This is a genomic window from Pseudomonas sp. HK3 (genome assembly GCF_052920985.1).
Map to the genome: position 1 here is coordinate 115,343 of NZ_JBREXD010000001.1, position 57,671 is coordinate 173,013.

Annotated in this window: 55 protein-coding genes, 4 pseudogenes and 1 riboswitch (2 of these 60 running past the window's edge); of the genes and pseudogenes, 24 read left to right on the forward strand and 35 right to left on the reverse strand. The window is 42.0% G+C overall.

Features of this window, described 5'->3' with window-relative positions; all coding sequences use genetic code 11:
* The 4 genes from ACU6U9_RS00430 to ACU6U9_RS00445 form a co-directional block, all read left to right on the forward strand.
* Positions 1–350: the final stretch of a ketopantoate reductase family protein gene (locus tag ACU6U9_RS00430; protein WP_446733122.1), read on the forward strand. It extends 517 nt beyond the left edge of the window; 350 of the gene's 867 nt are visible here — the last part of the coding sequence; the start codon falls outside the window, past its left edge; its stop codon occupies positions 348–350.
* A 71-nt stretch (positions 351–421) separates the two neighbouring features.
* Positions 422–2,404, forward strand: coding sequence for an ATP-binding protein (locus ACU6U9_RS00435; RefSeq protein WP_446733123.1), 1,983 nt, complete (start codon positions 422–424; stop codon positions 2,402–2,404).
* A 46-nt stretch (positions 2,405–2,450) separates the two neighbouring features.
* Positions 2,451–2,672: riboswitch (cobalamin riboswitch) on the forward strand.
* Positions 2,673–2,758: 86 nt separating this feature from the next.
* Positions 2,759–4,726, forward strand: a complete 1,968-nt coding sequence (locus ACU6U9_RS00440; RefSeq protein ID WP_446733124.1) for a TonB-dependent receptor plug domain-containing protein — start codon at positions 2,759–2,761, stop codon at positions 4,724–4,726.
* 15 nt (positions 4,727–4,741) lie between these two features.
* Positions 4,742–5,965, forward strand: a complete 1,224-nt coding sequence (locus ACU6U9_RS00445) for a hypothetical protein (protein WP_446733125.1) — start codon at positions 4,742–4,744, stop codon at positions 5,963–5,965.
* Between the two features lie 74 nt (positions 5,966–6,039).
* Here the strand turns inward: ACU6U9_RS00445 and ACU6U9_RS00450 are convergent, their stop codons facing one another.
* The 7 genes and pseudogenes from ACU6U9_RS00450 to cobU form a co-directional block, all read right to left on the reverse strand.
* A complete protein-coding gene (locus ACU6U9_RS00450; RefSeq protein ID WP_446735037.1) occupies positions 6,040–6,903 on the reverse strand; it encodes a methyl-accepting chemotaxis protein in 864 nt (287 codons plus the stop codon).
* Positions 6,895–8,031 (reverse strand): annotated as a pseudogene (locus ACU6U9_RS00455) (HAMP domain-containing protein); the annotation flags it as partial. The gene ACU6U9_RS00450 and the pseudogene ACU6U9_RS00455, both read right to left, overlap by 9 nt.
* A 143-nt stretch (positions 8,032–8,174) precedes the next feature.
* Entirely contained in the window at positions 8,175–9,821 is a 1,647-nt protein-coding gene (locus tag ACU6U9_RS00460) for a dihydrolipoyllysine-residue acetyltransferase (RefSeq protein WP_446733126.1), read from the reverse strand.
* A 10-nt stretch (positions 9,822–9,831) separates the two neighbouring features.
* Positions 9,832–12,507 (reverse strand): pyruvate dehydrogenase (acetyl-transferring), homodimeric type, encoded by a 2,676-nt coding sequence (aceE, locus tag ACU6U9_RS00465; protein WP_446733127.1) that lies wholly within the window; start codon positions 12,505–12,507, stop codon positions 9,832–9,834.
* A gap of 274 nt (positions 12,508–12,781) precedes the next feature.
* Positions 12,782–13,381 (reverse strand): histidine phosphatase family protein, encoded by a 600-nt coding sequence (locus ACU6U9_RS00470; RefSeq protein ID WP_446733128.1) that lies wholly within the window; start codon positions 13,379–13,381, stop codon positions 12,782–12,784.
* Complete coding sequence (gene cobT, locus ACU6U9_RS00475; RefSeq protein ID WP_446733129.1) at positions 13,374–14,417, reverse strand: nicotinate-nucleotide--dimethylbenzimidazole phosphoribosyltransferase; 1,044 nt, start codon at positions 14,415–14,417, stop codon at positions 13,374–13,376. Before cobT ends, ACU6U9_RS00470 begins: the two co-directional genes overlap by 8 nt.
* A 38-nt stretch (positions 14,418–14,455) precedes the next feature.
* A complete protein-coding gene (gene cobU, locus ACU6U9_RS00480; RefSeq protein ID WP_446733130.1) occupies positions 14,456–14,989 on the reverse strand; it encodes a bifunctional adenosylcobinamide kinase/adenosylcobinamide-phosphate guanylyltransferase in 534 nt (177 codons plus the stop codon).
* Positions 14,990–15,051: 62 nt separating this feature from the next.
* On the opposite strand from cobU, the gene ACU6U9_RS00485 reads away from it, so the two are divergent.
* The gene (locus ACU6U9_RS00485; RefSeq protein ID WP_446733131.1) at positions 15,052–15,387 is read left to right on the forward strand and encodes a PilZ domain-containing protein; all 336 of its coding nucleotides are present in this window, start codon (positions 15,052–15,054) and stop codon (positions 15,385–15,387) included.
* An 18-nt stretch (positions 15,388–15,405) separates the two neighbouring features.
* Entirely contained in the window at positions 15,406–16,332 is a 927-nt protein-coding gene (locus ACU6U9_RS00490; protein ID WP_446733132.1) for an ROK family protein, read from the forward strand.
* Here the strand turns inward: ACU6U9_RS00490 and ampE are convergent.
* Both ampE and ampD read right to left on the reverse strand, forming a co-directional pair.
* The gene (gene ampE / locus ACU6U9_RS00495) at positions 16,329–17,174 is read right to left on the reverse strand and encodes a regulatory signaling modulator protein AmpE (protein WP_446733133.1); all 846 of its coding nucleotides are present in this window, start codon (positions 17,172–17,174) and stop codon (positions 16,329–16,331) included. The genes ACU6U9_RS00490 and ampE overlap by 4 nt on opposite strands.
* Positions 17,171–17,722, reverse strand: a complete 552-nt coding sequence (ampD, locus tag ACU6U9_RS00500) for a 1,6-anhydro-N-acetylmuramyl-L-alanine amidase AmpD (RefSeq protein ID WP_446733134.1) — start codon at positions 17,720–17,722, stop codon at positions 17,171–17,173. The genes ampE and ampD overlap by 4 nt, the downstream gene beginning before the upstream one ends.
* 324 nt (positions 17,723–18,046) lie before the next feature.
* Between ampD and nadC the strand changes: the two are divergent.
* The 8 genes and pseudogenes from nadC to ACU6U9_RS00540 all read left to right on the forward strand — a co-directional run bounded on the left by nadC (position 18,047) and on the right by ACU6U9_RS00540 (position 25,567).
* Positions 18,047–18,891 (forward strand): annotated as a pseudogene (nadC, locus tag ACU6U9_RS00505) (carboxylating nicotinate-nucleotide diphosphorylase).
* 332 nt (positions 18,892–19,223) lie between these two features.
* Entirely contained in the window at positions 19,224–19,748 is a 525-nt protein-coding gene (locus tag ACU6U9_RS00510) for a pilin (RefSeq protein ID WP_446733135.1), read from the forward strand.
* 166 nt (positions 19,749–19,914) lie between these two features.
* Positions 19,915–21,594: a type IV-A pilus assembly ATPase PilB gene (gene pilB / locus ACU6U9_RS00515; RefSeq protein ID WP_446733136.1), complete on the forward strand. Its 1,680-nt coding sequence runs from the start codon at positions 19,915–19,917 to the stop codon at positions 21,592–21,594.
* Positions 21,595–21,606: 12 nt separating this feature from the next.
* On the forward strand, positions 21,607–22,839 hold the full coding sequence (locus tag ACU6U9_RS00520; RefSeq protein WP_446733137.1) for a type II secretion system F family protein: 1,233 nt from the start codon (positions 21,607–21,609) through the stop codon (positions 22,837–22,839).
* Between the two features lie 44 nt (positions 22,840–22,883).
* Positions 22,884–23,762 (forward strand): prepilin peptidase, encoded by an 879-nt coding sequence (locus tag ACU6U9_RS00525; RefSeq protein WP_446733138.1) that lies wholly within the window; start codon positions 22,884–22,886, stop codon positions 23,760–23,762.
* A pseudogene (gene coaE, locus ACU6U9_RS00530) lies at positions 23,763–24,372 on the forward strand (dephospho-CoA kinase). It begins immediately after the preceding gene.
* On the forward strand, positions 24,362–24,562 hold the full coding sequence (gene yacG, locus ACU6U9_RS00535) for a DNA gyrase inhibitor YacG (protein WP_446733139.1): 201 nt from the start codon (positions 24,362–24,364) through the stop codon (positions 24,560–24,562). The pseudogene coaE and the gene yacG overlap by 11 nt, the downstream one beginning before the upstream one ends.
* 222 nt (positions 24,563–24,784) lie before the next feature.
* The gene (locus ACU6U9_RS00540) at positions 24,785–25,567 is read left to right on the forward strand and encodes a substrate-binding periplasmic protein (protein WP_446733140.1); all 783 of its coding nucleotides are present in this window, start codon (positions 24,785–24,787) and stop codon (positions 25,565–25,567) included.
* A 114-nt stretch (positions 25,568–25,681) separates the two neighbouring features.
* Here the strand turns inward: ACU6U9_RS00540 and ACU6U9_RS00545 are convergent, their stop codons facing one another.
* From ACU6U9_RS00545 to ACU6U9_RS00590, 10 genes are all read right to left on the reverse strand, one after another.
* Positions 25,682–26,665 (reverse strand): tetratricopeptide repeat protein, encoded by a 984-nt coding sequence (locus ACU6U9_RS00545; protein WP_446733141.1) that lies wholly within the window; start codon positions 26,663–26,665, stop codon positions 25,682–25,684.
* Complete coding sequence (locus tag ACU6U9_RS00550; RefSeq protein ID WP_446733142.1) at positions 26,640–26,975, reverse strand: hypothetical protein; 336 nt, start codon at positions 26,973–26,975, stop codon at positions 26,640–26,642. The genes ACU6U9_RS00545 and ACU6U9_RS00550 overlap by 26 nt, the downstream gene beginning before the upstream one ends.
* A gap of 11 nt (positions 26,976–26,986) precedes the next feature.
* Positions 26,987–27,610: an energy transducer TonB gene (locus ACU6U9_RS00555; protein ID WP_446733143.1), complete on the reverse strand. Its 624-nt coding sequence runs from the start codon at positions 27,608–27,610 to the stop codon at positions 26,987–26,989.
* Position 27,611: 1 nt separating this feature from the next.
* Complete coding sequence (locus tag ACU6U9_RS00560; protein ID WP_446733144.1) at positions 27,612–28,022, reverse strand: ExbD/TolR family protein; 411 nt, start codon at positions 28,020–28,022, stop codon at positions 27,612–27,614.
* Between the two features lie 30 nt (positions 28,023–28,052).
* Positions 28,053–28,574, reverse strand: a complete 522-nt coding sequence (locus ACU6U9_RS00565) for a MotA/TolQ/ExbB proton channel family protein (RefSeq protein ID WP_446733145.1) — start codon at positions 28,572–28,574, stop codon at positions 28,053–28,055.
* A 3-nt stretch (positions 28,575–28,577) separates the two neighbouring features.
* On the reverse strand, positions 28,578–29,960 hold the full coding sequence (locus tag ACU6U9_RS00570; RefSeq protein ID WP_446733146.1) for a MotA/TolQ/ExbB proton channel family protein: 1,383 nt from the start codon (positions 29,958–29,960) through the stop codon (positions 28,578–28,580).
* On the reverse strand, positions 29,960–30,745 hold the full coding sequence (locus tag ACU6U9_RS00575) for a DUF3450 domain-containing protein (RefSeq protein WP_446733147.1): 786 nt from the start codon (positions 30,743–30,745) through the stop codon (positions 29,960–29,962). Before ACU6U9_RS00575 ends, ACU6U9_RS00570 begins: the two co-directional genes overlap by 1 nt.
* Before the next feature lie 243 nt (positions 30,746–30,988).
* Entirely contained in the window at positions 30,989–31,663 is a 675-nt protein-coding gene (locus ACU6U9_RS00580; RefSeq protein ID WP_446733148.1) for a hypothetical protein, read from the reverse strand.
* The gene (locus ACU6U9_RS00585; RefSeq protein ID WP_446733149.1) at positions 31,656–32,420 is read right to left on the reverse strand and encodes a hypothetical protein; all 765 of its coding nucleotides are present in this window, start codon (positions 32,418–32,420) and stop codon (positions 31,656–31,658) included. Before ACU6U9_RS00585 ends, ACU6U9_RS00580 begins: the two co-directional genes overlap by 8 nt.
* A gap of 162 nt (positions 32,421–32,582) precedes the next feature.
* Entirely contained in the window at positions 32,583–35,507 is a 2,925-nt protein-coding gene (locus tag ACU6U9_RS00590) for a TonB-dependent receptor domain-containing protein (protein ID WP_446733150.1), read from the reverse strand.
* A 341-nt stretch (positions 35,508–35,848) separates the two neighbouring features.
* Here ACU6U9_RS00590 and ACU6U9_RS00595 point away from each other — a divergent pair, with 341 nt between their 5' ends.
* The 7 genes from ACU6U9_RS00595 (at position 35,849) to ACU6U9_RS00625 (ending at position 40,855) form a co-directional block, all read left to right on the forward strand.
* Positions 35,849–36,313 carry a YkgJ family cysteine cluster protein gene (locus tag ACU6U9_RS00595; RefSeq protein ID WP_446733151.1) on the forward strand — a complete coding sequence of 155 codons (465 nt, stop codon included), beginning with the start codon at positions 35,849–35,851 and terminating at the stop codon, positions 36,311–36,313.
* Between the two features lie 272 nt (positions 36,314–36,585).
* On the forward strand, positions 36,586–37,245 hold the full coding sequence (locus ACU6U9_RS00600) for a methylamine utilization protein (RefSeq protein ID WP_446733152.1): 660 nt from the start codon (positions 36,586–36,588) through the stop codon (positions 37,243–37,245).
* Positions 37,242–37,715: a cache domain-containing protein gene (locus ACU6U9_RS00605; protein WP_446733153.1), complete on the forward strand. Its 474-nt coding sequence runs from the start codon at positions 37,242–37,244 to the stop codon at positions 37,713–37,715. The genes ACU6U9_RS00600 and ACU6U9_RS00605 overlap by 4 nt, the downstream gene beginning before the upstream one ends.
* Entirely contained in the window at positions 37,651–39,165 is a 1,515-nt protein-coding gene (locus tag ACU6U9_RS00610; protein WP_446733154.1) for a diguanylate cyclase domain-containing protein, read from the forward strand. The genes ACU6U9_RS00605 and ACU6U9_RS00610 overlap by 65 nt, the downstream gene beginning before the upstream one ends.
* A 19-nt stretch (positions 39,166–39,184) precedes the next feature.
* Positions 39,185–39,571 (forward strand): EAL domain-containing protein, encoded by a 387-nt coding sequence (locus tag ACU6U9_RS00615; RefSeq protein ID WP_446733155.1) that lies wholly within the window; start codon positions 39,185–39,187, stop codon positions 39,569–39,571.
* The gene (locus ACU6U9_RS00620; RefSeq protein WP_446733156.1) at positions 39,568–40,401 is read left to right on the forward strand and encodes a DUF3034 family protein; all 834 of its coding nucleotides are present in this window, start codon (positions 39,568–39,570) and stop codon (positions 40,399–40,401) included. The genes ACU6U9_RS00615 and ACU6U9_RS00620 overlap by 4 nt, the downstream gene beginning before the upstream one ends.
* Positions 40,402–40,411: 10 nt before the next feature.
* Positions 40,412–40,855, forward strand: coding sequence for a group I truncated hemoglobin (locus tag ACU6U9_RS00625; RefSeq protein WP_446733157.1), 444 nt, complete (start codon positions 40,412–40,414; stop codon positions 40,853–40,855).
* Between the two features lie 7 nt (positions 40,856–40,862).
* Here ACU6U9_RS00625 and ung read toward each other — a convergent pair whose 3' ends face one another.
* Complete coding sequence (ung, locus tag ACU6U9_RS00630) at positions 40,863–41,591, reverse strand: uracil-DNA glycosylase (RefSeq protein WP_446733158.1); 729 nt, start codon at positions 41,589–41,591, stop codon at positions 40,863–40,865.
* Between the two features lie 8 nt (positions 41,592–41,599).
* Positions 41,600–42,376, reverse strand: a complete 777-nt coding sequence (locus ACU6U9_RS00635; protein WP_446733159.1) for a hypothetical protein — start codon at positions 42,374–42,376, stop codon at positions 41,600–41,602.
* Between the two features lie 203 nt (positions 42,377–42,579).
* Here ACU6U9_RS00635 and ACU6U9_RS00640 point away from each other — a divergent pair, with 203 nt between their 5' ends.
* Positions 42,580–42,708, forward strand: coding sequence for a hypothetical protein (locus ACU6U9_RS00640; RefSeq protein WP_446733160.1), 129 nt, complete (start codon positions 42,580–42,582; stop codon positions 42,706–42,708).
* Between the two features lie 386 nt (positions 42,709–43,094).
* Here the strand turns inward: ACU6U9_RS00640 and lysS are convergent, their stop codons facing one another.
* The 4 genes from lysS to ACU6U9_RS00660 all read right to left on the reverse strand — a co-directional run bounded on the left by lysS (position 43,095) and on the right by ACU6U9_RS00660 (position 46,853).
* Complete coding sequence (gene lysS / locus ACU6U9_RS00645) at positions 43,095–44,633, reverse strand: lysine--tRNA ligase (protein ID WP_446733161.1); 1,539 nt, start codon at positions 44,631–44,633, stop codon at positions 43,095–43,097.
* 320 nt (positions 44,634–44,953) lie between these two features.
* A protein-coding gene (gene prfB, locus ACU6U9_RS00650; protein ID WP_446735038.1) for a peptide chain release factor 2 occupies positions 44,954–45,995 on the reverse strand; the annotation gives its coding sequence in 2 pieces (ribosomal slippage) (positions 44,954–45,976 and positions 45,978–45,995; 1,041 coding nt in all).
* Positions 45,996–46,177: 182 nt separating this feature from the next.
* On the reverse strand, positions 46,178–46,573 hold the full coding sequence (locus ACU6U9_RS00655) for a DUF6122 family protein (protein ID WP_446733162.1): 396 nt from the start codon (positions 46,571–46,573) through the stop codon (positions 46,178–46,180).
* Between the two features lies 1 nt (position 46,574).
* Complete coding sequence (locus ACU6U9_RS00660; RefSeq protein WP_446733163.1) at positions 46,575–46,853, reverse strand: peptidylprolyl isomerase; 279 nt, start codon at positions 46,851–46,853, stop codon at positions 46,575–46,577.
* A 100-nt stretch (positions 46,854–46,953) separates the two neighbouring features.
* Here ACU6U9_RS00660 and ACU6U9_RS00665 point away from each other — a divergent pair, with 100 nt between their 5' ends.
* A complete protein-coding gene (locus ACU6U9_RS00665; protein ID WP_446733164.1) occupies positions 46,954–47,496 on the forward strand; it encodes a YaeQ family protein in 543 nt (180 codons plus the stop codon).
* Positions 47,497–47,567: 71 nt separating this feature from the next.
* On the opposite strand, the gene ACU6U9_RS00670 is transcribed toward ACU6U9_RS00665, so the two are convergent.
* From ACU6U9_RS00670 to ACU6U9_RS00685, 4 genes are read right to left on the reverse strand one after another with little or no spacing between them, the layout of a single operon-like run.
* Entirely contained in the window at positions 47,568–47,789 is a 222-nt protein-coding gene (locus tag ACU6U9_RS00670; protein ID WP_446733165.1) for a 2-hydroxymuconate tautomerase family protein, read from the reverse strand.
* 58 nt (positions 47,790–47,847) lie between these two features.
* Positions 47,848–48,513, reverse strand: a complete 666-nt coding sequence (locus tag ACU6U9_RS00675; protein ID WP_446733166.1) for a DsbA family oxidoreductase — start codon at positions 48,511–48,513, stop codon at positions 47,848–47,850.
* On the reverse strand, positions 48,482–48,901 hold the full coding sequence (locus tag ACU6U9_RS00680; RefSeq protein WP_446733167.1) for a nuclear transport factor 2 family protein: 420 nt from the start codon (positions 48,899–48,901) through the stop codon (positions 48,482–48,484). Before ACU6U9_RS00680 ends, ACU6U9_RS00675 begins: the two co-directional genes overlap by 32 nt.
* Before the next feature lie 38 nt (positions 48,902–48,939).
* Positions 48,940–49,545 carry a glutathione S-transferase family protein gene (locus tag ACU6U9_RS00685; protein WP_446733168.1) on the reverse strand — a complete coding sequence of 202 codons (606 nt, stop codon included), beginning with the start codon at positions 49,543–49,545 and terminating at the stop codon, positions 48,940–48,942.
* A gap of 123 nt (positions 49,546–49,668) precedes the next feature.
* On the opposite strand from ACU6U9_RS00685, the gene ACU6U9_RS00690 reads away from it, so the two are divergent.
* Positions 49,669–50,553 carry a LysR family transcriptional regulator gene (locus ACU6U9_RS00690; protein WP_446733169.1) on the forward strand — a complete coding sequence of 295 codons (885 nt, stop codon included), beginning with the start codon at positions 49,669–49,671 and terminating at the stop codon, positions 50,551–50,553.
* A 59-nt stretch (positions 50,554–50,612) separates the two neighbouring features.
* On the opposite strand, the pseudogene ispH reads toward ACU6U9_RS00690, so the two are convergent.
* From ispH to murJ, 6 genes and pseudogenes are all read right to left on the reverse strand, one after another.
* Positions 50,613–51,558, reverse strand: a pseudogene (gene ispH / locus ACU6U9_RS00695) (4-hydroxy-3-methylbut-2-enyl diphosphate reductase).
* Between the two features lies 1 nt (position 51,559).
* On the reverse strand, positions 51,560–51,994 hold the full coding sequence (gene fkpB, locus ACU6U9_RS00700) for an FKBP-type peptidyl-prolyl cis-trans isomerase (RefSeq protein ID WP_446733170.1): 435 nt from the start codon (positions 51,992–51,994) through the stop codon (positions 51,560–51,562).
* A gap of 25 nt (positions 51,995–52,019) precedes the next feature.
* On the reverse strand, positions 52,020–52,541 hold the full coding sequence (gene lspA / locus ACU6U9_RS00705; protein WP_446733171.1) for a signal peptidase II: 522 nt from the start codon (positions 52,539–52,541) through the stop codon (positions 52,020–52,022).
* Positions 52,541–55,447 carry an isoleucine--tRNA ligase gene (gene ileS / locus ACU6U9_RS00710; RefSeq protein ID WP_446733172.1) on the reverse strand — a complete coding sequence of 969 codons (2,907 nt, stop codon included), beginning with the start codon at positions 55,445–55,447 and terminating at the stop codon, positions 52,541–52,543. Before ileS ends, lspA begins: the two co-directional genes overlap by 1 nt.
* Before the next feature lie 8 nt (positions 55,448–55,455).
* Positions 55,456–56,382, reverse strand: coding sequence for a bifunctional riboflavin kinase/FAD synthetase (ribF, locus tag ACU6U9_RS00715; RefSeq protein WP_446733173.1), 927 nt, complete (start codon positions 56,380–56,382; stop codon positions 55,456–55,458).
* Positions 56,383–56,513: 131 nt separating this feature from the next.
* Positions 56,514–57,671, reverse strand: partial view of a murein biosynthesis integral membrane protein MurJ gene (gene murJ / locus ACU6U9_RS00720; RefSeq protein WP_446733174.1) — the 3' portion only. It continues 417 nt past the right edge of the window; 1,158 of the gene's 1,575 nt are visible here — the last part of the coding sequence; its start codon lies off the right edge, out of view; the stop codon is at positions 56,514–56,516.

Here is a 57,671-nt window from a genome sequence, read left to right on the forward strand (position 1 = left end):
GGCGAAAATTCATGATAAATTGCGCAATCAACCCTTTAACGGCTGTGTACAATTGTCAAAATGGGCAGCTAATTAAACAGCCTGATTATCTTATTCACATGAAGCACATCTGTAACGAAATAGATAACGTGACACAAGCACTGCATTATTCATTTGACCCAGCATTTGAACTTGCAAAGCCAGTTTGTGAGTCAACCGCTGAAAACTTTAGCTCGATGCTACAAGATCAGCGCAAGGGCAACCCAACTGAGCTCAAGTACATGACGGGATACCTATTGCAAAAAGCATACGAGCTAAATATTGCTTGCCCCTACAATCAAGCTCTTTACGATCAACTCAATCAGCCCTAGTTCTTGGCTCACCTTAAAAACTAAGGTAGTCTGAGACCACTGATTTTCATACCGCTGATAACCATAACAATATGCGTGATTTCTTTCGCCAGCTTAAAGTTCGCCAAAAGGTCTTTGTTTTACTCGCCATCGCCATGGTGGGAATATCGCTTTTGAATGTGGCCAGTAATTTCTGGTTGGCCACACAGAACCCAATTCAGCAACATTTATCCGTACTGACGCCCCTACTGCATGGCCCGAATAAAAAAGTATTCAATAGTACACAGTGGCGCGATTTTTTGAATAAAGAACAAACCGCATTTACCATCACAGATGCGGCTATTTACAATGCAAATGGCAAGCGACTCAATAGTACCAGCGACGATTTCCCTCTGCATTTAAGTCAAATCCATCTAACACCACTAGACCATGACAGCGTGTTATTACCTGGACCAAAATTCACATTAATGGCAAAAGTAACGGCCCATGTTACTAAGATATTTTTATTAGAAGTTGTCATCATTAGCTTATTAATACTCGTTAGCGGTTTTGTATTAATTTATGTGATTTTATATTTTATTAATCGCCTAATTATTCGGCCGATATTTTCTTTAACCGATACCACGAATGAAATCGCCATGGAACAAAACTATGGCCTGCGTGCTCGTCGTTTTTACCCTGATGAAATTGGCACACTGGCAGAGAATTTCAACTATATGCTTAATCGCATTGAACAAGATGACATGATGCTACGCCAAGAAAAAGAAAAAGCGGAGCAAGCTAGACAGCGAGCATTAGAGCTTTCAAAAAAAATGCATGACACCAATGCTCGCTTAGGTTTTGAAGTAAAAGTAAGAGCGCGAGTTGAACATAAACTTACTGATTTCCAGCACTACCTCAATAATATTATTGACTCGATGCCCAGTGCCATTATTGCAATTGATCATGAACTAAAAGTCACACAATGGAATAAAGGTGCCACTCAAATTACACATATAAAACGGGATGATGCTATTTATCAGCCGTTGGAAGAGTCCTGTGGTTTTCTATTTACTTACCTTACCCTGATAACCAACTCACTTGAGAAAAAAGTCATCAATAAAGTTGAACGTATCTCGTTTGATTTTAAAGGACAAAAAAGCATTTTGGATTTAACCATTTATCCACTTGATGACACCACGCACTCAGGCGCAGTTATCCGCATTGATGACGTCACTCAGCGAACCCAAATGGAAGACATGATGGTGCAATCTGAGAAAATGATGTCACTTGGTGGGTTAGCGGCCGGCATGGCTCACGAAATTAATAACCCGCTGGGGGCGATTGTTCAAACCGTACAAAACATCAAACGTCGCTTAAACCCTGATATAAGAAAAAATATTGAAAGCGCTGAAGAAGTCGGCGATAGCATGGAAAATATTCGAGCGTATATCGAAAAGCGAGGCATATTCTCTTTCTTAAATAATATATCCCAAGCCGGTGAACGCGCCTCAACCATCGTTAACAACATGTTGCAATTTAGCCGCCAGAGCCCTAAAAAGTTACAACCCCAAAATTTGCATCACATTATTGATCGCTCTATTAGCATTGCTAAAAACGAATATAGTTTAAGTAAAGGTTATGATTTTAAAGCCATTGACCTGATAAAAGATTTTGATCTGACCTTAATGGATGTGCCTTGTATTCCATCAGAGATCGAGCAAGTCATACTGAACCTTTTAAAAAATGCCGCACAAGCATTACAAGACTACAAACAGACAAAAGAATTTGACTTAGACTGGTATAGTCAAATTCAAATCAGTACCCGCAAAAATAACCAAATGGCCGAATTAATCATTGAAGACAATGGCCCAGGTATGGATGAAGACACCACTCGTCATATATTTGAACCCTTCTTTACCACCAAGGAAGTCGGTATGGGTACAGGCCTTGGGCTATCCGTCTCATTTTTCATTATTACCAACCATCACCTTGGGCAAATGCGCGTTCAAAGCAGCATAGGCAACGGCACTCGCTTCACCATCATGCTGCCATTTGCGAGCCAAGAACAAACCACTAACAGCACCCCAGCCTAGCCCTAGGCAAGGTGAATCGCCTTGACCTTTAGCTCATGCTTTCGTAGTATGCGCGCTACTTTTAGGTGCTTTGACTGTTATCTTAGGTCAAAGTTAAACGGGAAACTGGTGCCCCTGTAGACCCTACAGCCACTCCAGTGCTGCCCCCGCAACGGTAAACAACTTAGATTTAACACACTGCCACTGAGCAAGCTTGGGAAGGCGTTAAATCATGAATCGTAAGGTTTGAGTTGTGAGCCCGGATACCGGCCTAATCATCTATAAACTGTAGTTGCGGTGGGCGACGAAGTGGCAGCACGTTCTATATTTTTCATTTGCTGGTTACTTACTGTTGTCTAACCTTGGTTGGTTAGTGTGAAACTTATTAGTCATTTACCTCTGTTATTCTGTTTGAGCTTAATGCTATTGCCATGTGTATCTGCCGCTAAAGATGCACAATTGGATAAAATTGAAATAACTGGGAATAACTCAACGACCAATAGTGCTCTTAATCAGCAATTTTATTCTAGGGACTATTTTATAGGGAAGTTCCAAAATTTATCTGACGTCTTACAGCTCACACCAGGTGTTCAAGTAAGACGATCCTCATATGGGAATCCTCCCAAAATATCCATTCGCGGCTCAACTCATAAACAAGTCACCTTTATTATTGATGGCCAAGTGATCAATACGGCACAATCAGGCTCTTTTAATGTTGACTTAATTCCACTACAACAAATTGAGTCTATTGAAGTATTGCAGTCTGGGAACTCTAGTGGGGTTCAGGCAATCGGTGGCATCATATCAATCACAACAATATCACCTAAAAATAAAAACAATGTATCTCTATCCACTGGTAGCTTTAGCCATAAAGAAATAGGCGTTTCATTATCAGGTAAAGTGCACGGCAACTTAATCATTAGCGCCAATCATGCGTCAAATTCTGGAGACTATGAATACCCTGTACCTTCACCAATTGATGATCCTAATGATAAAAATAGAATTGAAAAAATAAAGAACAATCAATACAAAAATAAATCGATCTTACTTAAATGGAACAACCACAAGTTAGAAAACTTAAATGTGGACCTTAAAACTCAGTATACTGACACTGAAAAAAACATTCCAAACTTCCAAATGAACGATAACGGAAACAATGCATTCCTAGAAGAAAAAAAGTGGTCTCATGATATCGGTTTAAAATGGGATATTAGTAAGCACCTTTCATCACAAACAAACGCTGGAATATCAAAATCAGATGAAAAGTATGAAGATATCAATGGTATTTTAAGTTATACACCAACATCTAATAAGTATGAAAATGAGAACTACTATATATTCGAAAACATATCGCTATTAAAAAACAACTCAATTTATGATATTTCTTTAAACTCCAACACAGAAAAATACAGTGAAGATAAAACACTCATTCTAGATAGTAAAAAATGTACCAGCTCTATATCTGTATGTGATGCTATTGCCAAACAAAATAAAACCTCAATCACATTAAGTTACAGCTATATTGCATCAGGATTTGATACATCCATAAACATCAATAATACGTGGCTAAATAGGGTACAAGATAATCGTACCGGCGTTTCATCAGAAAATGAAATCAATCAAGAATTCAATACTTGGGGGCTCTATTACCAGAGTCGTAATTGGCCCATAGGGAACTTACGATTAGATATCGGCAAGGGTATTCGACTCCCCTCATTATTTGAACTATTCGGAGATAGAGGTTTATTAAAAAGTAACCCTAGTATTCTTCCTGAGAGTTCAATTAATCGCAGCCTCGAATTTACATTTAATGAAGTAAAAATTGATAGCACTGATATTAATATTGCAACCAGTATTTATACAAAAGAAATTAGCGATGCAATCGTACCGATATATTCAGGGTTTGTTGGTAGCTATAGCAACACTTCATCGGCAGATATTATTGGTTATCAAGTAAATATAACTATCAATAAAGAAAATATAGGTTTTTCGCTTCAAAAAACGGTACAAGATAGTTCAACAGAGTCGTTAATAAAGTCATTTAACGATAAAAAGTTAGCAGGTATATTTCATGAAAAAACAATTTATAGCATGATTTGGAACATCAATAAATACTCTAATATTTCTTTAACACATCAAACTGAATCTGGGCTTTACATTGATATGGCCAACCTTAATCCTAGTATCAAGAATCAAACCACAGGATTCAAGTTCAGTTATGCTATCGAAAATAGTTCTTTTAATCTGTCAGTTAACAACTTATTTGACAATGAATATTATGACCAAAATAACCGCCCGGTTATTGATCGAAATATCTCATTGAATGTTCAACACCAATTTTAAATGGAGAATAACATCATGATAAATAAACTAAAAATATACACTATAATAATAGCTGTATTATTTGTATCAGCTTGCGGTAGCGATGATCGATCAAATGTAGAAACACCTAAACTTCCAGAAACACCTGAAACACCTGAAACACCTGAAACACCAGAAACACCTGCATGTGATGATGATTTTAATTTAGCAATACAAACAGTTGCACCAAATTATGGGGCAAGTAGTGCAGTCGCACTTGGGTGTTCTAGCACCGCAACCATCACTGATTCATTACTCATCAAAGGGGACAGTGATTATTCTATCTCTACAGGCCGTGATAGCTTTTATCATATCGGACGTAGTGGTATTGATACCATTGCAAAATATCAGTTTGAAACCAGTAACTTACAAGATTGGGAGTATTCAACAAACAACGCAGGCGAAGCAGGTTCATCGAACCCTTACAAATTCATTGAAGTAAGCAGCACAAAAGCTTATATCATTCGATATGGAAAATCCGATGCATGGATAGTAAACCCTTCAGCAAAGGATGCCGCTTCATTTAAAATTGGCACCCTTGATCTATCAAGTTATTTAGGCGATGGCGAAACTACTGTCAACATGTCTGACGCAACAATTGTTAACGGCAAGCTATTTATTGCAATGCAAAGAATTGGTGCAAGCTATAACTATACAAATGATTCGAAAATAGCTGTTTTTGATACCACCACAGATACAGAGATTGATACTACACCGTCTGACAGTTCAGATGAAAAAGCAATTACATTGCAAGGAAAGAATGTATTGAACATAGCCTCCATCAACAATACTTTACTCATTGCTAGTCGGGGCGATTATGCTAGTAATTATGGACTATTAGAAAGCTTAGATACTTCAAATTTTTCACTTAAGACTGTTATTTCAGGCTCCAATGCAATTGGTCACATAACACATGTTGCGCCTATTTCAGAGGAAAGGGCCTATGTGTTAAGTGATTTTTCAGGGCGTGTTAATGGCTCCTATACATACCAACAAAATATTTTAGATATTAATATCACAACCCAATCTACAACTACAGAGCTATCAAAATATAAAGGGACCCACCTTTCAGATATCAAAATTGGTCCAGAAGGTAATTTATGGGTTGCAAGCTCAGTAAGTAGTAACCCTGGTGTTTATAAAATCAATCCAGAAACGAATACTGAGTTATCTTTTATCGAGACTAACCTGAATCCAATTAAAATTGTCTTCAAAAAATAACTCTATTCATGAATTAATGTGACACAAAAAAGCCGAGCAATGCTCGGCTTTTTCTTAACACGCCTTATAACAAGCTACACCTGAAATCGCTCCAATTTCTCTTGCAATGAATGCGTCAACGCAACCACTTCCTTAATCGCCTTAACGGTATGTTCTGAGTCTGCAACCGTCGCCCTGCCTAGGTCATTAATTTTTATAACATTTTCATCAATGGTTTTAGCAACCTGAGTTTGTTCATCTGCTGACACTGATATTTGCCCATTAATACCTGAAATACTTTGTATCATGGTGACAATTTCATCTAACGCAGTCCTTACTTTTGAAGATGACTCCACTGTACTCTGTGCCATTTCATGACTTTTACCCATCACACCCACGGCATCGCTGATACCAGTGTGAATTGTGGTCATCACTTCATCTATTTCTTGTGCCGATTTTTGTGTTCGACTAGCAAGCGTACGCACCTCATCAGCCACTACAGCAAAGCCTCGACCTTGCTCACCAGCGCGTGCCGCTTCAATGGCGGCATTAAGTGCTAATAAATTTGTCTGCTCTGCAATACCTTTAATAACCGCCAGCATACTCGCTATGTTGCTAGAATTTTCTGATAGTTGATTGATAACATCCGTACTGTGGATGATCTCATCGGCAAGGGTGTTAATTTTCTCTAGGGTTTCCGCTACCACTTCATTGGCTGTACCAGCTTGGCTCGTAGCGTCATTTGCAAAATTTGCAGCATCTGCACTTTGACGATTGACCTCTTCTGCCGTGGCCGCCATTTGTGTAATCGCAGAGGCCACTTGTTCAGATTGCTGCAGTTGTTCGTTAGCCGCCTTGTTACTTTGATCAGCATTACCGCCAACTATTTTCATGCTCTCGCCAACATCGATTGCCGTTTTATGTACCGCCTGTAACAGCTCATGGATCTTATCGACCATGACATTAAATTCGCCTGTTAGCTCCCCCATTTCATCCTTGGATGCCACTTTTACTCGAATGCGCATATCACCCTGTGAAATTTTTCTAGCAGCGCTATGAAATTGCCCAACGGTACTGCGTACAGACCAAAAAAATGCAGCGTATAGATAAATAATTAATAACATTACCAGCGCAATGGCGACTGCAACAATAATCAGTTTGTTCATTAACACATTGACACGCTCATTCAAAATTTCGTGTATTTTTTGAAGTGCCAATTCTTGAACGCTATAAAAAGGAGGTAACTTACTAACAAAAAAATCATTAAAATCGAACCATGTAATAGCAACACTGCCAGCTGAAATAACCTCTTCGTCTAATTTAAACTTTACACTCTCTATATTTTTTTCAGTTTTCTCAAATATATCAGAAAACTCATTTGAGAATTCAGGGTAACTGCTGAGCAAATCTTTATGATTTTGATGTATTCGTTTTTGCTGTGCATCCAATAAGTCATAGGTTTCATTCAGTGTGTCATAGGTGCCCGTCATGATGTATTTTTCAACAATTGAATAAACACCCATGGTATTTGCAAATCCAAGTACTTCTAAGGATTTTGTGTAGTCCTGTAATACTAGCTTCAATAATAATTGAACTTTTTCATTGGTATCTTGCAGTACGCCAGAGTCTTGAGCGATTTTTGTAGCCAAATGAATAACATCAAGTTGCACTTGATTGTTATTTTTGAATTGATCATTGATAACGGGCTGTTTATTTTCGCCACTGCGCTTTAGCTTTGCTTGCCAAATGGGTTCTTTTATTTCAATTTCTTTGGCTACGGATGTGCCTTTATATTTATCTTTTAACTCACCAATAAACTTAAACAGTGCTGTTTCAAGTTCATTTACTTGGTCATTTAACCCAGGTCGTTGATAAAAGGTATCAACCGCCGATAAATCTCGATAACCTCCGACTTGGTGTGCAAGCTGAAGTATATCCGTCACAACGACTAGGGAGTCACTGGCTTGCTCTGCCTTCTTAATGTGTTCATAGGTTTGATTAACGATGACATAGCTAAGTAACAAAAGAGGTACAAAGAAAGTAATACTAATCACACCAAATTTCTTGGCATAGCTTAGTTTATTCATCAGCGCGATAGCGGGTGCTAACAATCCATTCACAGGCTTACCTCCTAACAACTACTCTTATAAAGTGTAGCTGTTATTTTTAACCTGTCTTGAGTTAGCAACCCTAATTCATCGCTATATTGGATTAACTGGATGCAAGCCCATCACAATAATAAATGACGAACATCGGTCAGTAATTCGCACAAATACCGCGCAAATCGGGCCGCTTGAGCGCCGTCTATTACTCTGTGATCATAAGATAAACTCAGCGGTAGCATGAGTCTTGGCTCAAATTCAGTGCCATTCCAAACAGGCTTATAATTAGCTTTAGAGACGCCTAATATGGCTACTTGAGGGGCATTTACAATCGGTGTGAAGCTCGTGCCACCAATACCGCCTAGGCTTGATATGGTAAAGCTCGCGCCACTCATGGCGTCCATTGGCAGTTTTTTCTCTCTCGCTTTCTTCGCCAAACTGGCACTGTCGGTAGCAAGCTCAATCACGCCTTTTTGGCCAGCCTCTTTAATCACAGGTACTAATAGTCCATCTGGTGTTTCGACGGCAATACCAATATTCAAATACTGTTTTAAAATAAGCGTATCGGCATTCGGGCCTAGGGATGAATTAAACTCAGGGAATTCTTTTAGCGCCTTCGCGCAGGCTTTCACGATAAACGCGAGCGGGGATACTTTCACACCGTCTGGTAATAACGGGCCCATGGATTGTTTGCGGTAAGCTTCAAGTTCAGTGATATCCGCTTCATCAAACTGAGTCACCTGTGGAATGGTCGTCCAACTGGCCACCATGTTACGGGCCGTGACTTGCTTAATTTTAGTTAATGGCTGCTCACTCACCACACCGTATTTAGAGAAATCTTCATCGCTGCCTTTCACGCTCATCGGTGATGATACTGGGTTATTCACCCTCTGCTTAACAAAGTCATGCAGGTCTTGTTTTTGAATGCGATTACGTGGCCCTGAGCCGCCTACTTGGGTTAAGTCGACACCCAGCTCACGTGCCAATTTACGCACAGCCGGTCCGGCATGAACATGCCCTGAGCCAGCTTGGCTTGATGAGGGTTCAGCTTGTTTGGTCGCTTTTTGCATCGACGGTTGCGATGCTTGTGAAGAAGATTGCGAAGGTTTGGCGTTATTCTCAGCCTGTGATCCAGAGTCAGCCTGAGCACTGGTTTGCTCTTTGGCTCCTGCCACGCGCATTTTGCCAACCACATCACCTTGGCTTACTTTATCCCCTACCTGCACGCTAAACGATAATAATTTACCGGCATGAGGTGCTGGTATCTCCATGGTGGCCTTGTCGCTTTCTAGCACCATTAAGCTTTCTTCAAACGCTAACTCATCACCGACACTGGCAGATAATTCAATAATTTCGACGGCATCAACGCCACCTAAATCCGGCACGATGACATCAACATCTTGAGGTTCTGCGACTGTATTGGATTTTTGTTCTGACGCTGTATCCGCTTCGGCTTCTGGCTTAGCATCTGATTTCGATTCAGTCTGAGCTTGAGCATCGGCAGCTTGCGGTTTTGCATCTTCGGCAGGGGCTTCACCTTGTGTTTCCATGTTCGCCACATGAGTGCCAGAGCCGACTTTATCCCCAACCGCGACTAAAATATCTTTAATCGTGCCGGAAAATGGCGCGGGTACTTCCATGGTCGCTTTGTCACTTTCTAAAACAATAAGAGCTTCTTCGTTTTCTAAGTTGTCGCCAACTTTCACGCAAATTTCAATGACCTCAACTTCATCAATTCCGCCAAGGTCGGGCACGTTTACCTGTGTGTGAGCCATGGTCTATTCCTTAATGATAAAGTGGATCAAGTTTATCGGGTGATATGCCAAATTTTTTCATGGCCGCTTTTAATTGCTTCGCTTCTACTTTTCCTTCTTGCATCAAGGCATACAAGCTAGCAATGACCACAAAGTAACGATTCACTTCAAAAAATTCACGTAATTTTTCGCGGCTATCACTGCGACCAAAACCGTCTGTGCCTAATGTCACATACGTTTTATCTTTGGGCATGTAAGCACGCAATTGTTCGCTGTATTGCTTCATGTAATCGGTGGCGCAAATAACAGGCCCTTGCGTATCTTGTAAGCATTGTGTGACGTAAGGTACTTTTTCTTTATCGCCTGGGTGTAATAAATTTTCACGCTCAACTTTACGCCCTTCACGTGTTAATTCATTAATACTGGTGGCGCTCCAAACATGAGCTTGAATGTTAAAATCTTTTTCAAGAATATCTTTAGCGGCCATCACTTCTCGTAAAATAGTCCCGCTGCCTAGAAGCTGAACGGTTAAATCGCCATCCGCGCCACTAAGCAATGGATACATGCCTTTTATAATGCCTTCTTCTGCACCTTTTGGTATCGCAGGGTGAGCATAGTTTTCATTCATAACGGTAATATAATAATAAATACGCTCATGCTCTTGATACATGCGACGTAGACCATCTTGAATAATAACCGCCAGCTCGAACGCAAACGTTGGGTCATAAGTAATACAGTTTGGAATGGTATTGGCTAAAATATGGCTGTGGCCATCTTGATGTTGTAACCCTTCGCCATTAAGCGTGGTACGCCCTGCGGTGGCGCCAATTAAAAAGCCTTGTGCTTGACAGTCCCCTGCCGCCCACGATAAATCGCCCACGCGCTGAAAACCAAACATGCTGTAGAAAATGTAAAACGGCACCATGGCTTTGTCATACGCACTGTAAGCGGTGGCCGCAGCTAACCACGCGCTAAACGCGCCTGCTTCGTTAATCCCTTCTTCCAGAATTCGGCCGCCTTTTTCTTCTTTGTAATACATCATTTGGCCAAAATCCACAGGCTCGTATTTTTGCCCTTCTGAACTGTAAATACCCACCTGTCGAAACAAACCTTCCATACCAAATGTACGCGCTTCATCAGGGACAATCGGAACAACTCGCTCGCCCATGGCTTTGTCTTTTACGAGGGCAGTCAGAATGCGCACAAACGCCATGGTCGATGAAATTTCACGATCCCCTGTGCCTTCTAGCTGCGCTTTAAATGAACTTAATGCTGGTACAGGTAACGGGCTGGTATTCTCCGTACGCACGGGTAAATAACCGCCTAATGTTTCGCGGCGTTTGCGCATGTACACCATTTCTGGGCTGTCTTCTGGTGGACGATAATACGGTACGTCTTTTAAGTCGGTATCGCTGATGGGAATATCGAAACGATCGCGGAAGGCTTTCAAACTTTCAATATCCAGTTTCTTCACACCGTGGGCATCATTTTTACCTTCTGCGGCGTCGCCCATACCATAACCTTTAATGGTATGCGCCAAAATAACCGTTGGTTGACCTTTATGGCCAGCCGCTTTTCGATAAGCAGCATAAACTTTATAAGGGTCGTGACCACCACGGTTGAGTTTATAAATCTCTTCGTCTTTCATGGACGCAACGCGCGCTTTTAACTCAGGGTATTTACCAAAAAAATGCTCTTTGGTGTAAGCGCCGCCTTTTGCTTTGTAGTTTTGGAATTCGCCATCGACAACTTCGTCCATGCGTTTTTGCAACAAGCCATCATCATCTTGCGCCAGTAGCGGATCCCAGTGTCGACCCCACACCACTTTCAGCACATTCCAACCGGCACCGCGGAAGGTTCTTTCAAGCTCTTGAATAATTTTGCCGTTGCCTCGCACTGGCCCATCTAAGCGCTGTAAATTACAGTTGATAACAAAAATTAAATTTTCTAATTTTTCACGGCCTGCTAAGTTAATCGCGCCCAGTGTTTCTGGCTCATCACACTCGCCATCGCCTAAAAACGCCCAAACCTTACGGTCCAATCGCGGCACTAAGTTACGGGCCGATATGTAACGCATAAAGTGTGCTTGATAAATCGCTTGCAGTGGGCCCAAGCCCATAGAGACCGTAGGGAATTGCCAGTAGTCAGGCATTAATCGTGGATGTGGGTAAGAGCTTAATCCTTCGCCGTCTACTTCACGGCGGAAGTTTTCCAATTGTTTTTTCTCTAAGCGGCCCTCTAAAAAACTGCGCGCATAAATACCTGGGGAAATATGACCTTGGTAATAAATTAAATCCCCCAGTGGGCATTTTTCGCTGGTTTTATTCGGTGCACGGAAAAAATAGTTAAAGCCCACATCATAAAGCGTGGCGCTGGAGGCAAAACTTGAGATGTGACCACCAAGGTCATCACCTGTTTGATTGGCTCGTACCACCATGGCAAGGGCATTCCAACGAATTAGCGATCGAATACGACGCTCTAGGAATAAATCCCCAGGCATTTTCGCTTCTTCATTAACCGGGATGGTGTTGCGATAAGGCGTAACAAATGAATACGGTAGCGGTAGGCCATTACGCGTGGCGCGTTCTGACAACCGTTCTAAAATATAACGGGCGCGTTCAATGCCAACTTCACGAATCACACTGTCGATTGAGTCTAGCCACTCTTTGGTTTCGACGGGGTCCTGATCTTGCTCAAAGGAATCCATTGTTCATCCTTGCCTGTAGTCAGTAAATAAAGAAGTATTAAAAGAGTATAGACAAGGATTCTATGTAGCTTGTCAAATCACAACAAGGCAAATTACGCCAAAATGTAGTTTTTTTACAAGAAAAGAGGAAAACGCTAAAACACAATTGCGGGCAGAGAATTTCACTTATAACAAGGAACAGGCACGATAAAACACCATCAATGAAATCACTAATGGTGGCCATAGATGACTCTTACAAGCCATTCTTGTAATTTTACTACAAGATCAAAACATATTAGCCATGCTTTAAAAGCTGATAATGGTACGGCTCACCGTAGTTCACACCAATTTGTGTCATCGACGCATAAGGCACATTCACCCGATTAATGTTTGGGTAAGGCAACCCTAAAACTTCTTTTAACAGCATACGGATGACACCGCCGTGGCAAATAATAAGCTGCCTTTCGTCTTTACGCGACAAACAACCAAACCAATCCTTAAGAACACGAGCCTCAAAATTCAGTACGCTTTCGCCTTCTGGCGAGGCAAAATGCATAGGGTCATCCCATAATCCTTTTATGCGCTCAAAATCGTGTTCGAAGACTTTATCCATGGGTTGATTTTCCCATACACCAAAATCAAATTCACGCAGGCCATCTGCCTGTAGCAGCTCAACATCCAACTCATTTGATAACCACTGCGCAAATGCCCAACACCGAGACAGTGGACTGGCAACAATCACATCCCACTGTTTACCCTGCACCGACGCTTTCATTTGCGACCAACCCAATTCAGTTAATGGGTGATCGGTGCGCCCGCGAAAAACATTTCCACCTTCTGGCTCGCCATGACGCAGTAAATCAATGGTTTTTCTAGGCTCTGTCATCTTATTCATCGGCCTCACTGACACCGGCTTGGCTGAACGTAGCCATTTCATTATGAAGAGCAACCGCGCTTTGCATCAGACTCACCACAACCGCGGCGCCACTGCCCTCGCCTAAACGCATACCAATATTCAATAACGGGCTCGCCCCTAAAGCCGCCAGCACTTTTTGATGCCCAGGCTCATGACTTTGGTGACTGTAAAATAGCCACAGCGCAATACTCGGGTTAATCGCTTGCGCCATAAGTGCAGCGACACTGCTAATAAACCCATCGACCAATACGGGCACACCCATTTGTGCGCAACCAATGTAAGCGCCTACTAGGCCTGCAATCTCAAACCCACCAAGACATTGGAGCTGCGCCAAAGGGCTTTGCGCATTATGCAAGGTAATTGCATCTTCGATAATCTGGGCTTTCATGGGCAGTTTATCTTCAGCTAACCCTGTGCCCGGACCAACCAGCTCTGCCGCAGGGCGATTTAAAAAAGCAGCGGCCAATGCACTGGCTGATGTGGTATTGGCAATGCCCATTTCACCACCAATAAATAAATCACAAGCCGTATCTTTTGCTCTATTGGCCGCGGCTAAGCCCTCAGCCAGCGCCTCTTCAAGTTGCTCTGAAGTCATAGCTGGCACTTGAGAAAAATCTTGAGTACCCGCAGCAATGCGCGCATCAATGATCTGGATATGAGGCGCCACTTCAAATACCGTACCTAAATTCACCACTTCGAACTGCGCGTTTAGCTGACGCGCCAATACCGAAATAGCCGCGCCCCCTTGGGCAAAATTTTTCACCATTTCAGTGGTGACCGCCTGTGGGAAAGCCGACACACCTTGATTGGCAACACCATGGTCACCCGCAAAAATACTGATAAAAATTTTATTTAACTCAGGGTGCACCTGCCCTTGGCAACCCGCCAAACGAGTCGCCACTTGTTCTAATTGCCCAAGTGCTCCGAGCGGTTTTGTGAGCGTTAGTTGATACTGTTGAGCTTGCTGCTCAACCTCACTATGAATAGTGGCGGCGTTATGTAAATACCAAGCCATGTTAGATCCTTAGAATACTAATGATAAAACCCATCTTTTTATGGGTTTGATTTAACAACCATCGGAATGCCAGCCACCATGAGCGTCACCTCATTGGCCTGTTTAGCGATTTGCTGATGCAAGCGACCCAAGTTATCCACATAACGTCGAGATAACTCCCCCATAGGCACAACGCCCATGGTAATTTCATTTGAAACTAAAATAACCAACCCTTGAGCTTGTTTAAGGGCGCTCAGTACGGCGTCCACTTCTGTGGATAAATCTAACTCATGATGCATGACATTCATTAACCATAATGTCAGGCAGTCTACTAAAACAACGTTATCAGGCTGGCTGTAAGTGGTAATAACATCGGCTAACGCTAAAGGTTCTTCAAGGGTATGCCAATGATCAGGCCGATCGCGTTGATGTTGAGCGATACGTTCATTCATCTCGCCATCAAGCGCTTGTGCTGTGGCCACATAAGTGACGCCTCTATTGGCCTGCTTAGCTAGAGATTCACCATAGCCGCTTTTACCTGAACGAGCGCCGCCTAAGATCAAATGCACAGAAGGTTGGGTGATTATCGCCATGTTTTTGTCATTATGAGTGAAAGGACTAATCTTATAAGGTATAGACAGCAGGGGCCAGTCAGATGAAAGATCAACGCCAATTTACCCGTAAATCATTGCAGTGCATGGTATCGGTTTTTAATGAACGAGGGTCCTCACTGGGCAATCTAGTGGATTATTCAGACGGTGGCGTCATGATCGCCAGCTACCAAGCCATCCACGTTGATCAAACCATTGAATGCACCATGGTCGATTTACCGAATAACATTGGTCGTAAACGCACAGGGAAAATCACGCTCTTATGCGTGTGGAGCAGCCAACTCACGAACACACTGTTTGGCAGTGGCTTTAAATTAACAAACGCAGATGAACAAGCCAAACTCATGTTTACAAGTTATGATGAGGACCAAGAGTCATAACGTGTAGCGCGATTTTTTATGAACACCTCCCCTGTTTTACTCGGCATTGACCTTGGCGGCACTAAAATTGAAATCATTGCGTTAGATAAAGCAGGTCAAAGTCTTTACTGCACTCGTACAAGCACGCCTCAACATGATGACCCCGCACAACAATACAATTTAATTATCCAACAAATTATACAACTGGTTTTTGATTGCGAATCCGCTATTGGCGCAAACACTTGCCCCGTTGGAATTGGCATTCCCGGTAGTGAGTCACTCATTAGCGGACTCATTAAAAACGCTAACACCACCTGCTTAATCGGCAAGCCATTTCGCCAAGACCTTTCGGATCATTTAAAACGTCCAGTAAAATTAGAAAATGATGCGAATTGTTTTGCTTTAAGTGAAGCCATTGATGGCGCAGGCAAAAGTGAGCCTAGCGTGTTCGCCGTTATCTTAGGCACTGGCGTGGGCGGCGGCTGGGTTATTAATAAGCAGCTCATCGTCGGCCCTAATCGTATTTGCGGTGAATGGGGCCATAACCCACTACCATGGGCCGATAACAACGATGAACCCAAACAAATATGTTACTGCAAAAAACAAGGCTGTATCGAAACCTACTTGTCTGGGCCGGGCATGAGCAAACAAACCGCCCTGCAATTTAATGTAAACATGAGCAGCCAAGACATAATGACTCAACGTAACAGTCACCCAGATGCACAAGAAAGTTACCAGCGGTACATACGCCGGCTCGCCAAAAGCTTAGCGAGCGTCATCAATATAATGGACCCAGAGATTATTGTATTAGGTGGCGGGCTATCAAACATTGCTAGCCTATATCAGGATGTGCCGAAAATTTGGGGCGAGTATGTATTTAGTGATGATGTAAAAACAAAGTTGGTTAAAAATCAGTATGGCGACTCCAGCGGTGTACGTGGAGCCGCTTGGCTTAATCGATATTAAAAACCAGCAAATACGGTTAAACAGGCCACCGCCAACAACCAAATAATGGCACAACGCTGCATGAGTTGATTACTTTCTTCTAACTCGGCCACCGCTTGAGTACAGTCAAAGTTAGTATCTGTGCGTTCATCATGCTTAAACATGGTTTCGTGCAGCACTGTTTGGCTAGGGCTTTCAAAATCTAGCATGAAGCGGCTTGCCGTGGTAAAGCTTTGTACAAAGTCCCCTGCTAACGCGATACTCACTGCGAGTAATCTCACGGGGCCCCAAGCCAATGCATGTAATAAACTTTTCGCCCATAATGCTTTCGACTGTGTATAAAACCAAAACGTTAATAAACACAGCAATGCACCACTGACACCTGCCACTAAAAACCAAAACGCAAAAATAAAAAAGCGTTTAAACCAAGCCATCACAATCGCTTCTTGCACATTTTGATGCAATTGCAGTGGCGTTTGGCTCTGTGCTTGCTCCTCTACATTTAAAAACTGCTGCGCACAATGATAAGCCGCTTGATAATCCTGACGTCCCCAGCAACCTTTGTAATCTTTAAAGCGCGAACTAAAGTCATCGCGGCCTAAAATGTATAAAAACAACAAAACCTGTAACACAATGGAGATTACACTGCCAACCACACCATACAAATAAGACAGGCCAAAACCAATCGCAATACAAGGCAGCCCGACAAGTAACGCATATGATAATACTTGGCCTTTGACGCTCATTTCCTCCAACTTAAAGGGTTTGAGCAAACGAAGATACCACGCATTATTGCGTTGATAGCCCTGATGTTTTGTTTGACGCTGTAACAGAACCGTAAACAGCAACACAATAAACTTCATGAATTATCTTCTTTAATAAGTTGTTTAAAATAGGCCCAGTCAAAGCTTGGCCCTGGATCCGTTTTGCGCCCAGGGGCAATATGGTTGTGACCCACGATTCGGTTTGCCGTGATCTCAGGATAATACTGGCACAAGCAATCCGTTACGTCAGCCAACCTTTGATACTGCTCTTGAGTATAGGGCACGTCATCCGCCCCCTCTAACTCGACTCCAATGGAAAAATCATTGCAGTTTGTCTCTCCCTCATATTCACTGACACCGGCATGCCAAGCGCGCTCGTTAAATGGCACAAACTGAACCATCTCTCCATCACGCTTAATGAGCAAGTGAGCACTTACTTTTAAATCTTTAATCTCATCAAAATATGGGTGCACAGAGCAATCTAACTGATTACAAAAAAAATCTTGAATGTAAGCACCACCAAACTGCTTTGGCGGCAAACTGATGTTGTGCACCACTAACATAGAGACAGCACCAGATGGCCTTCGATTATAATTCGGTGAAGGCTGCCAATACGCGCCTATTAACCTGTGATTGTGTATTTCCACTGTCCAATATTACCACCCCAAATAAACGCCAAGCATTGATGAATTTAAATGATTTAGCAAGACACCCTGCATAACACGCTTTAGTAAGCTCCCACAACCAACCCAGTCTTCTGTTTTACGCCCAGACAAGTGCACTCAAGGACCTTTCAGTATAAAATCCTGCTTTTTAAGGTGTATGGCGTTGGCTAACTCAGTAAATAAGGCCTTGCAACGTAACACAGCACCCTTAAGGTGCTACATCTGTTAAGCCACATTTATTTAGGCAGCGGCCATACAGACCATAAATCAGCGCTCACAACCCAATTACTAAAAAGCAGTATGACCATGAACCTAACCCACACACAGATTCAAGCCGACATTAAACAAGGCGTACAACTCGCATTGGCTGAAGACATTGGTTCTGGCGACATTACGGCACAGCTTATACCAGCAGACACAAACATAGCCACGCCCGCATCATCAGCCGTGATGACGCAACCATTGCTGGTTGTGCATGGGTAGATGAAGTATTCAAGCAACTTGATTCAACGGTCGAGGTCATTTGGCATGCCCAAGATGGACAGCACGTACAGGCAAACGACACCTTATTTGAATTAAAAGGCCCATCCCGCAGCTTGTTAACAGGCGAGCGCACCGCACTGAACTTCCTGCAAACGCTATCAGCCGTCGCAACCAAGTGCACTCATTACAGCCAGCAAGTAAAACACACCCAAGTAAAACTGCTCGATACACGCAAAACCATACCAGGTATGCGTAACGCACTTAAATACGCAGTGACACAAGGCGGCTGCTTTAATCACCGTATTGGCCTATATGATGCGTTTTTAATCAAAGAAAATCACATCAATGCCTGCGGCTCGATTAAACAGGCCATTGAACAAGCAAAAATAATTGCACCAGGCAAGCCAGTAGAAGTTGAAGTTGAAGGCTTTGAGGAGCTAAACCAAGCACTAGACGCGGGCGCTGACATCATCATGCTGGATAACTTTTCAATCGAAGAGACCAAACAAGCCGTTGAGCACGCCAATGGCAAAGCAAAACTAGAAGCCAGCGGTAACATCACCGATAAAACCTTAGTGAAGATTGCTGAAACCGGTGTGGATTATATTTCTATTGGTACATTAACCAAAGATATCAAAGCGGTGGATTTGTCCATGCGCATGGTTTGATGCCCCATTTTCAAGATTAAACTGAAAAACGGCTCTACAGCATTATTTGCTCAACAAACTGGCCAAACAGACGCTACTCGTCGCTAGGTGACATTTTTTGTCACCCTGCAAGTTGACACCTTTGCTCACTTTACAAACGAATGTGATGGAGTGCTCACTTTATGAGCATTTCTTTACTGGTTTTGCGACTGTTGCGTCTTTATTTTGACATGAAAATCATGAATACTATGCGCCATCAGTTGGCACAAGACCTGCTGTAGTAAAATTAATAATAAGGCTGTTCTAACAGCTAGATTATAAACAAACTAATAAATTATGTGGAGCGGTCTACTATGAAAGGTCAAAAAGGTTTTACCCTTATTGAATTAATGATTGTTGTAGCAATCATCGGTATTTTGGCATCTGTTGCGGTACCACAATATCAAGCATACATTGTACGTACTGATGCAATGACATCAACATCTGCTGCAGTTCGCCCATTGCAGTTCGCACTATCTGAATATGCTCAAATAGAACAAACACTACCTACAGCTGCGGCTATTGCTATCTCTCCATTTAATCAATGGGTAGCAGGCGAAGGCGAAAACTGTGTAGGTCCAGTTAAAGATGTTGCGCTAGTTGTTGCAGATGCTAACAATGCAGTGATCACAGCAACTTATTACGGCATTGCAGAAGCAGTAACTGCAAACTGTGCAGTTAACCCTGGCGTACTAACAGGTGCTGGTAATGGTGTAACAGCTGACCTAGATGGTAAAACTGTTACTCTTTCTGCAACTATGAACGGTAACGGTGCTGTATTCTACCGCACTACTGGCGGTACCTTAGACGCTAAGTACCTACCTAAAATTGGCGGCTAATTTAGCGCTAGTTTAAAAAAAACCCGCTTCGGCGGGTTTTTTTATACCTATAAGAAAGCCAGCTTCACTTTAGCTAGACACAAAGCAAAAATACCAATTAGAGCACTGTTTAAATTTACTAAAAACGGTATGATAAACAGCAAATTACAACAAGAATACTAGCAATATGTCCAATATTAGTGGCATCGCCCGTCAATTCGTTGAGCGTAAATTAATCAATGAACAGCAAGCTTTAACCCTATTCAACGAAGCCAATAAAGAGCATCGCTCATTTATTATGCACAGCTTACTCTCAGGCACCTGTAAACCTAAAGATGTTGCACTACTGGTTTCTGACGAATTTGGCCTCCCCTATTTAGACCTTGCGGCCATGGACCCTGAACACTTTGCTATAGACTTAATTAGCAATGATTTATTAGACAAACATAAAGTCCTACCTATTTTTAAACGCGGAAACCGCTTGCATATAGCGCAAGCAGACCCGTCTGACATGTCGGCACTGGATGATGTGAAGTTTGCCACGGGTATGACCGTTGATGCCACCATCGTTGAGTTTGACAAACTCAATATTATTTTAGAAAAGCTACAGGCTGGCAGCACGGCCTTTGATGATCTAGGTGAGGACCTTGACTTAGAAGATGATGAGCCTCAAAAGAAAGTAGCGGAAGACGATGGTACAGGAGATGAAGCGCCGATCGTCCGTTTTATCAACAAAATGCTACTGGATGCCATTAAAATGGGGTCATCCGATTTACATTTTGAACCCTATGAGAAACGTTACCGCGTACGTTACCGCACAGACGGCGTATTGCACGAAGTGGCATCACCTCCGATCAATCTTTCACACAAAATTGCGGCAAGATTAAAAGTTATGTCGCAAATGGATATTTCTGAGCGACGTGTGCCACAGGATGGCCGAATTAAGATGAAGATTTCCAAAAATAAGTCCATCGATTTTCGTGTTAATACATTACCCACATTGTGGGGAGAAAAGATTGTTCTACGTATCTTGGACCCTTCAAGTGCACAATTGGGCATCGACGCACTCGGATATGAACCCGCTCAGAAAAAGTTATACATGGACGCACTGTCTCAACCTCAAGGTATGATATTGGTAACGGGCCCTACTGGGTCCGGTAAAACCGTTTCACTTTATACTGGGTTGAACATATTGAATGTTGAAGGTACGAATATCTCAACCGCTGAAGACCCGGTTGAAATCAACCTTGAGGGCATTAACCAGGTGAATGTAAATGCCAAGGTCGGTCTAGACTTTGCTGAGGCGCTGCGTTCATTTTTACGCCAAGATCCCGATATTGTCATGGTTGGTGAAATTCGAGACCTTGATACGGCTGGCATTGCGATTAAAGCGGCCCAAACGGGTCATTTAGTATTATCGACACTTCATACCAATAGCGCCCCAGAAACACTCACACGATTAGCTAATATGGGCGTACCTGCTTTTAATATTGCCACATCAGTCAGCTTAATTATTGCTCAACGGCTTGGTCGTCGTCTATGTAGTATTTGCAAAACCAAAGCCGATATACCTAAAGAGGCGTTAAAAGAAGCGGGCTTCACCGATTCTATGCTTACCGATGCGACACTCTTTAAACCCGTTGGCTGTGATGCTTGTAGTAGTGGCTACAAGGGTCGTGTTGGCATATATGAGGTGGTTCGCATCACTGATGCTATCTCTCGTATTATTATGGAGGGAGGAAATGCGATCCAAATTGCTGACACAGCCCGTAAAGAAGGCTTTAATAATTTAAGAACATCTGCTCTTATGAAAGTTGCTCAGGGTGTTACTAGCCTTGAAGAAGCTAACCGAGTCACATCAGGGTAGTAGGAATTTAACATGGCCAAAACCAAAACTATGACTTTCCAGTGGGAAGGCATAAATAAGCGTGGACAAAAAATTGAAGGTGAGATGCTAGGAGAGAACTCCGCGCTCGTAAAAGCCCAATTACGCAAGCAAGGCATATTACCCAAGAAAATTCGCCGAAAATCTGAAGGCTTATTTGGAATAGGCGGTAGTGGCGGCGGTGGTTCAAAGAAAATTAAAAATATGGATATAACCATATTTTTACGTCAATTGGCTACCATGGCAAAAGCTGGGGTACCATTAATGCAAGGATTAGAAATTGTAGCTGATGGATTAGAAAACCCATCGATGCAAAAGATTGTTCTTGGGGTGAAAGATGATGTTGCCGCAGGTAATGATTTTGCTTCATGTTTAAAAAAATACCCTGATCAATTTGACCAACTAACTTGTGCATTAATCGAATCTGGTGAGCAATCGGGTGCATTAGAACAAATGCTTGACCGAGTGGCCCTATATAAAGAAAAGTCAGAGGCTTTAAAACAAAAAGTTTCTAAAGCACTCAAATACCCAATAGTAACCTTGATCATCGCGGCCATTGTGACTGTTATCTTGTTAGTTAAAGTAGTTCCAACCTTCCAAGGCATGTTTAAAAACTTTGGTAGTGAATTGCCAGCTGCAACTCAATTTGTAGTTAATATTTCGGAATGGCTACAAGCTAATTATCTTATTTTATTTGGTTCTATTATTGGTATCATTTTCGGCCTTAAAGAAGCGGTTAAACGCAGTCCAAAAGTTGCTGAAGAAAAAGACAAGTTAATGTTAAAACTGCCTATTGTTGGTGAGATAATGAAAAAGAGTGCGGTTGCTCGTTTTGGTCGAGTCTTATCAACCACATTTGCAGCGGGTGTTCCTCTAGTAGATGCACTTGAGAGTGTTGCAGAGGCGTCTGGGAATGTAGTTTATCGTGATGCCATCCTCAAGATTCAAGATGAAGTATCTTCTGGTACACAAATGAATGCTGCCATTCGTGCAACGGGCGTATTCCCTAACATGGTTGTTCAAATGGTAGCCATTGGCGAAGAGTCAGGTGCACTTGATGCTATGTTAGAAAAAGTGGCTACATATTATGAAGATGAAGTGGACAATCTAGTTGATGGGTTAACCTCAATGATCGAGCCGCTTGTTATGGCTTTCTTAGGTGTCGTGGTTGGTGGCTTACTTATCGCTATGTACCTACCAATATTCTCTATGGGCGACGCGATATAATCGTCGCCTCATTCTTATTTGACAGACAAAGCTAAGAAGTAATTATGCTAGATGTTTTTATTCACAACCCAGCTCTATTTTACAGCTGCGTCTTTGTATTCAGCTTATGTATTGGCAGTTTCTTAAATGTAGTTGCGTATCGTTTGCCTATTATGATGCGCAAACAGTTAACCGCTGATTACTTCGAAACCACCGAACAAGAAGCGGAGTTTGAAAAACTACAAGAACAGCCAGCATTTAATTTAATGGTGCCTCACTCTGCCTGTCCGAAGTGTCAATCTAGTATTAAACCTTGGCAGAATATCCCGGTCATCAGCTATCTATGGTTAAAAGGTAAATGTGCTAACTGTCAAACACACATTAGCGCTCGCTACCCTATTGTTGAAGCGGCTACAGGTTTACTCGGTTTATTTATCGCTCTACAATTTGGTGCCACGCTGCAAACCGCTGCACTGCTTTTATTTACCTATTTTTTGGTGGCTCTAACTCTTATCGATTTAGATGAGTATTTGCTACCTGACAGCTTAACCTTACCGCTTATTTGGATTGGTTTATTTGCCAATAGCTTCCATATTTTCACATCGCTCGAAAGTGCCGTTTATGGTGCAATCGCTGGCTATCTTTCTTTGTGGTCAATATTTTGGTTATTCAAAATTGTGACCGGTAAAGAAGGCATGGGCTACGGTGACTTCAAATTACTCGCAGCCATCGGGGCTTTGTTAGGCTGGCAAGCATTGCCTATGGTTATTTTGTTATCCAGTGCAGTCGGTGCAGTTGTGGGGATTGCTATGATCATTATTCTAGGGCGCGACAAAAACATCCCAATTCCATTCGGGCCGTACTTAGCAGCTGCAGGCTTTATTGCCGCATTATGGGGAGATGAACTCACCCAGCTCTATTTTACCTTTATAGGCATTGGCTAAATGTTTGTATTGGGTATTACTGGAGGCATCGGTAGCGGCAAAACGGCGGTCACCAACGAGTTTACCAAGTTAGGTATCAATATAGTCGATGCTGATATCGCGGCTCGCGCTGTTGTCGAAAAAGGTTCAATTGGCTTAAAAGAGATTCAACGTCATTTCGGTGATGACATATTATTAGAAGATGGCTCACTTAATCGCGCAAAATTACGTGAAATTATTTTCAAAGATAGCGACGCAAAAGTCTGGTTAGAAAAGCTAACACACCCACTAATACGGGCAGAAATTATCAAAGATTTGGAGTCCAGCAAAAGCCCTTATACCGTATTAGTTTCACCTTTATTGATTGAGTCGGGACAACACCAGTTAGTTAATCATATCCTTGTGGTGGATGTTCCCTGCCGAGTTACAACTAGAGCGAACCTGTAGGCGGGATAACAATTCGCAATCTCAAGTAAAAGCCATTATGGCGAGCCAGCTAGATCGAGAGAAACGATTAAGCTACGCGAATGATGTAATTGTGAATGACCAAACCTTAGAACACTTGCAGCAACAAGTGGCTCAGCTGAATCAGCAGTATTTAAGATTAAGTGAGATCGATAATGAACGTTAATTGCCCAACATGCTCAAAATCAGTGGAATGGAATGAAAGCTCAAAATATCGTCCATTTTGCTCTGACCGCTGCCGCCTTATTGATCTAGGCCAGTGGGCGAACGAAGAGCACGCTATTCCAGGAAAAAACGCTGAAGAAGAGCTTATGAGCGAGCAGCTCAAGCAATTAAATGAAGATTCATTCCACTAAATATAAAACAATTGTTCTACAATATAAAAATAGAAGCTCTGCTTCTATTTTTTTTTGCAATTGGTAATGCAAATCATTTCAAAATACCTACAATTAGGTAGAGAAAATTCTTTTCGCCTGTGCATAAAATAGTTTTCTCACTCGCAGATGATGCATCCATTGTTTATTGCATCGTACATACAAAAATAAATATAACTTCTCAAATTACTAGTAGGAAATACTATGCGTTCATTAGCGCTTCTATCTTTACTCTGCTTTAGCTTATTTAGCTATGCCGAGCACCCAGACAGCACATCAACTATAAAACGAGAGCACATCAAAAGTATCAGTGTTGTCGCCCCTCAGTGGAAAGACTATACGAATACAGACGGCACCGGCGTCTATTGGGATGTCATACGAGCTATATATGAGCCTCTGGGCATTGCCGTTAAAACCAATAACATTGCATGGAATCGAGCCATGAAAATGGTCAGTAAATATCATACTTACAATGCTATTATCGGCGAATATATCAATACAACCGAAACACTCATCTTCCCCCTCTACCCTATCGATGTTGAATACATGTCTTTACTAAGTAAAAACACGCAAGAGACGACATTCGTTAATATGGCCAGTTTATCCGGTAAAAAAGTCGGCTGGATCAAAGATTATGATGTTATTGCTAAAGAAAAGCGTGATTTCGAATTGGTTGAATTTCGCGGTATTGATCAGGGCATTGATTTTTTAAATTCGGGCCGTATTGACTTTCTTATAGATGATTGGGATGAGATTGCAGCCGCTATGAAGTCTAACAATATGAACACTCAAAATTATTCAGTTGACCCAATGCCAGAGGGTAAACACATTTATACCGCATTTGCTGACGATCAAATATCAAGAGAGCTCATAAAAATCTATAATGAACGTATTCCTGTATTATCGAAATCCGGTGCACTGGCAAAGATATATGAAAAATGGGATAACGCAGAGCTACCAGAAATAATTATAAATCTATCGAATTAGTACATTGAAATGCAAAAAACCGGCCTTGTGAGCCGGTTTTTTTATGCATGCTAATGGATAATTAGCATGCTATTTATATTTAAAGCTTTTCGCTTCAACTATTTATTATTATGTTTATGAACCGTTTGCCATATATAGGCGACGCTTTTTTTCACCATCAATATAAGCTAACCACTGTGATGCCGATTTCTCAACCGCTTCAAATGCTTTTGCTTGTAAAAATGTTTGTTTAGCGTTTTCTAAATCATTTAGATTGAATTGAATTAAGCCTTTTAAGATGAATGCATCATCCTGCTTTTTAAATGTTTCATCTGTTAGCGCTTGCTTCACATTTTTTAATGCTTTTTTCCACTCTTGACGTTCGGTATGAATCTGAGCCAGCTTATAAAAATCCTTTCCTGCTTGGGTTTCGCCTGCGGCTTGTGTCATAACTTGAATAGCTTCGTCATATTCTTTCGCAATCATTAAGGCATCACCTAATAACGAAAGATTTTTACCACTTTCTTCAACCACGTTTGCTTTCATACCTTTAATTAAAACCTGTGCGGCTTTGTAAGGTACTTCTTGCGATAACATGGCCTGGGCAAAGCTGACGACATGAGATTCTTTTTCTAATAAGCCTTGGTCGTAGGCCGTTTCAATAACAGACAATTCTTTTTCAGGCTTACCAAGCTCATTGTAAACCGCGCCTAACTGTACCCAATACTGTGGCTTTGGATACAATGTAATCAAATCCTTTAAGGTGCGCTCCATGGCTTTAAAGTCTTTATTTTGATAGTACACTGCACGCTCAACCAATAGCCAGCTCTCACGAGGTTGCTTGCCCTGCTGCTGAACGATTAAAATCGCTTTTTTAACATCAGGCAGAGCTTGATTATAATGTTCTAACTGGTAATTCATTTGTGCCCGTAATATATACGCTTCAGGCCCTGGCTTTTCAACAACCGCAAACCAGTCATTTAATGCAGCGATGGACTTTTTATAATCCTCCTGAATTAAGTATAGTTTTGCCACACTATATAAGGTGGTTTGCTCTAAACTTTCAGGTAAATTTTTAGTCGATAATACGTTTTTATAGGCTTTTATCGCTTTCTGCATAATTTTCACGATTAAATTCAACATAGGCAACCATATTCCACGTCATGGCTTTCTCGTATGAATTGCGTGGAATTTTTTCAATCGTTTTTGCATACTCAAGCGCTTCATCGTATTTTTTATCGTCTGATAGCTGACGAATATTATCTAATTTTTTGTATATCGCAGGACGCATGGTTTGAGCGCGCTTTACTCGACGAGGCTTTTTTTCTTTTTCAGCCGCAACGCTTTCTGAGACCGTTAGGGGCGTAAGCGATGTTACGCCAAATGCCAGTGATCCAAGCAACAGTACTGAAATAATTGAGTGTTTCATAATCGCTACCTTCACTTACTGCTTTTATCTAATTCAAAACGAATGATGTTACGAATACCTGTAACTTCAACCGCTTCGCCATTTTCGATCTTTGGCTTATATTTGAATTTTTTAGCCGCACTTATTGCTGCACGATTAAAAATATTTGGCGGATCAGCTTCTATTACTTTAGGGTCAACCACTGTGCCTAATTTACTAACTGTAAACTCCAACACCACATACCCTTCTATGCCTTTTTGCGCAGCACGGCGTGGATACTGTGGCGCAACTTTAACAATCGGCAAGTACTCGCCATCCCCTGTACTGCCACCAAGACCTGCATCCACACTTAAATCTGCACCTAAATCTAACCCCCCTATCTCCATGTCACTTGAACTGCGATCAAAGTCTGGTTTCGACATTTCAGGCTTGGGTGGCTCTTGTGGTGGCACAGGTGGTTTTTTAGGTTGACGATCTTTGGTGCGCACTTCGTCATCTTGTTGAACATGAACAAACTCAACGAGTTTGCCCAAGTCATTATCTTGAAGAACAGATCCACCTGACGAAATCAAACCCTGCATCATCAGTGCTACACAAAATGTAACACCGGCTGCAACTGCCATGGCGAATCCAAATCTAGGTGCTGCATTCAACATGTTAAGGTGACTCCGTTGCCAGTGATACATCGTAAATACCTGCAGCTCTTGCTGCATCCATCACGGCGACAAGGGTCTTAGTTCGTGCTTCTTCGTCCGCCTGCACGACAACGGTTCCCTGAGGGTTCTCAGCGTGTAAACGCTCGATGTTTGCACGTACTTGGCTTTCTTGTACTTGACGTTTGTTAATCCAAATCTCGCCGCCTTCATTAATAGCAATTAAAATATTGGCACGTGGTTTCGCCGTTGATGTACTTGCATCGGGGCGGTTTACTTCGATGCCCGACTCTTTAACAAACGATGCCGTTACGATAAAGAAGATCAGCATGATAAATACAACGTCCAACATCGGCGTAATATCAATCTCACCTTCTTCTGCTTCTGGCGTCAGATTTTGAAATCCGCGTCTCATAATGTCTTCCTCAAAATCATCACTAATTAACTAGTGATCAAATGTTAATTTATCTTCAATGTGCGATTTTTGGCGCTTGGTGTAGCGTTGAATCAATGACTGAGCAAATAAACCCGTCAATGCACCAACCATGCCCGCCATTGTTGGAATCGTTGCTTTTGAAATACCGGAGGCCATGGCTCTAGGGCTGCCGTTGCCAATAAATGCCATTACATCGAATACTTCAATCATGCCTGTCACCGTACCTAACAAACCAAACAACGGACAAAGACCCACTAGCATCTTGATTGTTCGTGTATTGGTTTCTAATCCCATTTCGACATTGGCGACCAAATCCAAACGGATTTGGTGAGCATGCCAGCTGGTTCTTTCTTTGCGTGATTCCCATTCAGCAATCACGTTAGATACCAGCTCTTTATGGCTTATAGAAAAGTAGGCAACGCGTTCTAAAATAAATAACCAAAGTAAAAATATTAAACCTAATATGGCTAAGACTACGTCTCCACCACGTTCTGTAAATAAATATACCTGCTCATACGCGTCATAAAACATAATTTAAGCCGCCTTTGCTTGATATTCTTCTTCTGCTTTACGGGCTAAAATACCAGTTGCACGCTCTTGCAGGATTTGAATCAATTCACGGCTTTTGTTATTTGTCATGGTATGTAAGAACACACATGGAATCGCCGCAACAAGACCTAATACAGTGGTCACCAATGCCTGTGAGATACCACCAGCCATTAACTTAGGATCACCAGTACCAAACAAAGACATGGTCTCAAATACATCAATCATGCCTGTGACCGTACCCAGCAAGCCTAATAATGGCGCAACTACCGAGATTATCTTGATCCAGTTAATGCCTTTGCTTAAACGAGGAATTTCATTTGAAATGGCTTCACCTAAGTGCAGCTCTAGGGTTTCAGTGTCAGCGCGGCTATTAGCATGGTATGCCGCCATAACGCGACCTAGTGCATTGTCATCCGACGGCGCTTCATTTTCCATTTGACGCTTAATGCGTTTTGATTCAGAGGTCAGCCATGTCATGCGAATAAGTGACAATAGAACACCAATAATAGCTAACGTTAAGATAATGTAACCCACCACACCACCTTGCTGAATGCGCTCAGTTAAGCCTGCCGTTTGTCCCATAATTTTAAGCAGTTGGCCACGGCTTGGGTCAATCCAAAAGCCTGTTAGTTCCGAGTTAGCATTTTCTAAATCAGCCGCAGGGCCGTTGTAACGAGAGCCTGGTTGAACTTCTAGTTCGACTAATTTTTTAGCTTCAAGGTCCCATACAAGGTAATTACCTTCAGCGACTACGTTAAAGCCACCAACACGTGTAACGGTTTTAGTCACCGTTTCACCGCTCGGTAAAACAACAGAGGCATCATATTTTGCTATGTCTCCGGTGAGTGTCATTTCACGTTGCATCTCGAACCAAAGCTGCTCCAAGTGATTAATGCTCGGTAGTTCAGAAGACGAACCTGCTAGCTTAATAAGATCAGTCAAAAATACTTCACGACCTGAAACTTGAGAACTGATAACAGAGCCTTCAAATACACCTTGTGTATCACCTGCTACCTGTTGCAAGACACCAAACATTTCTTTTAGTGAACCCAAGCGATTATTCAATCGCTCTTGTGCAACATTGATTTTTTCTTCGTTATTGGCAAAGCGCTGTTCTTTTTCGGCGCTTTCTTTTTCTAGGCGAGTACGCTCTTGTTTTTCATTTTTTAATAGTTTTTCTTGATCATATTTCGCGATATTAAAACGCTTCATACGCTTATTAAATTCAGTGTTATCACGTGCTTGACCTTCTTTAACAAGGGTCAGCAATGCATCCATATCCAAGCCCGATTTTGCTTCGCTTGCTTGAACCGGCATGATTAACGAAACAGCCACCGCACTGATTGCAACGATATTACGTAATTTCATTATTTCGCCTCCGCGGTTACAACAACAGGGGCAGCCACCGGTACTTTAATTAATTGAGGCGCTGCTTGCTCACGAGCAATACGAATACCCATCATGACTTTACTTTTATAAGATGAATCTAGTTCTTCGAACTGATTGGTTTGTGTATTCCAGACACCTAAAGTTTGACCATCAAGTGTTTGGTAAACAAGAGAAATACGGCCTGTACGTAAAAAATCCACTTCACGCTCAGAGCCATTAATCACAACATCACCACGATACGATTCGATCGTGCGGCCATAATCAATTTCTGTTTGATACGCTTCCATCACCTTGCGATATTTCTCTGCAACGGTGACATCTGAACGACCCATCATGTCTTTAATTTTAGCGACACGCTTAGCACGCTGCTCTATTAAGAAAGGAATATCGGCTTTTACAAATTGATCAACCGCATCAATCATGCGAAGCATCAAAGGCGTGATTTGACGTTCAATAAGGGTAACTTGACGAATACTTTCATCAATTTTAAGCAGTTCGCTTTCTTGGTTTAAAAGCTGTTTATTGAGTTGCTCAATATACACATTAAGGCCTTCAACTTCTTTAACAACACTGCGATATTCACGCTCAGCCGTACGGGTTTTACCATCGACATTATCTATTTTTACTTGGGCTTGTTGCGCCTTACCAACACGATCAACGCCTTTATTTATTGCTTGATCCATATCGGCGGCTTGTGCATGCATTACGCTGACCGAAAGGAAAGCGCTTGCTAATAAGCAGCTGGCTTTATTGTGAAACGGCATACAATATTTCCTGTTATTTATTAACGCTCTTTAATGAGAGCTAGAGTAATGATTGACAGGAAGGACGATACGCCGATTTTATGACAGCGATATTACATGACAGTCTGGTTTCAAAGAATTTTCAGTTTTATGTATGGGATATTACAAAGTGTCACAGAAGTGAAACATTTAAATTTTTATATAGTAAATCACAAGCAAAAAAAAAACGGCACCTATAGGTGCCGTTTTAACAGTTTTTAGATATTAACGATCTAATGAACCATCAATGATCCAACCTGCATACCAAGCTGTAGCAGCTGCTTGACCTGGTGCAACCGCACCTACATAAGTAGTTGTATCGAACACGAAGTTTGATCCGTTATCCGTTGCAACAGGTGTTGTAGAAGCAACTGTTCCATTGCTAGTTAATGCAAAAGCAGTATCAAAAGCGATATCAGCTTCAACTAGGTTAACATTAGTATCAGGGTCTTCTTTCTTGAAAGTAGAGCCACAATCTGATGCCACAATGTTTGTTAGGTTAACTACTGATGCAATTTTATCTGTAGCATCTGGGTTAGATGTCTCACCATCAGCCAACTTAGAATCACCATCATGATCAGAATAGTCGATACGAACACATTGATCACTAAAACCAGCTACAACAGTGTTGTAAATGTTTGCAGTGACAGAACCGCGTAGACGCATGCCAGGCTCTTCTTTATCAGCAACATTATTAATTTTGCTACCTAAAATAGTAACGTTAGCAATAGTCGCTGCAGTTTGAGGAACATAATCAGTATCAGATGAGTTTGCTTCGATTGCGCGGGGATCGTTAGAACCGTAAGGGCCAGTACGTGCTGCATCTTGGTCTTTCATAATAATAACGTGTTGAATATTACCCATATAACCTTCATCGAAATCGATATCGTCATCATTCATTATTGGTTAGCACTGCATGTTTTACGTTTACTGTACCACCAAACCATTCGATACCATCATCTAGGTTACCGTGTACTTGAACATAATCAACGATAGTTCCGTGACCAACACCTTGAAGGGTTAGACCATTAAGCTCATTATTAGGGCCTGCAACTTTACCGGCTTCGGCGATACGTACGTATTTGATAATACCGCTGTTATCAGCCTTATCAGCACCACCATAATTACCAACAAAATCACCACCTTCACCAGCAACGTTACATACTACTGTACCGCATACGCCAGTATTACCTGCACCGTACTGTGGAGCAAAACCTTGAATTACAACACCACCCCATTCGCCAGTACCATCATATCCAGCATCTGAAGAAGCAAACGTAATTGGGTTTGCTGCAGTACCTTCTGCATTTAATTTAGAGCCACGAGTTACAAGTAACACACCGTCATTATTTGCTTTAACTTCCACACCAGGCTCAATCGTAAGAGTTACGCCAGCTGCTTTAACCGCTGAAATTCCTGCTGCATCCGCAATCGTTCCGTTACCTTCGCCAATCTGAAACACATCATCTAGTGTATATTCAACACCTGATTTTAAAGTCAAGTTTTCTTTAAGTATGCCCTTAAGCACACATTCTGTCGCTGAATCAGCACAAGGTGTGAATGCTTTCTCAACCACATCATTTGAGTCGCTATCGCTGCCACAACCTACTAAAGTTGCACTTAGAATCGCTGTTGCCAATAGAGTTTGTTTTTTCATTATCAGTCCTCTGACTTTTATTTTACGTTTTAATTTATTATGTTTTGGTGATAACTAACTTAGCTTTTTTTTATGACAGTTTTGTTAATGAAATATGTATTTTTTATTTTCTTCACCCATAAAAAAACCAGCTGATTAGCTGGTTTTTTTAATAAAATATAATTAAAAAATATAGTCAATTCCAACTGATGCATCAATTCCTGTTTTATAGCTTTCAATGACCTGATCATTTTGAGTATATTCAACCGGTTCGTCAGTCAAGTTACTAGCCTTACCCTTTATAGTTAAATTTTCTGTAAGATCCAATTTGTATACTAAATCCAATGTAGTGCGGCCCTTTTCATATTCATTAGCAAGTGAACCACGTACAACTTTTTCAATCCGATCTCCAAAATGATTGATTAAAACTGTAACAGTTTGACCAGTAGCTAAGTGATCGACACCAAACTGAACATTAGCAAGAACCTCCGATTGCCCCTGTAATTCACGTGTTTTATCACCTTCTAAACGTGCAGATTCAAAATCTAAAGTCACTTCGGAATCAATCCAAGCAAAGTTACCCGATAAAAATCCACTAAAATTATCGGTATCCAATATATCTACTTTAAAATCTAGCTCTACGCCTAATAAATCTGCTGAGTCAGAGTTTTCATAAGTATCACCTTGGCCTGCGCTACCAGATGCATCAGGTACTGTTTTTTCAATAGGTTTATCTATTGCTTTATTAAACAATGCTAATGAAATGCTTTCAGAGTCAGATAAATAATACTCAGCACGGAAATCCAAGTTTGTAATTTTTGATAACTCTAAATCTGGATTACCAATAATGGCGTCATCTGTTTCTGGGTCATAAAATTTAGATTTAGCTAATTCAGTTAAACCCGGGCGTGATACAGTATTCGATGCTCCAAAACGAAATTGCCATTCCTCCACTGGCTTCCAAATAGCTGACATCATCGGTAATATTTCACTGGTATCGAGTGATGAATTCGCGCTTGGTTTTTTCGAATATGTAATTTCTTGTGAGGCATCCTCTAAGCGTGCACCAGCTAAAAACACCCATGATTCATTTGGCTCATATTGATAGGATTGGTAAATAGCAAGCATAGATTCAGCGGCATCATAGTTATCTGTTTCGGTAGTATTTGCTTTTAGTCTTAAATTATAGCTGTCATTAGCGAAGATTGTTTCTATATCTTGGCCAGGAGTGAAGTTTTCAGCACCGTCTACAGAGTATCGAGCTAGCTCAACTTCACGATCTTTTTGACTCAATAGCATACCCGTTTTAATTTTCATTAAACTACCATTATCAAATGCACGTTCAAAAGTGTGATCAACACCTGTATCCAAACTTATTTCAGATAGTTCAGAAAAACGTCTTTCTATCATACTTAATATAAGTAGATTGTTTTCATATCCATATGTACGACGATCTGGCTCATAACGACTGGTATGTGAAATACCTGCACGCCAATCCAGTGTATGCTCTGCCCCCAAGAAGACTAAACCACTAAACTGTTGGGAAAAGAACTGACGTTCAACCCACTGTAATGTGGTTTGATTTATATCTTTACCTTCTTTATTTATACCTACTTGCTTTCGAGTCGTGTCATCCGTTTTACGTAACAAGATAGTTTTACTTAAATATTCATTACCTGCATTTGTTTCAATACCCGTTACAAAATAACCGGTTAAATCCACTTTGTATTGACTACGCTCATAATCAAAATTACCAGAGGTATCACGAATATAAGCATCCTCACGATTTGACCATTCACTTTTATATTCAAGCGCGCCGTAATAGGCAAGTTCGCCATAACCTTTCTCTAAACGATCACCAAAAGAATACGCAATTGAAACATCCGGTATAGCCGTTGTTTGCTTTGTATTGTATTGCGAGTGATCAAATTCATTTAATAGAGCTTTGTTGCCGCCATTACTGCCACCATCCGTTTCGCTATCAACACGACTTGGTACTTCACGGGTTCCGTCATCAATACCAATAAAGTCAGTATCACCGCCTTCATATGAGATAACATCTTGGCCGGTCACTTGTGAGTTAAAACCAATCGAAGCCGATAATTTACTGGTGTTATCGTCCGGTAAGTCTTTAGTGCGCATACGAATGGCACCACCCGTTGTATCCCCTGGTAAATCTGGCGTGTAGCTTTTTTGAATTTCAATTCCACCTAAAACACTAGCCGGAAATAAATCTAACGGAACATCACGACGCATTGGGTCAGTACTTGGCATCCCCAAGCCATTTAGGGTTGAAGATATATAACGACCTTGTAAGCCACGTACAACTGCATACTGACCACCAATCAGTGAAACCCCAGCCACACGTTTAAGCGCAGACGCTGCATTTGAATCACCAAAACGAGACATTTGTTCTGCACCAATCGCACTTAGCACCGCACTTGAGTCACGCTGTTGAGACGTTGCCGTAGAGGGAATGTAAGAACCCACTGCCACCACTTCTTCGATAGCGCTATTGCCGCTTAGGCTCATATTAATGTTTAAAGCCGTTGCGCGATTACCAAATACGCGCATGGCTTTTACATCACGATTACCATACGAAGAATGGGCAATGCGTAAGTCATATTCGCCACGTGGTAACTCTAATTCAAAATAGCCTTCACCATTGGTTTTAGCCGATACGTCTGAACCGTCAACGGATACACGTGCACCTTCAACGCCACCACCGGTTTCGTCAGATTCGATATAACCCGATATTTGTCCCAATACAGCCGCGTCTTCAGCGCCTGGTGTGTACACGCTAATATCCGGTATCGCTTCACCGCCGATCATATCGACTTTAATTTCAGCATTTTGTTCGCTGCTTGCGTTGAATTCAAATTCGCCAGCCCATTCGCCGAATTCGCTTAATTCAACTTGATGCTTACCGCCTTTAAGGTCAAAGCTAACCACACCATTTTTTCCAACCAGCTTACGGTTTCCATCCACCGTCACTGACAAGGTATCCACAGGCTTACCTTGTTCGGTTATATAAAAAACAGTCTCGCCTGCAAAGGCACCCGAGGCACTAATCGCGGCAATCAGACCTGCCAGCAAATTACGTTTCATATTCACTCCAACTCTCTTGAATTTAGTTTTTAAGATGGCGCTGACGATAGTTCTGCTATGTGACAGCTGTGTTACATGACATTTGAGTTGCAGTTAGGCTGCATTTTTATGGCGAAAATATGACAAGTTGATTGGCTAGACCCCAGCATTCACAGGGGGTATACAGTTAAGTTCATGAGGGGGGCTTATATATGAAATTTTTATGACAATTTGACTAGCTAGGTCTAATACTAATAAGCCGTGCGGTTTTTCACGATTTTGTCTGTTCAGCGGATATGCCGCTCGCCTTTAACCGTTAAGGCCTTTAAAATGCTCTCTCATTCTTTGCACATTTAGTTACCGTGTCCGATACCGTCAACATCATCGAAACCCAAGACATTACGCCTGCAACAATCACAGCTGATAACAAGTGTGATTTTTGCTCAGCCCTATGCTGCTCCTATATCACCCAAGAGATTGATACGCCACGTACCATGCATGCGTTTGATGTACTACTGTGGCAAGTGGCCCACAAAGGCATTCATGTCTTTAAGGATGGCAACGGTTGGTATTTGCTCAGTATGAACAAGTGTGAGTTTGTGATGCCAGATAACCGCTGTGGGATTTACGAAACCCGCCCGATGATCTGCAGAGACCATAGCAATAATGCCTGTGAGTTTGATGTTCCGATTGATGAAGGTTGTGACCTGTATTTCCAAGCATTTGAAGAGCTAGACAGTTACTGCCGAAAACGCTTTAAGACCTGGGATAAGCGCCTGCAAAAGTTCGAAGACGAACAAGCCAAGGCTCGCGCAAAGGCCAAGTAACATCATACCTTCCCAGCCCCGTCGTACTAAAGACGGGACTTAAGGTATAGCGCATCTTCACATATACCCATTACTTGAGCGTCTTAATCGATAACGGCCTTAGCTGCTTTTACTAAACGCTCATTTTCTGTCTAACAACCGCTTTTGGTATATTTGCACATATAAAATAGGCTAGATGGCGCTTTTTATATTCCAACGGCTGTTCAAACACCTGTCTAATGCCTCTTTATCATCTATGCTCAATTCATGATAGATAACGAAAAGAGCACTCCATGTATTGGCGAATTGTGCCAGCCCTGCTTTACCTATTACCGACCCTTGCGTATAGCCAAACGGGCTTAGCAAAAGCGTATCAGGTGCATTTTGTTGATGATGATAACCAGCCAATACAATATGTGGTCATTGCACACCCCACCACTGCGGTTAATAAAAGCGCCTCTTCTCAAAAAAATGCGGTTATCGATCAAATTAACATGCAGTTTTCCCCAATGGTCATTGCGGTCGAGCAAGGCCAGTCTGTCAACTTTCCTAATAGCGATAACATTCGCCACCATGTTTATTCGTTTTCAAAAGCAAAACGATTTGAAACAAAGTTATACGCCAATAAGCCAGAAGCACCGGTTGTTTTCAATCAACCTGGGCTTGTGGTTCTAGGTTGTAACATTCATGACAGCATGGTTGGCTATATATTTGTATCTCCTTGGCAAGATTTTGGAGTCAGCAACATTCATGGCGTCGCGAACATAAATGCACCAGAGCCACCCAAAAAACTAGAGTATTGGCACCCTTGGAGCCTCACACCCAACCAAGTTAATACTTATCAGATAAAAGAATGGCCGCAAACGGGCCCTCTGCTTATTCAGCTTATGCTCAATAAACCGGCATCAACGCCAGTATTTAAAACCTTTAAACGTGGGTTTGGCAGCCCATGAAAATACGCCTAGGCAATCGTATTGCCATATTGTTCCTAAGTATATTAATTATCAGCGCAATCGCGACGATTGGCTCTGTACTCTTGGCGACCAATAGTAGCGTTAAGACACAAGCGCAAGCGAAACTCAAAGTCGGTAAAAATGTATTTGAACAACTGCTATACGAACGTGGTAATCAGCTTTTAAATGCAGCAACGGTATTGGTTGCAGACTTCGGCTTTAAAGATGCAATCTCGTCAAACGATCAAGCCACAATAGAATCAGCTCTTATTAACAATCGTGCACGCATTAACGCAGACCTAATGTTTCTTATTACATTAGACGGCAGCATAATTAGCAGCGATAGCGAGCATCAAACGAATAAATACTTATTTAAAGAACTTTTATTATCGGCTCAGATATCAAATGGTACTTGCAGGCATACTATTTATCAACGATGGGATTTTTCAATTTGCCATGCTACCGGTTAAAGCACCGGTAATACTTGGTTGGGCTGTTATTGCAACAAAAATTGACCAAGATTTTGCATTACAATTAAAAGAAATTACGACCCTAGATGTGATATTTAAAGCGGAGAACGAGAAAAATCAATCATCTATTATTTCAACCATAAAAAACGACTCAGAAGATAGCAATACATCAAAAAATAACATTATCGCTATAAATGAAATATTAGAAAATAGAAACGAACAATATTTAACACTCCCTGTCACACTGTCTGAATCAAAATTTTACAACATAAATGCCTACTTAAACACGTCTCTTAACGAGTCTTATTTACTTTTCTATCAGTTAAAAATACAAGTCATAGTAATCGCTTGTATAACATTAATACTATCAATTATTAGCGCTTTTATTATCGCCAGAAAAATAACAAAACCGATTACAAATTTTGTTAAAATAACAAAAGAGATAAGTTCAGGCAATTACAGAGAGGAAATCACACAGGAATACAAAAGCTATGAAATAGAAAACCTGAGAAAACATTTCAATAAAATGCAAAAAGAGATTTCACTCAGAGAAGAGGAACTTACATTCCTTGCTTACAACGACAGTTTAACGGGCGTTGCAAACAGAAGCTACATAATAAAACAACTGTCCGATTCAATACTCAACAACCCAAAAAAAGAGCTCGCTATCGTAAGAGTTTGCATCGATAAATTTAAAGAAACAAATGATACATTTGGCTATGATATTGGCGACGAGGTTTTAATTTGCTTTGCTCAAGTATTAATCTCTTACACTTACAGAACACATTACGTAGCAAGAATAAGCGCGGCAGAGTTTATTATTATATTTAACGACATCAATGAAAACACAATATTAAACAAGCTAATTAATTTACAAACAATACTGCAACACCCGTTAACCGTTAATGATATACGTTTAATAAATCATATTATCATGGGTATTTCATTCTACCCAAAACAAGGTATTGGTGCAGAACAGCTATTACGACGAAGCGAAATCGCCCTAAACTATGCGAAAAGCTTGAACCAGGATTACGCTATCTACCAAGACGGCCAGGATGAGCGGCATTTACGACAAATTGATTTAATCAACGACCTTAAAATCGCATTAGAGAACAACGCACTCAATATTTTTTATCAAGCCAAAATTGATAACAAAATAAATAAAGTCACGCAAGCTGAAGCGCTTTTACGCTGGACTCACCAAGAATATGGATTTATCTCACCAGAAGAATTCATAAAACTAGCCGAGCAAACGGGTTTAATGCCAACACTGACACAATGGGTATTAACCAATGTTTTTATGCAAGTTAAGCAGTGGCATAAAAAAGGGCTGAACATCAATATTGCGATCAACTTATCGGCCTTTGACCTTGTTAATGATTTCCCGGATAAAATATCATCACTTTTAATTAAACATGATTTATCACCTAGCTGCATTTTACTTTGAAATAACAGAAAGTGCATTCATGAATAACCCTGACGTTGCAATTGACGTATTGCATAAGCTTAAAAACATAGGTTTTTTATTATCAATTGATGATTATGGAACTGGGTATTCCTCTCTATCGCAACTCAAAAAAATGCCTGTGGATGAGTTAAAAATAGATAAGTCATTTGTGCTTAACTTAGAGCATGATAAAAATGATCAAGCCATCGTAAAATCAACCATTGAACTTGCCCATGATATTGGCTTAAGCGTGGTGGCTGAAGGTGTTGAAACATTAGAATCCTTTACCATGCTAAAAAAATGGGGCTGCAATAAAATGCAAGGTTATTATATTAGTCGCCCTATTAATGCAGACGACTTTGAGACATGGATAAAAACATACAAAGTGCCCGAGGTACCGCGATGAGATTTGTCATTTTAAGTGCACTAATTTTACTGTTTATCAATAATACCTCGGCAGAGAATGGGAAACTGTTAGCAACATCAGGTGTTAGCCCAGTCGAGGGTGGCGGCGGTGGTGGCTTAGTACCTTGGGCATTGTTAAGTGGATATACCACTCAAGAAGAAATTGGCCTTAGTGCCACCATGAGTGAGGCTGATGTTACCGATTACACGCTGTCATCTCATGGTTTTTCCGCCAGTTTTTATGATCGTTTCGAGGTATCGTTTTCTCAATTACGCTTTGAAAATAAAGTGGGCGGCGTGGATATAAAAGAAAATATCATGGGTATCAAAGCACGAGTATATGGTGACGCTGTATATGGCCAATGGCCACAAGTTAGTGTCGGTTTTCAGCATAAAAGACTGTTAGATGAAGACGTTGCCAACTCACTGAGTGCAAGCGACACCAAAGGCAATGATATTTATATCAGCGCGGCGAAAGTATGGCTTAACGGGCCATTAAACCGAACCGTTCTGCTTAATTCCAATATCCGTTATTCAAAGGCCAATCAACTGGGCCTACTGGGTTTTGGCACACCGGATAATAATGAGGCTGAATTCTTACTCGAGATCGCAACCGCTTTTTTTATTAATAGGCGCATCGCAATAGGAATGGAATATAGGCAAAAACCAGACAATATCAAAGGTGTTAAAGAAGACGATTGGCAGGATGTTTTTATTGCTTACTTTCCGAGCAAGTCTCTTTCTTTAACATTCGCGTATTTGCAGCTAGGCGAGATTGCCACTAAAAAAGATCAAACAGGTATGTATTTTTCGTTACAAGGGTCTTTTTAAGGAGGGGCTCATGCAAGCATCATTCAAACTTAATTTAAATATTGTAATCACGATTATACTTGCGCTGTGTATTTATGGCTGCAGTACGGTACAGAAAAATAATCGCTTATTTGAGCAGTTAGGCGGCCATGATGGCATCGCCTTGTTAACCGACGCCTTCATTGAACAAATACAATATGACAAAGATGTGATGCCCTATTTTTTAAAAACCGATGTCGCACGCTTTAGAGAAAAGTTCATTGAACAAATTTGTATGATCAGTGAGGGCCCATGCCAATACACGGGTGACACAATGAAAAATGTACATACTGGCATGGATATTAACGAGCATCATTTTAATGCAATTGTGGATGATTTAATCATGGCAATGGATAGTATTGACTTACCCACAGCCACACAAAATCAATTATTATGTTTGCTCGCCCCCATGCGTAAAGACATTATTTATCGCTAACTGAGCGCTAAAAATCAAGCGATAGATTATGCGTTTGATGCTCAGCTAAATTCCAATCAATGGGCTTTTTATGGTGTTTGTCTAAATAAGCATTCGCTTTAGAAAAACAACTAGAGCCTAAAAACGCATCAAAGTGTTTACCCTGCTTTGTCGCCCCTAGCGGGCTTGGGTGAGATGTTTTAATCACATAATGCTTTTGCGTATCAATTTTGGCGCACACATCATGAGCAAAGCGACCCCAAGCCAAAAATACAACCTGCTCTTTGTGTTGGTTAATATAATCAATACAACCTTGAGTGAAGACCTCCCAACCCTGTTTACTGTGACTGGCAGGCTCACTTTCACGTACCGTTAAACACGAATTTAATAACAGCACGCCTTGTTCCGCCCAAGCTTGTAAATTACCTGAGTCAGACACCGTTAAGCCTAAGTCACGGTTTAATTCTTTAAATATATTTTTAAGTGACGGGGGGATTTTAATATTGTCTTGAACACTAAAAGACAAGCCATGAGCCTGACCCGCACCGTGATAAGGGTCTTGCCCCATAATCACGACGCGTACATTTGATAGCGCGGTTAACTTGAATGCATCCCATACATTGCCTTTAGGTGGGTAAACCGTTTCATCAACATATTCTTCCTCGACATATTCAAGCAAGGTTTGCATGTAAGGCTGGCTTAACTGGCTAGAAAAATATGCCTGCCATGATGCATCCAATGATTGCAATGGGTTCATTAACACGCCTAATCATCCGCATCTAAGTCAGAGTTTGAATCGGGTTTACCATCACCCTTTTCAAATTGTTCTTTTGATACAACAAATAAGCGATAAATAAAAATAGTAAAGTAAGGCAATACAATGACATTGACGGCAAATTCAAGAATGGCTTGAGCCATTGGCCCGACGGCCACCATTAAGCCAATAAGAACAACCGCTGCAACATAAAAAAGCATCACGAAGCTTAGAGTCATGAAGCTTCTAAAAATAAAGGTATTATTTTTAATCAGTTGATTGCTGGCCTTTAACGCATCAAACGGGGTTGTACCGTCGACTAAGGTAAAATAAACCGCAAAAAAACAGCGATACAAGTAAAAACACATAGGCACGGCAACAATCAGCGCAACAAGCGTGACCTGTAGCTGTTCATCCGCAATACCCGCTGCTAATAAACTGCCTACAATGGCCGTAGGGATTGAGATCACAACGGCACCCAAGCCAAATATGATACTGGTGCCGGTAATAGGCAGTACCTTTTGCAAGGTCATCTGAAAAGCATCACCCAAACTGTCGTTTTGATCTTGTGAAAATTGATGAACCAGCACCATCATATACGCCGAGAAGAACATGCTAATAAGCATGACTAATAAGGTGCCCATGACACTTGGTTTGCCCTCGCCCATGGTGGCAAACATCAAAAGCGGTGACAACGCTGAGGCAATACTCAGCCAAAAGACCTTATTGAATAGACGCCCATAGAAATTGAAACTTTGTTTTAGTATATCTGTAGCCGTTGCAGTCATATTGAACACATCTCAAATATTAATGATCACGATACCGAGTATATCGGGAGGTATCGATTGATGCGAGCGACTTAGTTGATCCACGTAGTCAACTTACTCACATTCTGGCGAATAAAGCAGCAAGATTGAACGAACGATTTAACGTTGGAATAAACAGTGACTGATCTATAATAACCGATTGAAAATGATAGCCTGAGAGTCAAATGGATTTACTCCCTAAAATAGTATTAGCTGCATTATTATGTGGCATGACCGCCTGTACTTTTTTACCCGGTATTGATGACGAACAGCCTTACACCAGCGAAAGCTGTAGCTCATTACCCAAAACTTAGATTTAAAAGCATATTGGGGGTTTAGTGAGTCATCAGAGCTAAACTCATCTAGTCAAAATACCTCAGAAGCAGAAACTGACAAAATACCTAAAAGTGATAACAGCTTTTTTTCGGGGGGCTCTAATCGTTCCGATGACTTTATTTTTCGTGCCCTTTTAGCCTGGGGCGCCAGTACATTAATCATATCTGGCAGCATTGTTGTCTCAGGCAACATATTGCACTGGAGCGAATATCAAGGTCGTTGTGATGAAAGTGAATTACGTCAATTTGTTTACCAACTTTAAACACTTCTGATTAATTACCGTCTAAAATACAGACATAAAAAAACCCAAACTAATTTAAAATTGATTTGGGTTTTTTGTATTTACGCGCTTATTAGTAGTTAACTATTTTAACGGGCGCATATGCGGGAACAAAATGACATCCTTGATGGTTGGGCTGTCTGTAAACAACATCATCAAACGGTCAATACCAATGCCTTCACCAGCGGTTGGTGGCATACCGTATTCAAGCGCTTGAATGTAGTCGGCATCGTAATGCATGGCTTCATCATCACCCGCATCTTTTTCATCGACTTGACGCTGAAAACGCTCTGCTTGATCTTGCGCATCGTTAAGCTCAGAGAAACCATTCGCTAACTCACGACCACCAACAAAAAATTCAAAGCGGTCAGTGAAGAATGGATTATCATCACTGCGACGAGCCAGTGGTGATACTTCCCATGGGTAAGCCGTGATGAACGTTGGCTGGTCAAGTTTGTGCTCTGCGGTTTCTTCGAATATTTCACATAACCACTTACCTGGGCCCCAAACGCTTTGCTTAGGCTCATCTTTAATGCCCACTTGCTTGGCGTATTCTTTTAATTTTTCAATATTGTTTTCACAATCTTGAATCACAGCAGGATCAAAGTCTGGGTTATATTTAATTACCGCATCGGCCATAGCGATACGCGCAAACGGCTGTGCAAAATCGTAAACCACTTCAGTTAGTACATTGCCGTCACTATCTTTGGTTGTGTTAACAATGTCAGTGGTGCCCATCACATCTTGTGCAAGAGTACGTAACATATCTTCTGTTGTATCCATCAAGTCATGATACGTGGCATAGGCTTGATAGAATTCAATCATGGTGAATTCAGGGTTATGACGCGTAGACAAACCTTCATTACGGAAGCTGCGGTTAATTTCAAATACACGCTCAAAACCACCCACAACCAAACGTTTAAGGTTTAATTCTGGTGCGATACGTAAATACATTCCCATGTCTAATGCATTATGGTGTGTTTCAAATGGCTTAGCGGTTGCGCCACCTGGAATCACTTGCAGCATTGGGGTTTCAACTTCCATAAAATCACGTTTGGTTAAATAACTGCGAATACCAGCCACTAACTTTGAGCGAATTTTAAATAAATCACGGGTATCTTTACTCATGATTAGGTCAACATAGCGCTGACGGTATTTGGTTTCTTGATCCGCAAGGCCGTGAAACTTATCCGGTAACGGGCGTAGTGATTTAGTAAGCATCACAATGTCTGACGCCTGGGTCACGTTAACGAACAACTCACCCTTACCTGATTTATGCAATGCACCGCGCGCACCCACAATATCGCCTAGGTCATAAACGGTTTTGTAATTGATTTCTTTTTGCACTTCTTTTGCAATATAAATCTGAATGGTGCCAGATGTATCTTGAATTTGAGCAAACGGGCCACGTTGAAACATGATGCGACCAGCAACCGATACTTGGTTGTCTTGCTCTTCTAATGTTGGTTTATCAAACTCACCAAATTGAGCTTGTAGGTCCGCGGCCACGTGTTTTCGATCAAAATCGTTCTTATGTCCATTAGCTGGGCAGCCTTCACGAAGTGCATCTAATTTTGCACGACGTTCAGCGATCAATTTATTTTCGTCACGTGGTTCAGTCATTTTTTTACCTTAGTTTAAAGTCTGATTTTTTAGCCAGACGTTTTTAATTTTCTTGGCCCTAGTCAGATGGCAGACGTAAGGCTCGTATTTTTTATGGAAGGGCGCTCGCGCTCGATTCAAATAAATAATCGCGCGCGAGCGCCCTCCCACATTTTATCTCGCTAGTTGCACAATGGGCTGCGCGTATAACTTAATTCTATTACACCTGAGCTGTAATAGCGCAGATGAGAGAGGGCAAAATTAACGCCGAAACACAGTTTATAAATACTAAATGAGTATGCAGAATTAATTTTTAACGCACTATCATCAAGTTAGTGCGCTCAGAGGCCTGCTTTAAGCGAGGCTTCCATAAACGGATCAAGCGCCCCGTCCAATACAACCTGCGTATTACGATTTTCGACGCCGGTGCGTAAATCTTTGATACGTGAATCGTCCAACACATATGAACGAATCTGCGAGCCCCAACCAATATCACTTTTTGTATCTTCAAGTGCTTGGCTTTCTGCATTACGAATACTTAACTCGCGCTCATACAGTTTTGCTTTCAACTGCTTCATGGCTTGGTCTTTGTTTTTGTGCTGGCTGCGCTGGTTTTGACACTGAGTAACTGTGTTGGTCGGTACGTGAGTAATACGTACGGCAGATTCAGTGGTGTTAACGTGCTGACCACCGGCACCCGATGCACGGTATACATCGATCTTTAAATCCGCAGGGTTTATGTCGATCACAATGTTGTCATCAATTTCAGGGGATACAAACACTGACGCAAACGAGGTATGACGACGGCCACTTGAATCAAATGGAGACTTACGCACTAAACGGTGTACGCCTGTTTCAGTACGTAACCAGCCAAATGCGTACTCGCCTTCAAAGCGAATAGTCGCGCCTTTTATACCAGCAACATCGCCAGCGGTGGCTTCCATCAACTCGACTTTAAAGCCTTTAGCCTCACCCCAGCGTAAGTACATTCGCAGAATCATTTCAGCCCAATCTTGGGCCTCAGTGCCACCAGAACCAGACTGTATATCTAAGTAGGCACTGCTTGGGTCCATTTCACCGGAAAACATCCGACGAAACTCAAGCTTTTCGAGTAATGCCTGTAAGCTTTCAAGCTCTGACTCTACCTCTGTAACACTGTCGGCATCGTCTTCTTCGACCGACATTTCGAGCAATTCTTGGCAATCGTTTAGACCTGAATCCATACCGTCTATGGTTTTGACAACAGCTTCAAGACTAGAGCGCTCACGGCCTAGCTCTTGTGCTTTTTCAGGGTCATTCCAGATTTCAGACTGACCGAGTTCTAGTTCAACTTCTTGTAGGCGCTCGGCCTTTGTATCGTAGTCAAAGATACCCCCTAAGCATGTCTGTACGTGCTTTGAGGTCTTTAATCTGATTGATGATTGGTTGAACTTCCAAGGAAACTCCTAGGGGCTAGGCCATAATAAAAAATAGGGCCGGATTTTAACCAAAATAACGCATTAAAAATAGATCAAACAGAAAAGAAAGTCGCTTCAATTGTATGTAAAAAGCAATAAAGACGGGGGTTACAGCTCCTTCATCCACCAACAATCCAATCCATCCAGCAGCATATGAATTAACAAACCAATGCCGACCCAGCCCACGACACTCTCAACGGGCTTAACCTTTTGTTTTAAACCCCTTTTAATCCATGGCCATGCGGCCATAAGTGCATAAACAGCAATGGGTGCTAATTGATGCAAAGGATGAAATAAAATACTGCAACGATTGGGCGCATAAATAGGCGCTGCCAACAAATGATCAACATCCACTGCCATGGTGGCAATCATGATCATCAGCACGGCTTTCCACCGATGAGAAGGCGCACACCAATAAGCAACCACTAAAGGCACCAAGGCATGTAAAAACAAGTGAATAATCGCGCGCTGCTGATCGATAAAGCTTAAAACAGGTTCAAGCATATTAACTACGGTAAAGGGTTTTAATTAGGTGATAACCAAACTGGGTCTTAATCGGCCCATGTACTTTCAGTATTGGTCGTTTAAACACCACCTCATCAAAGGCTTTTACCATGTCACCTTTTTGAAACTCACCTAGATTACCGCCGTTTTTCTTACTCGGGCAGGTACTAAATTTCTTGGCAAGCGCCCCAAAGTCTTCACCTTTGGCAATACGCTCTTTTAACGTTTCAGCTAAGGCTTTATCTTTTACTAAAATATGACACGCACTGGCTACTGGCATACTGCCTCCAAATCAAACTAAATCAGAATTAGCGGCATTTTACCGTATAATCGACCAATTGATGATTAACATTTGTAACCGTTTAGCAATTAGGTGAACTATGGCATTAACCGCAAGTATCTTTAAAGTACAACTACACATCAGTGACATGGATCGCCATTACTACCAGAGCCATTCATTAACGTTAGCCCAACACCCAAGCGAAAACGATTTACGCATGATGGTGCGCCTAATGGCATTTGCCTTAAACGCACACGAAGAGCTGAGTTTCACTAAGGGCTTAAGCAACCAAGAAGAACCTGACCTGTGGCATAAAACATTAAGCGATGAAATTGAGCTTTGGGTTGAATTAGGGCAATTAGAAGAAAAGCGCTTACGCCAAGCCTGTGGCAAAGCAAAAAAAGTGATTATTTACACTTACAGCGACAAACAAGCTGGCCCTTGGGTCACACAAATGCAGCCTCACTTTGCACGCCAAAAAGCGTTGTCGGTATTTCACATCAACAGCGAAGCCAGTGAACAACTTGCTAAACTTGTGAGCAAAAACATGGATATTCAGGTCAGTATTCAAGACGGTGAAGTGTTTGTAAGCAGTGAGCAAGGGGAAATTAATTTTACGCCAGAAAAACGTTTTCCTATTTAATCACTCGTAACAAAGACTGTCTTGCAACAGGGTGTACATAAACACCCTGCTGCAATCTTAAACAAAAACCATTATTCCTTTAGTTGCTTTGTTGCAGCCTGCTTGCGAATATCATCAACCAGTTCATAACCAATCCCCCAGTTATCCAATTTCACCTCATCAATCACCACAAACGTTGTCGCAGGGTTTTTATTTAACACATCAACCAATAACTGAGTTACTCCAGTGACTAACTGTGCCTTTTGGTCACGGGTGACGCCTTCATCGGTAATTTTAATATTGACATATGGCATTGTATTTTCCTTTATGTACAGTGAGTTAGATTTTCTTAATTAATATTAACGGCTTAAGTTATAGGCCTGATACTTTCTTACGTTCAGGAAGACTAAATCTCATTAACACCTCTTCAAAAAAGTCAGGCGAATTTGAGCCCGAAACTATGTACTCATCATTAATCAAAAAAGCAGGTATAGACGTAACGTTTAATGTTGCGACTCTTTGCTGTTTTTTGCTTATCTCTTTTAATAAAACAGGGTCAGTTAACGATTGCAGGGCATCGCTGCGATTAAGGCCAAGTTGCTCAACAAGATCCAACAACACAACCTCATTACTTAAATTGCTACCTTTGGTAAAATAGGCATCAATCATGAGCTCATTAAGTGCTCGGTGTTGACCAAATTTTTCAGCCCAGTGAATCAAACAATGTCCTTTAAACGTATTGTAATAATGAGTACGTTTAGAAAAGTCATAAGATACGCCAGCCGCCGTACCCGTTCTGATTAAACTGGTCTGATATTTTTTTAATTGATCAGCATCCCAGCCCATACGCTCTTTAAAATAATCAGCAATCAGCTCACCTTCTGGCGGCATTTCCGGATTAAGCTGAAAGGGCAGAAATTGAATATCAGCCGTTACGCCATCCTCTATTCGCTCTAACGCAACCTTTAAATGGTTATAGCCAATCGGGCACCAAGAGCATACAAGGTCATGAATCATTTCTATTTTGATTGTTTTCATTATTTACTCCTGTGCTATTGAGTAAATTACTTTCAGCCGACATATCGGTATACATTTTATTAACAATCAGCCATCGTTGGTTTTCTTTTAGCAGCCCTAAAAAATCCACATAAGAATAATCAAACAAAGGACATTCCACCTTTACCATGGCTTGATCTTGTAATATTTCTATCGACAATACTTTAAAACCATATGCGTACCCTTGTTGAGCCGGCACTGGTCGGGCGCCAACCGCATTTAACCATTCTGTTTTAGTTCGCCTAACGCCTGGCGCTTTCAACACAACATCATCATGAAAAATAGCATTCAATTTTTTCACATCCGCAAAATGCAAACCGTCAAAATAATCTTGAATGACCGTTAAAACACCTTCAAATTCCTGCTGCATATTCATACTCCATACATGCGTATGTTAAGAGAGTTTAATCAAGCCGCTTGCGCAGCTTCTGCATCAAGAGAAGCGTTTAAACTTGGCAATGACAAAATAGCATCAAGCATAGATCGTGTGCACGGCCCTATCTCAATTGCTACAGGAAAATGCTCACCCCAGCGGGAATAAACAGCCAACATAATGTCAGCGGCTGAATAATGCGCGCCACCTAAAAATGACTGTTCGATTAAACGACCTTCGACCACTTGCCATAATTCGTTAATCCACTCTTGTGCCGCTTGAAACGCGTCTTGTTTGCCCGTGTCACTCGTCATACTGTGTGCAATAAAAAACAAACGACTATAGGCTGGGTGCATAGTGGCATTGGCAAACATAATGTTTTGTATTGCCTGAATTTGGCCCACCTCATCTTTGGGGAATAATGGGTTTGGGTGCTGCTTTAAAATATGCAGCATCACCGCAGCGCCTTCTTTAATGATTTGCTTACCATCATCAATGACAGGGACCGTGCCAACTGGGTTAATGGATTTGAAATCATGATGATCATTTTTATTCACCAGGCGTACATCCTGACCTAACTCGCGCAATACTGTTTGCGTGGCCAATGAACATGCCTGTGGTACGTAATAGAGGGTATACATGTTGTGCTCCTAATCTTGAGTCTGCCCGTTAAGTAAGCTAACTGAGTAAGATCAGTTTAAGCGCTGCCCTTTCAATGAAAAATAGCTACAATGAGAACCAAATGTTCTTAATTTGGAAACAGTATGGATAAACTAAGAGCGATCAGACTTTTTGTTAGACTGGCCGAGCTGGGCAGTTTTACTCAGGTGGCTAACGAACAAAACAGCTCTAAGTCTATGGTGAGTAAAGAAATTACTCGTTTAGAAGAGTCTATTGGCGCACGCTTGCTACATCGCTCTACGCGCCACTTACAACTCACGCCAGTTGGCGAGGGCTATTTACAGCATTGTCGCGAAATTTTAATTAAGCTCGACGATGCCGAGGCCTATGTACAAGACTTACAAGAAGCGCCCAAAGGCAAGCTCAGAATTAACGCCCCCATGGCGCTGGGCCTAACCGATCTTGCTGACATGTTTGCTGCGTTTATGATCAAATTTCCAAACATTGAATTAGATATCAACCTAGATGACGAGCCCATCGACTTAATCGAACAAGGTTTTGATCTTGGTTTTCGCGCGTCGAGTAAACCATTTGATTCTAATTACATTGGCAGACCGCTTACGCGGTTTAGCTATAAGGTGTGTGCGTCCGAAGATTACTTAAAAAATCACCCAACTATTACAACCCCACAAGATTTAACTCAACATAACTGTTTTATTTACCGATATTTTTTAGGCAAGGATGTTTGGCCACTGGATGGCCAAGTGCATATCTCAGGTAACTTAAAAGTAAACAGCACACTCTTTATGATGGCCGCCATCAAATCCGGTATCGGCATTGGCTTTATCCCTGACTTTGTATGCAAAGAGTTACTTGAAAAAAAGGAGGTCATCGAAATATTGCCTGACGCTAAGCGCCCAGATTTAACACTGTATGCTTTATACCCTGCACGACATCACTTACCGCCAGCGCTAAAGCATTGCATTGAATTTTTACAGAATTGGTTTGAACAAAGAGATGGAATCTAACAAGGAAAATAAAAAAGCACTTAAGTAACCTGCTTGGCTTAAGTGCTTTTCATTAAGAATTAAACCTCTTTTAGGCGTAATTCTTTAGGTAGGCTAAAGGTAATGTTTTTCTTCACGCCCTTCAAGCTCTATGGGCAAGGTGCCACCAAGTTCTTGCACACGAGCAACCACTTGGCGAACCAATACTTCAGGTGCGGATGCGCCTGCGGTAATGCCGACTTTTTTGGAGTCAGTAAACCAGTCTGCTTGAATCTCATCAGCGTTATCAATTAAAAACGCCTTGGCGCCCATACGCTCACCTAACTCACGTAATCGATTGGAGTTTGAACTGTTTGGGCTACCGACCACCAAGATTAAATCCGATTGTGTGGCTAAATCTTTTACGGCATCTTGGCGGTTTTGCGTGGCGTAACAAATATCATCCGTTTTAGGGCCCTGAATTTCAGGAAACTTAACGCGCAAAGCTTTAATCACTTTTGCGGTATCGTCCATAGATAACGTAGTTTGACTCACATACGACAACGCGGTGGGATCACGTGGTGTCAGTGCAGTTACGTCAGCTTCATCTTCAACTAAATAAATTTCGCCGCCAGCACTGTGATCATACTGCCCCATGGTGCCTTCTACTTCTGGGTGGCCTTTGTGGCCAATCAAAATCACTTCGCTGCCTTTTTTAGCGTAGCGGGTGACTTCCATATGCACCTTGGTGACTAACGGGCAAGTGGCATCAAATACTTTTAAACCACGGCTTTTTGCTTCGTCTTGCACCACTTTTGATACGCCGTGAGCACTAAAGATAACAATGCAATCATCAGGCACTTCATGCAGCTCATCTACAAAAATAGCACCGCGATCACGCAGGTTATCGACCACAAATTTATTGTGTACAACTTCGTGGCGGACATAAATGGGCGGTTCAAATAAATCTAATGCACGGTTAACAATGTCGATAGCGCGATCAACACCAGCACAAAAACCGCGAGGATTGGCTAACGTGATATCCATATTATTGGCCATCGCTCACGTTGATAATTTCAACGTCAAACGTTAACTGTTTACCCGCCAATGGATGGTTAAAATCAACAACCACTAGGTTATCTTCAACTTTTTGAATGACACCCGGTAGCTCCGCTTGGTTAGCATCCGCAAACGAAACGACCATTCCTTCTTCAAGCGCCATATCGGCAGCAAAATCACTGCGTTTCATGTGCTGAATATTATTTGGGTTAGGCTGAGAGAACGCTTTTTCTGGTGGTACAACAAAACTTTTTTTATCACCGGCTTCTAAGCCAATAATCAATTCTTCAAAGCCTTCAGGTAAATTACCATCGCCCACTTTTAAAGTAGCGGGTTCACGATCAAACGTAGTATCAACAACCTGACCATCCGCCAGCTTTAATGCGAAATGGAGTTCAACTTGTTTACCTTGAGCAATTTGCATAACGTTTACTTCACTTTAAATAGGTTTATTTCGCGGTTTGCTTTTTTTGCAAAAACAAACTGTCGATCAGCAACATGGCAGCACCAACAGAAATAGCACTGTCTGCAATATTAAAGGCAGGAAAATAACTAGGCCCCCAATGAACATGAATAAAGTCCACCACGTGACCATACGCTAAGCGATCATATAAATTACCAATCGCCCCACCAATCACTAACGACAACGCCGCCGCCAGCCATTTTTCATTTTCTTTGAGCTTCATTAACCATACGCATAATACGCTACTCACAGAGATGGCGATTAAGGTAAAAAACCAACGCTGCCAACCGCCTTCATTCGCTAAAAAGCTAAACGCTGCGCCTTTGTTGTACAACAAGGTTAAATCGAACACAGGCAATACATACACAGGCTGAGCATACTGTAAAAAATGCTCTGCCATTTGCTTAGTTGTAAAATCTAAAATAATGGTCAGCACGGCCAACCATAACCATTTTAAACGGGACACTTGCAAACCGGTGAACTGTTCTTGAATGAGTTTTTTAAGCATTAAGCATAAGCCCTTTGTTCACCATCACCAGCTACGTTTTCAACACAGCGACCACACAATGCTTCGTGCTCTTTGTGTGCACCTACGTCTTCACGATGGTGCCAGCAGCGATCACATTTCTCGTGTTCGCTTGCTTCAATCAATACACGTAAGCCATCAATCTCTGTGGCTTGCCCTGCATTGCCATCAAACGCTTTCACATCAGCGGTTGAAGTAATGGTGACAAAACGCAACTCATCCCCTAGGCTGGCTAAGTCTTTTGCAAGTTGGCCGTCAACATATAACGTGACTTTTGCGCCTAAGCTTGCCCCAACGATTTTTTCGTTACGGGCTTTTTCTAGTAATTTATTCACTTCAGTTTTCACCGTCATGATTCGACGCCAGAAAGCATCATCAAATTTTTCATCTTTAGCATTGAACAAATCACCATACCATTCCGCTAGCAAGACACTATCTTCTCGCTCACCTTTGATTTGTGCTGGCATTTGTTCCCACGCTTCTTCAGCCGTAAAGCTTAAGATGGGGGCCATCCAACGAATCATGGCTTCAGCTACGTGATATAAAGCGGTTTGTGCAGAGCGACGCGCTGCCGAGTCCGCTTTGGTTGTGTACTGACGATCTTTAATCACATCTAAGTAAAAACCGCCCAGTTCATTCACACAGAAATGATGCAGCTTTTGATAAATGTTAATTAATTGGTATTCGTTGTAATGCGTTTGAATTTCACCTTGCAGCTTATTGGCTTGGTCAACAATCCACGCATCCAGCGGCAATAACTCATCGGCTGACATCATGTGTTTTTGTGGCTCAAAACCGTTAATGTTCGCCAATAAGAAACGCACCGTGTTACGGATACGGCGATACGAATCTGCGGTACGATTAAGAATCTGATCACTTACCGTCATCTCACTGGTGTAATCCGTAGACGCCACCCATAAACGTAAAATGTCACCACCCAGCTTATTCACCACATCTTGCGGTGATACTGTGTTGCCGATTGATTTCGACATTTTTTTGCCGTCACCATCAACGGTAAAACCATGAGTTAACACAGTTTTGTAAGGTGCTTTACCACGGGCACCTACACTGGTCAGCATTGAAGACTGGAACCAACCACGGTGTTGATCTGACCCTTCTAAATATAAATCGGCTGGCACGTGTAACTCAGGGTGCTCTTCAAGTACGGCTGTGTGTGTCACACCTGAATCAAACCACACATCTAGTGTGTCAGTGATCTTTTGATAATCATCCGCTTCGCTACCCAATAGTTCACTTGGCTCTAAATCAAACCATGCATCGATGCCTTCAAGCTCTACTTTTTTCGCAACTTGTTCAATTAAGTCTTGAGTATTTGGGTGCAACTCGCCGGTTACTTTATTTACAAACAACGCGATAGGCACACCCCAAGTACGCTGACGAGAGATACACCAATCTGGGCGAGTCCCCATCATGGCTTCGATGCGCGCTTTACCCCAACTTGGACGCCAATCAACTGCATTTTCGACTTCGTCCATGGCTTGCTCTAACAAACCATTTTGATTCATTGAAATAAACCACTGCGGCGTCGCGCGGAAAATAATTGGGCTCTTGTGTCTCCAGCAGTGTGGATAACTGTGCGTAATGTTTTGCTTTTTAAGCAACGCCCCTTTCTCATTCAAAATGCCCAGCACTTTAAAGTTACCTTTATCGGCAACACTTAAACCTGAAAGCTCTAACGCACTTAACGCTTCGTTTTCAATGAATAAGCCTTCAGCGTTTACCAGCATAGCTTGAGAGGTAATACCATATTTGTTCGATACAACGTAATCATCCGCACCATGGAAAGGCGCGGTGTGAACAGAACCCGTACCAGAGTCTGCGGTAACGTGTAGGCCTGTGATGATGGGTACAAATTTTTCTGCTGCACCTTCATCGCTAGGCATAAACGGATGCTTCACGCTAAATGGCGCGCTGTCGCTTTCTTCACGTACCCAACCAAAGTCTGCACCTTTTGCGAAACCGATGGTTTCGTAACCATCAGCCGCAATACCGTAACGCTCCATGGCATCACGCACTAAACCTGTGGCTAAAACGATTAATTCATCCGCTTCTTTTAAATACACTAATGCGTATTCAATTTCTGGGTGAACCGAGACCGCTTCGTTTGCAGGCAGTGTCCACGGAGTGGTTGTCCAGATAACGATGCTTGACGTTTTTGTTGTAAATTCGGCTGCGTCTTTTTCTAGCTTAAATTTCGCTAATAAATCCGTTGTGTTTTGAAATGCAAATTTTACATCAATGGAAACCGATTTTTTATCTTGATACTCCACTTCCGCTTCTGCCAATGCAGAACCACAATCCATACACCAGTTAACCGGCTTCTCGCCTTTGTGTAAGTGACCGTTATTAATGATGCGACCAAGTGTGCGAATGATGTTGGATTCAAATTTGAAATCCATGGTTAGATAAGGTTTATCCCAATCACCCAAAACCATCAAACGTTTAAAGTCATTACGCTGACCATCAACTTGTGTTTGTGCGTATTCACGACATTTTTGACGAAAGGTTTTTGCATCCACCGCGACGCCCGCTTTACCAATTTGTTTTTCAACGTTTAGCTCTATTGGTAAACCATGACAATCCCAACCTGGCACATAAGGGGCGTCTTTGCCGCTTAGGGTTTGAGATTTGATAATGATGTCTTTTAATATTTTATTCACCGAGTGACCAATGTGAATATCACCATTGGCGTACGGAGGGCCGTCATGCAAAATGAATTTTTCGCGACCAGAACGGGCATTACGAATGGCTTTGTATAAATCCATTTCTTGCCATTTTTTCAATGTGGCAGGCTCACGCTGTGCCAAGTTTCCACGCATTGGGAAATCGGTTTCTGGAAGATTAAGTGTCGATTTATAGTCGGTCATTTTGGCTCTTACTGTTCGTTAAAATAGGCCTTGGCCAATTGGATATCGTTGAGAATGGCCGCTTTAAGTTCGTCTAGTCCGTTAAAGCGTTTTTCATCTCGTATTTTATGTTTGAACACCACTTCAATTCGCTGCCCATATAAATCACCGGCAAACCCGAATAAATGGGGTTCTAAAATAGGCTTCGTGCCGCCTACTGTTGGACGCATACCAATATTGGCCACGCCATTAAAGTTACCCGCTTGGGTAAAAACTTCGACCGCAAACACACCCACTAGCGGAGTATGATTGCGCTTTAATAAAACATTGGCGGTGGGCACACCAAAGGTGCGGGCTAATTTTTGCCCGTGGGCCACTCGACCAGAAATACTGTATTCACGCCCTAACAAGGTTTGTGCTTGGGTAAGGTCTGCATCGCTTAATGCTTGGCGAATCAGCGTACTGCTAACGCGCTCACCTTCTTGTTCAACGGTGCGCGTGTCTTGCACCTCAAAATCAAATTGCTCGCCGCTTTTTTGCAGGTAGGAAAAATCACCTGTGCGATCGCAACCAAAGCGAAAGTCATCACCAATGATAATGGCTTTTACATTTAGGCCATCCACCAATACTTGTTTAACAAATTGCTCTGCGCTTAAGCTACGAAAACGATTGTTAAACGCCATACACGCTAAGGCATCGATCCCCTGGGCTTGCAGCAGCTGTATTTTTTCTGCCAGTGTACTTAGCCTTGCTGGGGACGCTTGTGCGTCAAACCACTCTTTGGGTTGCGGCTCAAACACCATCACCACGGTCGGCAAGCCAAGCGCTTGTGCAGTGGCTTTAAGCTTATTCAATACACGTTGATGCCCAAGGTGAACGCCATCGAAATTGCCGATGGTCAGCACACAGCCTTGCTCAAAGGTTTGAATATTATGTAATGCGCGGAAAAACTGCATAGTACAACTGTAAAATAAAAGCCCGCATTATAGAGGAGCCAAGGCCCAGTGAATAGCCATTAAGGCCCAAGCGATGGCTTCTGTGAATAATTAAGCACGCAAAAGCGTAATTCCATGGCGCAATCGTAAAACTAAGCACCTGTCCTTGCGGATAAATCTTTGAATCGTACGCCCATCAATATCAGACTTGCACCATAGCTACCTGCACCCGCTGACACCAGTGCCAGCATCCACATGGCACGCTGCCACTCCCCAAACACCATCCACTGCTCAATACTTGGATTTATCGTTAAAATCACCGCAACCATTACACTGTTGGCAACCGCAATACGAATGATCCATTTCGACCAACCATGCTGTGCTTGATAAAAGCCCGCTTTGCGTAACCCTAAAAATAACCACAATGCATTCAGGTACGCCGATAGTGTGGTGGCCAGCGCCAATCCCGTATGAGCCAATAGCAGCACCAGTGGTAAATTAAACACCATATTGGCTACCATGGCCTTGATCCCAATTTTCACCGGCGTTTTAGTGTCTTGGCGTGCATAAAACCCTGGTGCCAGTACTTTGATTAACATGAACGCCAACAAGCCCGCGCCATAAGCCATCAAGCTTAACGACATATTTTGCACATCATAGGCGGTCATTTCACCACGATAGAAAATCGTCGCCATCAGTGGGGTCGCTAGCAATACGAGCGCCAGCGCCGATGGCAGGCCGATAAGCAACACCATACGCAAGCCCCAATCTAGGGTTTCATTAAATTGCTGCTGATTCTTACCTGCGTGCTTTTGCGATAGGCTGGGTAAAATCACTACGGCAATCGCAATCGCAAACACACCCAAGGGCAGTTGCGCCAAGCGGTCTGAGTAGTACAGCCAGCTCACTGAGCCGCTTTCTAGGAACGACGCCAGCAACACATCAAGTAACAAGTTAATTTGGCTTACCGACACACCAAAGAGCGCGGGCACCATCAACACCAAAATGCGCTTAACGCCAGAATCAGCAAAAGCGGGTTTTGGCACAGCCATCAACCCTAGCTTCATCACAAACGGCAACTGAAAACCAAGCTGTACAATACCCGCTAACATTACGCCCCAAGCAAGCGCCATTAACGGCTCATCAAACCAAGGGGTAAAATAATACGTAGCCAGAATCAAACACAGATTCAGCAAAACCGGTGTGACGGCAGGAATGGCAAAATTGCCATAGGTATTCAACACGCTACCGTAAAAGGCGGTTAAGCTGATTAATAACAAATAGGGAAACGTAATTCGCAGCAGTTCGCT

Bases quoted from the DNA above. Each gene is read 5' to 3' on its own strand.
- ileS (WP_446733172.1), bottom strand. From the start codon at position 55,447: ATGACCGACTATAAATCGACACTTAATCTTCCAGAAACCGATTTCCCA.
- ACU6U9_RS00445 (WP_446733125.1), top strand. From the start codon at position 4,742: ATGATAAATAAACTAAAAATATACACTATAATAATAGCTGTATTATTT.
- ACU6U9_RS00590 (WP_446733150.1), bottom strand. From the start codon at position 35,507: ATGAAACGTAATTTGCTGGCAGGTCTGATTGCCGCGATTAGTGCCTCG.
- ACU6U9_RS00435 (WP_446733123.1), top strand. From the start codon at position 422: ATGCGTGATTTCTTTCGCCAGCTTAAAGTTCGCCAAAAGGTCTTTGTT.
- ACU6U9_RS00450 (WP_446735037.1), bottom strand. From the start codon at position 6,903: ATGGTCGATAAGATCCATGAGCTGTTACAGGCGGTACATAAAACGGCA.
- ACU6U9_RS00620 (WP_446733156.1), top strand. From the start codon at position 39,568: ATGAGATTTGTCATTTTAAGTGCACTAATTTTACTGTTTATCAATAAT.
- ACU6U9_RS00555 (WP_446733143.1), bottom strand. From the start codon at position 27,610: ATGTTGAATGCAGCACCTAGATTTGGATTCGCCATGGCAGTTGCAGCC.
- cobT (WP_446733129.1), bottom strand. From the start codon at position 14,417: ATGGCTTGGTATTTACATAACGCCGCCACTATTCATAGTGAGGTTGAG.
- lspA (WP_446733171.1), bottom strand. From the start codon at position 52,541: ATGCTTAAAAAACTCATTCAAGAACAGTTCACCGGTTTGCAAGTGTCC.
- ACU6U9_RS00635 (WP_446733159.1), bottom strand. From the start codon at position 42,376: ATGACTGCAACGGCTACAGATATACTAAAACAAAGTTTCAATTTCTAT.
- yacG (WP_446733139.1), top strand. From the start codon at position 24,362: ATGAACGTTAATTGCCCAACATGCTCAAAATCAGTGGAATGGAATGAA.
- ACU6U9_RS00615 (WP_446733155.1), top strand. From the start codon at position 39,185: ATGAATAACCCTGACGTTGCAATTGACGTATTGCATAAGCTTAAAAAC.
- ACU6U9_RS00545 (WP_446733141.1), bottom strand. From the start codon at position 26,665: ATGCAGAAAGCGATAAAAGCCTATAAAAACGTATTATCGACTAAAAAT.
- ACU6U9_RS00685 (WP_446733168.1), bottom strand. From the start codon at position 49,545: ATGTATACCCTCTATTACGTACCACAGGCATGTTCATTGGCCACGCAA.
- ACU6U9_RS00625 (WP_446733157.1), top strand. From the start codon at position 40,412: ATGCAAGCATCATTCAAACTTAATTTAAATATTGTAATCACGATTATA.
- ACU6U9_RS00640 (WP_446733160.1), top strand. From the start codon at position 42,580: ATGGATTTACTCCCTAAAATAGTATTAGCTGCATTATTATGTGGCATG.
- ACU6U9_RS00585 (WP_446733149.1), bottom strand. From the start codon at position 32,420: ATGAAAAAACAAACTCTATTGGCAACAGCGATTCTAAGTGCAACTTTA.
- ACU6U9_RS00565 (WP_446733145.1), bottom strand. From the start codon at position 28,574: ATGTTTTATGACGCGTATGAGCAGGTATATTTATTTACAGAACGTGGT.
- ACU6U9_RS00605 (WP_446733153.1), top strand. From the start codon at position 37,242: ATGAAAATACGCCTAGGCAATCGTATTGCCATATTGTTCCTAAGTATA.
- ACU6U9_RS00670 (WP_446733165.1), bottom strand. From the start codon at position 47,789: ATGCCATATGTCAATATTAAAATTACCGATGAAGGCGTCACCCGTGAC.
- fkpB (WP_446733170.1), bottom strand. From the start codon at position 51,994: ATGCAAATTGCTCAAGGTAAACAAGTTGAACTCCATTTCGCATTAAAG.
- aceE (WP_446733127.1), bottom strand. From the start codon at position 12,507: ATGGATTCCTTTGAGCAAGATCAGGACCCCGTCGAAACCAAAGAGTGG.
- ACU6U9_RS00665 (WP_446733164.1), top strand. From the start codon at position 46,954: ATGGCATTAACCGCAAGTATCTTTAAAGTACAACTACACATCAGTGAC.
- ACU6U9_RS00485 (WP_446733131.1), top strand. From the start codon at position 15,052: ATGAAAGATCAACGCCAATTTACCCGTAAATCATTGCAGTGCATGGTA.
- ACU6U9_RS00550 (WP_446733142.1), bottom strand. From the start codon at position 26,975: ATGAAACACTCAATTATTTCAGTACTGTTGCTTGGATCACTGGCATTT.
- ACU6U9_RS00560 (WP_446733144.1), bottom strand. From the start codon at position 28,022: ATGAGACGCGGATTTCAAAATCTGACGCCAGAAGCAGAAGAAGGTGAG.
- ACU6U9_RS00540 (WP_446733140.1), top strand. From the start codon at position 24,785: ATGCGTTCATTAGCGCTTCTATCTTTACTCTGCTTTAGCTTATTTAGC.
- ACU6U9_RS00490 (WP_446733132.1), top strand. From the start codon at position 15,406: ATGAACACCTCCCCTGTTTTACTCGGCATTGACCTTGGCGGCACTAAA.
- ACU6U9_RS00580 (WP_446733148.1), bottom strand. From the start codon at position 31,663: ATGAATGATGACGATATCGATTTCGATGAAGGTTATATGGGTAATATT.
- pilB (WP_446733136.1), top strand. From the start codon at position 19,915: ATGTCCAATATTAGTGGCATCGCCCGTCAATTCGTTGAGCGTAAATTA.
- ampE (WP_446733133.1), bottom strand. From the start codon at position 17,174: ATGAAGTTTATTGTGTTGCTGTTTACGGTTCTGTTACAGCGTCAAACA.
- ung (WP_446733158.1), bottom strand. From the start codon at position 41,591: ATGAACCCATTGCAATCATTGGATGCATCATGGCAGGCATATTTTTCT.
- ribF (WP_446733173.1), bottom strand. From the start codon at position 56,382: ATGCAGTTTTTCCGCGCATTACATAATATTCAAACCTTTGAGCAAGGC.
- cobU (WP_446733130.1), bottom strand. From the start codon at position 14,989: ATGGCGATAATCACCCAACCTTCTGTGCATTTGATCTTAGGCGGCGCT.
- ACU6U9_RS00525 (WP_446733138.1), top strand. From the start codon at position 22,884: ATGCTAGATGTTTTTATTCACAACCCAGCTCTATTTTACAGCTGCGTC.
- ACU6U9_RS00675 (WP_446733166.1), bottom strand. From the start codon at position 48,513: ATGAAAACAATCAAAATAGAAATGATTCATGACCTTGTATGCTCTTGG.
- ACU6U9_RS00575 (WP_446733147.1), bottom strand. From the start codon at position 30,745: ATGCCGTTTCACAATAAAGCCAGCTGCTTATTAGCAAGCGCTTTCCTT.
- ACU6U9_RS00510 (WP_446733135.1), top strand. From the start codon at position 19,224: ATGAAAGGTCAAAAAGGTTTTACCCTTATTGAATTAATGATTGTTGTA.
- ACU6U9_RS00660 (WP_446733163.1), bottom strand. From the start codon at position 46,853: ATGCCAGTAGCCAGTGCGTGTCATATTTTAGTAAAAGATAAAGCCTTA.
- lysS (WP_446733161.1), bottom strand. From the start codon at position 44,633: ATGACTGAACCACGTGACGAAAATAAATTGATCGCTGAACGTCGTGCA.
- ACU6U9_RS00470 (WP_446733128.1), bottom strand. From the start codon at position 13,381: ATGAATAAGATGACAGAGCCTAGAAAAACCATTGATTTACTGCGTCAT.
- ACU6U9_RS00680 (WP_446733167.1), bottom strand. From the start codon at position 48,901: ATGCAGCAGGAATTTGAAGGTGTTTTAACGGTCATTCAAGATTATTTT.
- ACU6U9_RS00600 (WP_446733152.1), top strand. From the start codon at position 36,586: ATGTATTGGCGAATTGTGCCAGCCCTGCTTTACCTATTACCGACCCTT.
- ACU6U9_RS00610 (WP_446733154.1), top strand. From the start codon at position 37,651: ATGGTACTTGCAGGCATACTATTTATCAACGATGGGATTTTTCAATTT.
- ACU6U9_RS00520 (WP_446733137.1), top strand. From the start codon at position 21,607: ATGGCCAAAACCAAAACTATGACTTTCCAGTGGGAAGGCATAAATAAG.
- ACU6U9_RS00570 (WP_446733146.1), bottom strand. From the start codon at position 29,960: ATGAAATTACGTAATATCGTTGCAATCAGTGCGGTGGCTGTTTCGTTA.
- ACU6U9_RS00460 (WP_446733126.1), bottom strand. From the start codon at position 9,821: ATGGCTCACACACAGGTAAACGTGCCCGACCTTGGCGGAATTGATGAA.
- ACU6U9_RS00690 (WP_446733169.1), top strand. From the start codon at position 49,669: ATGGATAAACTAAGAGCGATCAGACTTTTTGTTAGACTGGCCGAGCTG.
- ACU6U9_RS00655 (WP_446733162.1), bottom strand. From the start codon at position 46,573: ATGCTTGAACCTGTTTTAAGCTTTATCGATCAGCAGCGCGCGATTATT.